Annotated in this window: 45 protein-coding genes, 1 tRNA gene and 1 pseudogene; 20 read left to right on the top strand and 27 right to left on the bottom strand. The window is 47.7% G+C overall.

The features are described from left to right. Window positions 1-79 precede the first annotated feature (79 nt). The 3 genes from QMA35_RS09015 (at window position 80) to QMA35_RS09005 (ending at window position 3722) form a co-directional block, all read left to right on the top strand. Window positions 80-154 (top strand) — tRNA-Gln (locus QMA35_RS09015). A 300-nt stretch (window positions 155-454) separates the two neighbouring features. After that, window positions 455-1792: an FAD-dependent oxidoreductase gene (locus QMA35_RS09010; protein WP_281646815.1), complete on the top strand. Its 1338-nt coding sequence runs from the start codon at window positions 455-457 to the stop codon at window positions 1790-1792. A gap of 124 nt (window positions 1793-1916) precedes the next feature. Beyond that, the gene (locus QMA35_RS09005; RefSeq protein WP_281646814.1) at window positions 1917-3722 is read left to right on the top strand and encodes a hypothetical protein; all 1806 of its coding nucleotides are present in this window, start codon (window positions 1917-1919) and stop codon (window positions 3720-3722) included. 50 nt (window positions 3723-3772) lie between these two features. On the opposite strand, the gene QMA35_RS09000 is transcribed toward QMA35_RS09005, so the two are convergent. Beyond that, complete coding sequence (locus tag QMA35_RS09000) at window positions 3773-4048, bottom strand: PA4642 family protein (RefSeq protein WP_281646813.1); 276 nt, start codon at window positions 4046-4048, stop codon at window positions 3773-3775. Window positions 4049-4228: 180 nt separating this feature from the next. Here QMA35_RS09000 and QMA35_RS08995 point away from each other — a divergent pair, with 180 nt between their 5' ends. After that, window positions 4229-5953, top strand: coding sequence for a hypothetical protein (locus QMA35_RS08995; protein ID WP_281646812.1), 1725 nt, complete (start codon window positions 4229-4231; stop codon window positions 5951-5953). A 48-nt stretch (window positions 5954-6001) separates the two neighbouring features. Here the strand turns inward: QMA35_RS08995 and QMA35_RS08990 are convergent, their stop codons facing one another. After that, window positions 6002-6559 (bottom strand): hypoxanthine-guanine phosphoribosyltransferase, encoded by a 558-nt coding sequence (locus tag QMA35_RS08990; RefSeq protein ID WP_281646811.1) that lies wholly within the window; start codon window positions 6557-6559, stop codon window positions 6002-6004. Between the two features lie 244 nt (window positions 6560-6803). On the opposite strand from QMA35_RS08990, the gene upp reads away from it, so the two are divergent. Beyond that, on the top strand, window positions 6804-7430 hold the full coding sequence (gene upp, locus QMA35_RS08985) for a uracil phosphoribosyltransferase (protein WP_281646810.1): 627 nt from the start codon (window positions 6804-6806) through the stop codon (window positions 7428-7430). Between the two features lie 99 nt (window positions 7431-7529). Next, complete coding sequence (locus QMA35_RS08980) at window positions 7530-8810, top strand: uracil-xanthine permease family protein (RefSeq protein ID WP_281646809.1); 1281 nt, start codon at window positions 7530-7532, stop codon at window positions 8808-8810. A gap of 69 nt (window positions 8811-8879) precedes the next feature. Here the strand turns inward: QMA35_RS08980 and QMA35_RS08975 are convergent, their stop codons facing one another. From QMA35_RS08975 to QMA35_RS08965, 3 genes are all read right to left on the bottom strand, one after another. Next, a complete protein-coding gene (locus QMA35_RS08975; RefSeq protein WP_281646808.1) occupies window positions 8880-9695 on the bottom strand; it encodes a hypothetical protein in 816 nt (271 codons plus the stop codon). A gap of 25 nt (window positions 9696-9720) precedes the next feature. Continuing rightward, complete coding sequence (locus QMA35_RS08970) at window positions 9721-10062, bottom strand: STAS domain-containing protein (RefSeq protein WP_281646807.1); 342 nt, start codon at window positions 10060-10062, stop codon at window positions 9721-9723. A 197-nt stretch (window positions 10063-10259) separates the two neighbouring features. Continuing rightward, window positions 10260-12014: a formate--tetrahydrofolate ligase gene (locus tag QMA35_RS08965; protein WP_281646806.1), complete on the bottom strand. Its 1755-nt coding sequence runs from the start codon at window positions 12012-12014 to the stop codon at window positions 10260-10262. Window positions 12015-12615: 601 nt separating this feature from the next. On the opposite strand from QMA35_RS08965, the gene QMA35_RS08960 reads away from it, so the two are divergent. The 4 genes from QMA35_RS08960 (at window position 12616) to QMA35_RS08945 (ending at window position 17299) form a co-directional block, all read left to right on the top strand. Next, the gene (locus tag QMA35_RS08960) at window positions 12616-14076 is read left to right on the top strand and encodes a hypothetical protein (protein ID WP_281646805.1); all 1461 of its coding nucleotides are present in this window, start codon (window positions 12616-12618) and stop codon (window positions 14074-14076) included. Between the two features lie 542 nt (window positions 14077-14618). Next, on the top strand, window positions 14619-15182 hold the full coding sequence (locus tag QMA35_RS08955) for a TetR/AcrR family transcriptional regulator (protein WP_281646804.1): 564 nt from the start codon (window positions 14619-14621) through the stop codon (window positions 15180-15182). A gap of 96 nt (window positions 15183-15278) precedes the next feature. Further along, complete coding sequence (locus QMA35_RS08950) at window positions 15279-16343, top strand: MBL fold metallo-hydrolase (RefSeq protein ID WP_281646803.1); 1065 nt, start codon at window positions 15279-15281, stop codon at window positions 16341-16343. Between the two features lie 41 nt (window positions 16344-16384). Next, window positions 16385-17299 (top strand): oxidoreductase, encoded by a 915-nt coding sequence (locus QMA35_RS08945; protein ID WP_281646802.1) that lies wholly within the window; start codon window positions 16385-16387, stop codon window positions 17297-17299. 74 nt (window positions 17300-17373) lie between these two features. Here QMA35_RS08945 and gatB read toward each other — a convergent pair whose 3' ends face one another. The 3 genes from gatB to gatC form a co-directional block, all read right to left on the bottom strand. Beyond that, on the bottom strand, window positions 17374-18819 hold the full coding sequence (gene gatB, locus QMA35_RS08940; RefSeq protein ID WP_281646801.1) for an Asp-tRNA(Asn)/Glu-tRNA(Gln) amidotransferase subunit GatB: 1446 nt from the start codon (window positions 18817-18819) through the stop codon (window positions 17374-17376). A 13-nt stretch (window positions 18820-18832) separates the two neighbouring features. Next, window positions 18833-20284, bottom strand: a complete 1452-nt coding sequence (gene gatA, locus QMA35_RS08935) for an Asp-tRNA(Asn)/Glu-tRNA(Gln) amidotransferase subunit GatA (RefSeq protein WP_281646817.1) — start codon at window positions 20282-20284, stop codon at window positions 18833-18835. Between the two features lie 77 nt (window positions 20285-20361). Further along, window positions 20362-20649, bottom strand: coding sequence for an Asp-tRNA(Asn)/Glu-tRNA(Gln) amidotransferase subunit GatC (gene gatC / locus QMA35_RS08930; protein WP_281646800.1), 288 nt, complete (start codon window positions 20647-20649; stop codon window positions 20362-20364). A gap of 506 nt (window positions 20650-21155) precedes the next feature. Between gatC and QMA35_RS08925 the strand changes: the two genes are divergently transcribed. Beyond that, window positions 21156-22193, top strand: a complete 1038-nt coding sequence (locus QMA35_RS08925; protein ID WP_281646799.1) for a rod shape-determining protein — start codon at window positions 21156-21158, stop codon at window positions 22191-22193. A gap of 58 nt (window positions 22194-22251) precedes the next feature. Here the strand turns inward: QMA35_RS08925 and QMA35_RS08920 are convergent, their stop codons facing one another. Next, window positions 22252-22464, bottom strand: a complete 213-nt coding sequence (locus QMA35_RS08920) for a hypothetical protein (RefSeq protein WP_281646798.1) — start codon at window positions 22462-22464, stop codon at window positions 22252-22254. A 264-nt stretch (window positions 22465-22728) separates the two neighbouring features. Here QMA35_RS08920 and QMA35_RS08915 point away from each other — a divergent pair, with 264 nt between their 5' ends. Then, window positions 22729-22893, top strand: a complete 165-nt coding sequence (locus QMA35_RS08915) for a hypothetical protein (protein WP_281646797.1) — start codon at window positions 22729-22731, stop codon at window positions 22891-22893. A gap of 59 nt (window positions 22894-22952) precedes the next feature. Here the strand turns inward: QMA35_RS08915 and QMA35_RS08910 are convergent, their stop codons facing one another. From QMA35_RS08910 to QMA35_RS08885, 6 genes are all read right to left on the bottom strand, one after another. After that, window positions 22953-23096 (bottom strand): TIGR02808 family protein, encoded by a 144-nt coding sequence (locus QMA35_RS08910; protein WP_281646796.1) that lies wholly within the window; start codon window positions 23094-23096, stop codon window positions 22953-22955. Then, window positions 23093-23722: a NapC/NirT family cytochrome c gene (locus QMA35_RS08905; protein ID WP_281646795.1), complete on the bottom strand. Its 630-nt coding sequence runs from the start codon at window positions 23720-23722 to the stop codon at window positions 23093-23095. Before QMA35_RS08905 ends, QMA35_RS08910 begins: the two co-directional genes overlap by 4 nt. Beyond that, on the bottom strand, window positions 23719-24189 hold the full coding sequence (locus QMA35_RS08900) for a nitrate reductase cytochrome c-type subunit (RefSeq protein ID WP_281646794.1): 471 nt from the start codon (window positions 24187-24189) through the stop codon (window positions 23719-23721). The genes QMA35_RS08905 and QMA35_RS08900 overlap by 4 nt, the downstream gene beginning before the upstream one ends. Before the next feature lie 2 nt (window positions 24190-24191). Continuing rightward, a complete protein-coding gene (gene napA, locus QMA35_RS08895; RefSeq protein WP_281646793.1) occupies window positions 24192-26687 on the bottom strand; it encodes a nitrate reductase catalytic subunit NapA in 2496 nt (831 codons plus the stop codon). 50 nt (window positions 26688-26737) lie between these two features. Beyond that, window positions 26738-26995 (bottom strand): chaperone NapD, encoded by a 258-nt coding sequence (locus QMA35_RS08890; RefSeq protein ID WP_281646792.1) that lies wholly within the window; start codon window positions 26993-26995, stop codon window positions 26738-26740. A gap of 542 nt (window positions 26996-27537) precedes the next feature. Next, window positions 27538-29298, bottom strand: coding sequence for an SGNH/GDSL hydrolase family protein (locus QMA35_RS08885; RefSeq protein ID WP_281646791.1), 1761 nt, complete (start codon window positions 29296-29298; stop codon window positions 27538-27540). Window positions 29299-29474: 176 nt separating this feature from the next. Here QMA35_RS08885 and QMA35_RS08880 point away from each other — a divergent pair, with 176 nt between their 5' ends. Then, window positions 29475-30314 carry a hypothetical protein gene (locus QMA35_RS08880; RefSeq protein WP_281646790.1) on the top strand — a complete coding sequence of 280 codons (840 nt, stop codon included), beginning with the start codon at window positions 29475-29477 and terminating at the stop codon, window positions 30312-30314. A gap of 185 nt (window positions 30315-30499) precedes the next feature. Here QMA35_RS08880 and QMA35_RS08875 read toward each other — a convergent pair whose 3' ends face one another. Beyond that, window positions 30500-30775: a hypothetical protein gene (locus QMA35_RS08875; protein ID WP_281646789.1), complete on the bottom strand. Its 276-nt coding sequence runs from the start codon at window positions 30773-30775 to the stop codon at window positions 30500-30502. Between the two features lie 53 nt (window positions 30776-30828). Here QMA35_RS08875 and QMA35_RS08870 point away from each other — a divergent pair, with 53 nt between their 5' ends. Then, entirely contained in the window at window positions 30829-31290 is a 462-nt protein-coding gene (locus tag QMA35_RS08870) for a CesT family type III secretion system chaperone (protein WP_281646788.1), read from the top strand. A gap of 182 nt (window positions 31291-31472) precedes the next feature. Further along, window positions 31473-32408 (top strand): lipase family protein, encoded by a 936-nt coding sequence (locus QMA35_RS08865; RefSeq protein ID WP_281646787.1) that lies wholly within the window; start codon window positions 31473-31475, stop codon window positions 32406-32408. Window positions 32409-32697: 289 nt separating this feature from the next. Here QMA35_RS08865 and QMA35_RS08860 read toward each other — a convergent pair whose 3' ends face one another. Next, entirely contained in the window at window positions 32698-35136 is a 2439-nt protein-coding gene (locus tag QMA35_RS08860) for a hypothetical protein (RefSeq protein ID WP_281646786.1), read from the bottom strand. 129 nt (window positions 35137-35265) lie between these two features. Between QMA35_RS08860 and QMA35_RS08855 the strand changes: the two genes are divergently transcribed. Beyond that, window positions 35266-35442 (top strand): hypothetical protein, encoded by a 177-nt coding sequence (locus QMA35_RS08855; protein WP_281646785.1) that lies wholly within the window; start codon window positions 35266-35268, stop codon window positions 35440-35442. Beyond that, on the top strand, window positions 35432-35815 hold the full coding sequence (locus tag QMA35_RS08850; RefSeq protein WP_281646784.1) for a hypothetical protein: 384 nt from the start codon (window positions 35432-35434) through the stop codon (window positions 35813-35815). The genes QMA35_RS08855 and QMA35_RS08850 overlap by 11 nt, the downstream gene beginning before the upstream one ends. Before the next feature lie 50 nt (window positions 35816-35865). On the opposite strand, the gene QMA35_RS08845 is transcribed toward QMA35_RS08850, so the two are convergent. Then, window positions 35866-37941 (bottom strand): tyrosine-protein phosphatase, encoded by a 2076-nt coding sequence (locus tag QMA35_RS08845; RefSeq protein ID WP_281646783.1) that lies wholly within the window; start codon window positions 37939-37941, stop codon window positions 35866-35868. 136 nt (window positions 37942-38077) lie between these two features. Between QMA35_RS08845 and QMA35_RS08840 the strand changes: the two are divergent. Next, window positions 38078-38988, top strand: a pseudogene (locus tag QMA35_RS08840) (dihydroorotase). A gap of 296 nt (window positions 38989-39284) precedes the next feature. On the opposite strand, the gene QMA35_RS08835 reads toward QMA35_RS08840, so the two are convergent. The 9 genes from QMA35_RS08835 to napF form a co-directional block, all read right to left on the bottom strand. After that, window positions 39285-40112 carry a type IV pili methyl-accepting chemotaxis transducer N-terminal domain-containing protein gene (locus QMA35_RS08835; RefSeq protein ID WP_281646782.1) on the bottom strand — a complete coding sequence of 276 codons (828 nt, stop codon included), beginning with the start codon at window positions 40110-40112 and terminating at the stop codon, window positions 39285-39287. Between the two features lie 142 nt (window positions 40113-40254). Continuing rightward, a complete protein-coding gene (locus QMA35_RS08830) occupies window positions 40255-40332 on the bottom strand; it encodes a TIGR02808 family protein (RefSeq protein WP_281646816.1) in 78 nt (25 codons plus the stop codon). 50 nt (window positions 40333-40382) lie between these two features. Further along, a complete protein-coding gene (locus QMA35_RS08825) occupies window positions 40383-41012 on the bottom strand; it encodes a cytochrome c3 family protein (protein WP_281646781.1) in 630 nt (209 codons plus the stop codon). Between the two features lie 13 nt (window positions 41013-41025). Beyond that, window positions 41026-41487 carry a nitrate reductase cytochrome c-type subunit gene (locus QMA35_RS08820; protein WP_281646780.1) on the bottom strand — a complete coding sequence of 154 codons (462 nt, stop codon included), beginning with the start codon at window positions 41485-41487 and terminating at the stop codon, window positions 41026-41028. Window positions 41488-41498: 11 nt separating this feature from the next. Continuing rightward, complete coding sequence (gene napH, locus QMA35_RS08815) at window positions 41499-42404, bottom strand: quinol dehydrogenase ferredoxin subunit NapH (RefSeq protein ID WP_281646779.1); 906 nt, start codon at window positions 42402-42404, stop codon at window positions 41499-41501. Next, window positions 42401-43162 carry a ferredoxin-type protein NapG gene (napG, locus tag QMA35_RS08810; protein ID WP_281646778.1) on the bottom strand — a complete coding sequence of 254 codons (762 nt, stop codon included), beginning with the start codon at window positions 43160-43162 and terminating at the stop codon, window positions 42401-42403. Before napG ends, napH begins: the two co-directional genes overlap by 4 nt. 63 nt (window positions 43163-43225) lie before the next feature. Then, window positions 43226-45727: a nitrate reductase catalytic subunit NapA gene (gene napA, locus QMA35_RS08805; protein WP_281646777.1), complete on the bottom strand. Its 2502-nt coding sequence runs from the start codon at window positions 45725-45727 to the stop codon at window positions 43226-43228. Continuing rightward, window positions 45724-46005: a chaperone NapD gene (locus tag QMA35_RS08800; RefSeq protein ID WP_281646776.1), complete on the bottom strand. Its 282-nt coding sequence runs from the start codon at window positions 46003-46005 to the stop codon at window positions 45724-45726. The genes napA (QMA35_RS08805) and QMA35_RS08800 overlap by 4 nt, the downstream gene beginning before the upstream one ends. Further along, entirely contained in the window at window positions 46002-46508 is a 507-nt protein-coding gene (gene napF / locus QMA35_RS08795) for a ferredoxin-type protein NapF (RefSeq protein ID WP_281646775.1), read from the bottom strand. Before napF ends, QMA35_RS08800 begins: the two co-directional genes overlap by 4 nt. A 373-nt stretch (window positions 46509-46881) precedes the next feature. On the opposite strand from napF, the gene QMA35_RS08790 reads away from it, so the two are divergent. Then, window positions 46882-48627, top strand: coding sequence for a HAMP domain-containing protein (locus QMA35_RS08790; protein WP_281646774.1), 1746 nt, complete (start codon window positions 46882-46884; stop codon window positions 48625-48627). Further along, complete coding sequence (narL, locus tag QMA35_RS08785; RefSeq protein WP_281646773.1) at window positions 48624-49259, top strand: two-component system response regulator NarL; 636 nt, start codon at window positions 48624-48626, stop codon at window positions 49257-49259. Before QMA35_RS08790 ends, narL begins: the two co-directional genes overlap by 4 nt. Window positions 49260-49508 lie beyond the last annotated feature (249 nt).

Genomic DNA, 49508 nt, shown 5'->3' with positions numbered 1-49508 from the left:
AGCACAGCACTCATAATGCTGGGGTCGGCAGTTCGAATCTGCCCCTAGCTACCATATTGTTATTAAGCTTCTCAATGTTTGGGGTGTCGCCAAGCGGTAAGGCAACGGGTTTTGATCCCGTCATGCGCAGGTTCGAATCCTGCCACCCCAGCCATTTTTCTTATTCAAATGTTTTATCCTTTCTCCGCAACTACCCTGGTTGGCGGATTTTGTCGTTTATGGCTTTTTTTTTCCTGTTTTTTTCCGATACAAGATTTCGTAAAGATATTTTTACGTATCTTGGTAGGTGAAAGTCGCGCAACTTCCTATATAATGCGCCGCGTGTGGTAAAGGGACGGCCAATAACAAACCAGCAGGGATTGCGTTTGGGCAGGAAAATAGCCGTGATTTGCCACCGTGCCAAAAGCACATGCAGGTCAGCCGGGCTGAGGTCAGCAAGCAGAGAGCAGAAATAATGACGGCAAAGACCTATGACGTACTGATTGTGGGAGGGGGCGTATCCGGAACGGCGCTGCTGTATGAGCTGGCTCGGTATACGGATCTGGATCGTATAGGCCTGATCGAAAAGTACAATGACTTTGCCACAGTCAATTCTAAAAGCAGTAACAACAGTCAGACTATTCATTGTGGCGATATAGAAACCAACTATACCCTTGAGAAGGCACTGAAAGTAAAGCGTACCGCCGGTATGTTGGTCAATTATGCCAAGTCACTTCCTGATGACGAGCGGGATCAAATCATTTTCAAATACCCCAAAATGGTTTTGGGTGTGGGACATGATGAGTGTGATTTCCTCAGAAAGCGTTTCGATGTATTCAAAGGACACTATCCAGGCATGACCCTGCTGGAAAAAGAGCAGGTAGCTGAGGTTGAGCCACAGGTTATTCATACCGAGTCAGGCCCACGAAAAGAAGAAATTATTGCTCTTGCTATTACCGATGATTACACCGCTGTTGATTACAAAGCGATCTCCGAGTCTTTTGTCAAACAGGCTCAGAAAACTGATAAAGATATTGATTTGATGCTGGAGACCGGTGTCCACAGCATTGAGAAAGAAGGTGAAATTTTTAAGGTTCAGACCAATAAAGGCGAGTATCAGGCGCGCTTTGTTGTGGTTTGCGCTGGTGGTCACAGTTTGCTGCTCGCCCAGCAGATGGGTTATGGACTGAACTTCTCCTGTCTGCCTGTAGCAGGCAGCTTCTACTTCACTCCGCAGGTTCTGAACGGCAAGGTATATACCGTCCAGAATGACAAGCTTCCTTTTGCTGCCATCCATGGTGACCCGGATGTGCGGGTACCTGGAAAAACCCGCTTTGGGCCAACCGCTCTTCTGCTGCCTATGCTTGAGCGCTATAACAGCAAAACTATTCCTGAGTTCTTTAAGGTTCTCAAACTGGATGGCTCTGTTTTTAAAGTGTTCTGGGATCTGTTCAAGGTTTCTGATATCCGGAACTATATCTTTAAGAATTTCCTGTTTGAAATTCCGTGGGTACGCCGTCGTTTGTTCCTGAAAGACGCTCGTAAGATTGTTCCAGGCCTGAAGCTGAGCGATGTGACCTTTGCCAAGAAGTTTGGTGGTATTCGCCCTCAGTTGATTGATAAAGACAATAAAGAGCTGATGCTGGGTGAGGCTCGCATTAACCCTGGTACAGGAATTATCTTTAACATGACTCCTTCTCCCGGTGGTACCAGTTGTTTGGGTAACGGTGAGAATGATCTTCGTGAAATCGCGAAATTCCTTGGCTGTGGCTTTGATGAAGAAGCCTTTAACCGGGAGCTTCTCGATAGCTGATATCTTGTTTTCCATCTCGGGAATCCAGATTTTGTAAAACAAAAAAAACGACTATGCGACCATAGTCGTTTTTTTTGGGGCTATACCTTTCTGCATGTAATTTTCCTCACAGGTAGGAGGAAGCATGCGAAAGATTAACCTGATTGGCACAACATCCGCCTTATTGCTGCTGTTCATGTGCAGAGCTCAGGCCAGTGAAGAGGCTGCTGGCCTTCCGGTCAAACCTTCTAATCTTGCAAACAGCATGTCGTTTGTGGCAGAAGCCTCTGGATCTTCGGATAACGATGACTCGGGTAGCTCTCATTTGCCGACTGTCAGTGAGGATGCGCCCCCAAAAGAAAAGAAGCGTGTAAAAAAAACAATAAGAAAGAAAACTGAGAGCGTTTTTGAGTCGGCTGTGCCGACTGTGTCTGGCTCAACTGTTAGACTAATATCGCAAGAACTATCTGCTCAGGCGGGACCACGAGCCACTCCTTCTGTTGAAATGCCTGTAGAGCCACCGTCTTTAGATCTAGCCCCCCACGACTCTTTGCAGCTGAACCCTGATGAGGAAAAAGCGATTCTTGCCGCGGTGGAGAAGGGCAAAAAAACAAAGAATTCCTGGTCAGATGTAGAGCTTATCGACTTAAGGAAAAGAGCTGCACGGGACGTTCTGGCTGGCAGGATTCGGGGTATGTACGGGAACGATGACACAGAACAGGCTGAGGGTGCTAACGGTGTGTTTCTTATTAAACTGACGGATGCTAAAACTGAGGCGTTCAATCTTGTTATTGATGTTGCCGATCTGCTCTCTAAGGAGTCTGCTGCAGCCAGTGTAGAAGCTGAAGAAACAGGTGAATCAAGTGTTCAGCTTGAGTCACAGTCAGTCAGTCAGTCAGAGGCTCTATCAAACCCAACAGAATCACTGCAGGTCAGTGAACAGGAATCTCGATCAGAAGCCCCGGCTAAACCATTAGTTGCTCCCTCTGACCCGACAGGGGAGGAATCAGCAAAACTCGGGGAAAAAATTCTAGAGCAGATAGCGCCTGCAAAAACTGTGGCTATTGACCTGAAACTTTTTAGAGTCAAAACGCCAATCTTTATGTATGGGGGGCTCAGGTATCTGCTAAGTTGGGTGGGTTTACACTACTTTCTTGACCCGCTGCTCACCTCTTCGACGAGTTTTAAACGGGTGTTGGTCGATGATAAAGATCAGTCTTTATGGGAGGCGGAATACTTAGCCTCGCCTGATGGAAGTTATTTTGTCACTTTTCTCGGGGTTATTGAGGAATCAGAAGAGAAGACGACTTTTGCTTATGCCAAAGTGACTCCAGAAGGATCAGGGGAGCAGCTGTCCACTATGCGTATGGAGCTGTTTACCAGTCTTGAATCGGTAGAGGCTGTTCCTGTTCTGTATGAAGAGGATAGGCTCTCAAATTCGACTCTGGACTTCTCACTCTTGGGGCCTCAATCCGTTCAAGGACGGGAGATTAGATATTTGCCTGGAAATAATACAAAGGTCCGTCGTGGCGTGGGTAGTGAGGATGTTGAATCAGATTTTACAGGGGCCGTTGCCATGAATTTTGTTGTCCCCGACTCTCTGGGAGATGATTTGTATTTAAAACACAATGGCCAAGGTCGTTTATCTAAAACTTTTCAGGAAAATTTCACGATTCAAAATATGTTTCTACCGGGAAATCGGGAAGGATTATTTCCTTTGCTGAATCCTGACGCACTGCACTTTATGGCTTTAAGAAAATTGGAGACTGGAAAACTGGCAGCCCTAAGAGAATATGGGGCTGTAGATGACTATTATTATTCTAGCAAAGATGGTAGCGTCGAATATGTACCACTGGTGCTTTGGCTGGCCAGAACGGATACAGGAGATTTTTTCTATAGGCCGAATATCCTGACAGGGTTCGCTGATATTTACCGTGTCCAATGGCGCTGAGTTGTTCAATAAGGAGCGCCGATTATGGCGCTCCTTATTGAACAAGGGAGTTATGTCATCACCTGCAAATAACGTTCAGCCTGAGTATGCCCCTTCATTTCTTCCTGAAGGCTTAAACCATCTGGTCCTTTGGCATTTGTATCGAACCCTGCTTCTTTAAAGAAAGTGATAAAGCGGGCAAAGTCATGACTGCGAAGAGCTCTGTATGCGCGCATAAGGATGAAATAATCTCTGTTAATCCCTTCTTCGCCTTCAAGGTTGAGCAGCTTCCTGATGCGGTCATCAGACAACTCTTCACCGATAACTTTTTGCTTATCTTTTTTCATACGTCTGCACTCCAGATAGAACTTTTCAGCAATTATTATTCGAGATGCGGCATTTTTCTGGCGCTCATTGTATCCAGAGGCTGCGGTAAGGCAAAGGCATTCAAGAAAGTGTAAGCCCCACACTCATCATCAGAAGCTGCCGATACAAGATGGATAGAACTTTAATGGCTGCTTGTATTCATGGATTCACTTGGGCGCTCGAGTGGTGTTGAGTCTCGTCAGGATCTTGGGACTCCAGAAAAAACCGGACAGGGAGAGTCGGTCAGGACCTCTTTTTCCAGTGGGAGTCGTTCGGTATCTCATTCCGGTGTGACTGTTTCTCTTAATGAACAACAGGATGTTGATACAGAAAGCACTGCCAGCGATACCGAGTTATCCCAGCGTTCCATAGAAGATGTAACAGATAAAAAGCCTGGCCGAATGAAGCAGGCTACATCGTGGTTAGGTGGTAAAGCCAAATCAGCAGGCATTTCCTTGAAGGATGGAGCGGTAAACAAACTTCGCTCTGGGCGTGATGCTGGTAAGGCCCTGGCTAAAGGTACGGCTCACTTTGCTCAGCATCCTATGCAGTCCACAAAAAGTGCTGTGAAAAGTACCGGGCAATATGCCAGTAGCAAATATCAAGCGGCAAAAGGGGCAGGTTCTGCAGCTAAGAAAGTCACAGGGGCGGGCCTTCAGGCTTTAAAGGAGAACCCAAGGGGAGCTCTGAAAGCTGGAGCTGTTTATGTGGGAACAGGCATTAAAAGCCGGGCTGTTTCTTTTCCCGGGAAAGCCAGGAAGCTTATTCCCTCTCGCCCCAAAGGTCTTACTCTTGCCAATGCAAAAAAACTGCTTAGCCGTTCAGCAAAACAGACTCCACCATCGCCGTCCGCATCGGTTAAACAGGCTGTCGGTACGGCAGGTCAGAAACTGGAAGCCATAAAAACGCAAAGCACTGAAAGAAGCGATACTCTCCAGCAGGCAAAAGGTGCGAGAGATAATACCCAGCTATTGAACAAGTTATTGGATGATCCTGCAGTCCTTAATCGCAGCAGAAAGGATTTTACCGTGCGTTTCCCTGGTGGAGAGGTTGTTCAGATTTCAGGTTCTGGTGTGGAGCGAGCTCAGAGCGTAAAAGACGCCGTTGGTTTTGCAAATAAGCACCGGGCAGAGATTCGCAGAAATAAAGAGGGTTTTAAACAGCTTGTCAACGATTTGAAAAAAGAAAACAAGAAAGTGGATGCGGAAGATAAGCAAGCGATTTCCAAAGAAAAGAAAACAGCTTTAGACGCTGAGAAAACCTCTTACCAGAAAGCGGCAGGGAAGTTAAAAAGAGAACGTGAGGACATTCGTAATCTTGTAGGCCAGCTAAAAGGCGATATTAATAAGGAGATGCAGAGGGAGAAAGAAAGTATTAAAACTCAGAAAGATACTTTGACAACAAACCTCACAGCCGATACACAGCTTCTAAAAGCACAGGAAAAGAGTGTAAAAAAGAATGAGAAAGCCCTTGAAGGTGAACTTAAAGAGTTGAAAAGTCAGCTTACGAAAGTAAAGAAAGAACTTGCCAAGTTTGATAGTCGTCTTGATCGTAATCTTACCACTTATCAGCAAGCTTCTACCGAAAGCCGCAGAGGTGTAGCGAAGAGTGAGGTTGGTAGATTGAGCGCAGCAATAACAGAAAAGCAACTGGCCTTTGAGGAAGCTCATCAAGAAATATTAGGGCAAATCAGTGAGCTGACTGAAACGGTGGATCAGGAGAAAGTGGATTTAAAGGGTACGTTTTCTGCACCGGATAGCCAAATCCAAAATTTGGAACAGCAGTTAAAAGATGCTGAAGAGCAATTGAAAGAAAATACGCGCCAGATTAAGCGGTTACAGCGTGATTATCAGGCTTCACAGAAAGAAATCAAAAAGCTCAAATAATCAGATACGGTGCAGACCTTTTGTTCTGCACCGTACATCAAACTGTTATCAGTGGCCTTTCAGGGCGTAGATACCAGGAGCATTACGCCAGTAACCCTGGTAATCCATTCCGTAACCAAAGATATAGCGATCCTTACATTCCAGACCCGTGAAATCACTCTTTTGCCCGGGGCGGGCTTTGCGGTCGTGGATTTTGTCTACCAGTACACCGGAGAGAACTTCTTTAGCACCAGCCTGTTCGCAATGCTCAATAATGGCCGCCAATGTATGGCCCTCATCAAGAATGTCGTCTATCACCAGAACGGTACGGCCAGCCAGCTCCTGCAGAGGGGGAACTTTCCAGTCCAGTTCACCACCGCTGGTGGTATTGCGATAGCGGGTGGCGTGCATGTAAGAAGATTCCAGAGGGAACTTCAGGTGAGTCAGCAGCTTGCCGCAGAACACCAGGCCACCATTCATAACGGCAAAAATGAGAGGGTTTTTATCAGCCAGCTTCTCTGTGATCTTTTCAGCCATACGACGGATGGCATCTTCTACTTGTTCTTGAGTATAAAGACAGTCAGCTTCATCAAAAACTTTCTGGATATGGTCCAGATCAGTGGACATGTGGAGAGCCTCTCCTCAACAGGATTATGTTTGTGTCAGCAAGAAGTCTGATACATCAGGTGCGAAAACATACAGGGGATACCCTTATGAATCAATGTCATAGATTTTGTGGTTTTTCCGAAGTTTTGGTGTGATGAACAGGCAATTGTGTCGGATGATGTTGGAGTAACAGAGTGATGAGGATTAGAATACCGGGCTGGTCATTGCCTACATAATTTACGGCATATTAATACTGAGGCATTCGATGAGCGTTCGCGAAATTACTCACCCTCTCATTCAGCACAAACTGGGTTTGATGCGTGAAAAAGATATCAGCACTAAAGGGTTTCGTACTCTGGCCAGTGAAGTCGGAACCCTGCTGACTTATGAAGCCACCAAAGATCTGGGGCTTGAAGATACTGTGATTGAGGGCTGGAATGGTGACATTACTGTTCAGCGCCTGAAAGGTAAAAAAATTACAGTTGTTCCCATCCTGCGTGCCGGTCTGGGTATGCTTGATGGTGTGGTAGAGCTAATCCCAAGTGCTCGTATCAGTGTCGTTGGCCTGTACCGGGATGAAGAAACCCTGGAGCCTGTGCCTTATTTTGAAAAACTGTGTAAGCAAATCGACGAGCGTATGGCTCTGGTGGTAGATCCAATGCTGGCTACTGGCGGTACTATGGTTGCTTCTATCGATATGTTGAAAAAAGCAGGCTGCCAGAATATCCGCGTACTGGTTCTTGTTGCTGCACCAGAAGGTATCAAGAAGGTTCAGGAAGCCCACCCTGATGTAGAAATCTTCACCGCTTCAGTTGATGATTGTTTGAACGAGGACGGTTACATACTGCCTGGTCTTGGCGATGCCGGTGACAAGATTTTTGGCACCAAGTAAACCTTTTTTGCCGGTTACAGCTCTGTAACCGGCATCTCCTGATTCTGTTGCTAGACTGTGTGCCCCCGGGCTATGAGCCCTGAATACGGATTTCTTCCGATGGCATCAGAAACGGACAGTCCCTACCAACATAATCCCTACAAAAAAAGTCGCCTGAAAATTGCAATTGCCGGTGGGCAGATGCTTTTTGTTGCCTTTGGTGCCCTGGTACTGGTTCCTATTCTTACCGGCATAGATCCTAATGTGGCTATGTTCACGGCAGGTGTTGGTACGCTGATTTTTCAGGTTGTCACCCGTTGGCAGATTCCTATCTTCCTTGGTTCATCCTTTGCTTTTATCGCTCCTATTCTTTACAGCGTAGAGATCTGGGGTATGCCTGCGACTCTTGGGGCTGTTGCTGTTGCCGGTATGTTTTATCTGTTTCTTAGTCTCATGGTCAAGTTGAGAGGAAGCGGTTTTCTGTATCGCTTTTTTCCGCCGGTTGTTGTTGGCCCTGTCATTATGGTGATTGGCTTAAGTCTTGCTCATGTTGCCGTAAATATGGCTATGGGCAAGACCGGGGATGGTGCTGTACAGATTTATGAGCCAACAAAGGCGATAATAGTTGCTGCGGTTTCCTTGGGAACAACCATGCTATTTGCTGTTTTTGGCAATGGCTGGTTTCGGCTGGTAACAGTACTTGGCGGCGTTATATGCGGTTTGTGCATGGCAGCCTTTCTGGATATCACCGACTTTTCCGGTGTTACCACGGCGGCGTGGTTTTCTGCTCCCTCATTTGTGGCACCAGAATGGAACTTCAATGCCATTCTGTTTATGGTGCCGGTGGCTGTGGCCCCGGCTATTGAACATCTCGGAGATATTCTGGCGATAAGCTCGGTTGTGGGTAAGGATTATGTAGAAAAACCTGGTTTGCACAGAACTCTTATGGGGGACGGGCTGGCAACGTCTTTTGCCGCACTTGTTGGTGGGCCTCCCAATACCACTTATTCGGAAGTTACGGGCGCTATTATGTTAACCAAGATAGTGAACCCGCAGGCAATGACATGGGCCGCCGGCTTTGCCATTGCACTGGCTTTTCTGGGTAAGCTGGGAGCTGTACTTGGTTCTATTCCCGGGCCGGTGATGGGAGGGATTATGGTTCTTCTCTTTGGCTCTATTGCCGCTGTTGGCCTCAATACCATTGTTAAAGCACGGGTGAATATTGCGGCTCCCCGTAATCTTGTGATTGTTGCGCTGGCACTGGTTTTTGGGCTGGGAGAGCTAAAGCTGGGAACGGATATGTTTGCCCTGCAAGGAGTCAGCCTTGCCGCTATCACAGCGGCACTGTTGAATTTTGTCTTGCCGGAAGACTGTCATCAGGACAAAAATCATTACCCTTGACGCGCCATGCCTGAAGGGAGCCGTTGCCAATTAGAACTATCGTCTGGAAGTTCCGCCTGAGGTAGAAGGTTAGACACCCATAGCCACCGATGTTGGTAATTGCAGGCGTCTCCAATAATTGGTCATGCTCAGTATGTCTGACCAGTGCCACCTGGCTGGCAACAGGGATTCGCCGTTCTTGGCTGCCCCCAAACCTATAAAACCTCCAGCCAGCATGCCGCCGCCAATGATCGTCGCGATGGCCAGAGATGGTATGGCAAACGGAAGAATCGAGCCAAAGGTTGCCAGTGCACAACTGGCTAGTACAGCTGTTGCGCCCGCATAAATGCTGACACTGGCGACATAGTAACCAAGGATTTTGGCTTCGCCCCAAGTTTTCATAACATTACTCCAGCGCCCTTTGGATTCAGGTGCTGGTGTTAAGCTGGTATCTCTGCCATTTTCGATATGCGCTTCAGGGTAATCGACTTTAGATACCGCCGTTTTATGGTTTTCAAATCGAGCGTTGGAAAACCACTTGTTGGCTGCGTGCATACCCTTTTTTGTACTGCGACCCGATTCCAGCTGTGGTTTTACCAACTCATAGGGGCGACCATTTTGGTGATAAACAGGCTTGGAGTGTCCTCTTCTGCGGGATGTTTTACGCTCATGAATGTGAGCCTCATCGCTGCTGTACCCGATGGAGTCATAACCGCTCGAGTTGCTATAGGACTGATAGCCAGAAGCATTTGATCTTTTCATCCTGCTTTCAGGCGAGTGAAATCGTCTGGTTTTACTTTTGCGTTTACGGTTTCTGGAACGTGAACGAGGCACCCTCCGATGATCTTCACCAAGTGCAGAGCCGGTGGGCTTTTGACGCGAGTAAGTTTCAGTTTTGGTCATCATTGTCTGCCTCCTTATTCTCTGTTAGTTAGTGAAGTATCCGGCGGATTGCTTCATTCTTGCCGGATGTAGTTTCGATGAATGAGTCCAGGCCGCTGATATGCAACAGGTCCAGAATTGGCTGGCTTACATGACAGAGAACCAGTCTTCCTCTGCCTCTCATATATCTGACCAAATCAGATAGTATGGCCAAGCCATCGCTGTTCATTGAGATAAGTCCCCTGCAGTCGAGAATAATGCGGGAGTGCCCATCTTCTACCAGAGTGTCGATGGTATTCTGCAGGCGGTCAGCATTAGTGGCTCGAATGTTTCCATCCAGAGCAATGATTGCCAGCTCCTGATATTCTTCGAGTGTTAATTCTAATGCCATGGGAACCTCCTGTTCCGATACATCTGTTTCCAGTCACGAGCTCAAGGTATCGATTTAGTTCCCGGCGGTCTGTTAGACAAAAGGCTGTAAAACGGAGGGAGTAAGACTTTGGTATTAAGGGGGACGTGTTTGCTGCAGGAGATAAAAATGAAGGAGCCATGAGGCTCCTTCATTGGGTGGTTGGCGGTATTACCTGATTAGCTCAGGTTCACAATATCGCCATTCCTATCAATATCAATCTTCATATACCCTGGCAGAGAACCCAGACCAGGCATTGTCATGATTGTGCCACACAGGGCATAAACAAAGCCGGCACCCGCCGAAAGTCGTACTTCACGGATAGGCACTTCAAAGCCAGTAGGTTCGCCTTTCAGGCTGGGGTCGTGAGAAACAGACAGTTGGGTCTTTGCCATGCACACAGGCAGGTTTCCATAGCCTTTCTCTTCCAGCAGGGCGATTTGCGCTTTAGCTTCATCACTGATAACGGCTTTGCTGCCGCCGTAGCCTTTGGTTACCAAGTCATTCAGCTTGGTAGATATGTTGTCTTCAACATTGTACAGATAGTTGAAGTAAGGCCTTTTCTCGTTGCAAACACGATCAATCTCGTTAGCAACAGCCATGCAGCCCTCACCACCGTGAACAAAGCCTTCACTGATAGCCACACCTTCGGCACCCAGCTCTTTGGCTTTTATCATCATCCAGTCAAGTTCTTCCTGAGTGTCATCAGGGAAACGGTTGATGGTGACAACGCAAGGCAGGCCGTACTTCTTCACATTATTGATATGAAAGCGCAGGTTGCTGATGCCTTTTTCCAGTGCTGGCAGATTTGGATCAATCATGCCGCGATCCAGATCTCGCCCTGCGACGACCTTGAAGTCACCGGAGTGAGATTTCAGACCACGCAGTGAGCAAACCAGAGCCACAACATCAGGAGCCTTGCCACCGGCACGGGCTTTAATGTTGCAGTATTTTTCAAAGCCCATATCGGAACCAAATCCGGCTTCGGTCACAACATAATCTGCCAGTTTCAGAGCGATCTGATCAGAAACAATGGAAGAGTTACCGTGGGCGATGTTGGCGAATGGACCCGCGTGTACAAAGCTTGCGCCGCCTTCCAGATTCTGCATCAAGGTTGGTTTGATAGCTTCTTTCATGATTGCAGTCATAGAGCCGGCTACCTGCAGGTCTTCTGCGGTAACAGGTTCGCCATCATGGCTGTAAGCCATAATCACTTTACCAAAGCGCTCGCGCATATCCTGCAAACTGGTAGCCAGGGCGAGAATTGCCATCAGTTCAGAACCAACGGTGATATCAAAGCCTTCGGAGCGAGGAACACCGTTCATGTTCTTTGGTGTGCCTGGAGTCTGCTCACCTATAGTAATTTGACGGAGTGCACGGTCGTTGTGATCAACAACACGACGCCAGGTGATGCGTGCAGGGTCGATACGCAGAGCTTTCATGCCAGTACGCTTTTCAAAAGCTTCGTAGCCTTCGCGCTCTTCGTGGAATACACGGGTATCCAGTGCGGCAGAACCCAGGTTGTGGGCGCTGGAGATGGCGTGGATATCACCGGTCAGATGCAGGTTAAAGTCTTCCATGGGAACAACCTGAGCGTAACCGCCACCGGCTGCACCACCTTTAATACCAAATACTGGCCCCATGCTGGGCTGGCGAATACAGCTGATGGCATTCTTGCCAATAGTATTCAGGCCCATGGTAATACCAATGGTATTAACGGTTTTACCTTCACCAAAAGGAGTTGGAGTGGTTGCAGTTACCAGAACCATGCGACCATCTGGCTTATCTTTCAGTTCTTCGAAAGAATCAAGACTGACTTTTGCTTTGAAATGGCCGTAAGGTTCAACATGTTCTTGTTTTAAACCGAGCTTGTCTGCCAGCTCGGTAATACGCATTAGGTTCGCGTCCCTGGAAATTTCAATATCCGACTTCACTTAGCGGTCCCCCAGTTGAATCTCACAAGAGTGCCATAAGCTGTCTCTCATGAGAGCAGTTGTATGTTTTAGCCCTGGATGTGTGGAGAATGCCTGAGTCGGAGGTTATAAAAACTGATTTGAATCAATGATTAGGAAAAACCGCCTTCCATGCCTATTCGCAATTTTGCAGTGGTAAATCTCTGTTCGTTGTGGATTTTGCGGAATCTGGCAGGTCTTGAGACTCATTATTCCATGTCTGATTTTTCCAGTGATACCTGACTAGATATATCAGTATGCTGGTTATTGCCGGTTGAATCGAAAAGGAATGTGAAAACGATGTACGCAGTGATTTTCAAAGCAGAAATCAAGAATGGTTGCACATAAGAATATCTTCGTCTGGGTGCAAAGTTGAGAGAACAAGCAGGCTATTACTCATTGGAAAAGGGTATGGAACATATGCCTGGTCAGGCTAAGAGTTTGAAAATAGCTGGCAAGCTTGTGTACAAGTAGGTCTGACAGGGTGGTTATCAGAACTGAGAATAGGGGCGTAATTTGAAAACTGTGGTGTCTGTAATGTTTTAGAGGGTTTTAAAGATAAAAGATAAGGGTGGGAATGATTATGGAAAGGCTTCAAGTACCAACAACACATTTATTGTGCAGAGATGATCTTTCTCAGGAAAAGCAGGCAGTGCTTCAGGAGTTACAGAAGGCTGTTGCATCTAAGAATCGAACCGTTTCGGGGCTTGATCTAGCTTTAAGTACCGAGATTAGGAAAAGACTTTCTATTAAGGGGGCGGATGTTTCATCCGCGCTTTCAGGGTTACCTAGGTCTCGACTTCGCAGCGGGGCAGTGAGTACCGGTCATTCCTTAACCCGATCAGCTGTTTATTTGCCTGCGTTAGGAAAAAGCGCCCAAGGGAAGGATAAAACGTCTGAAACCGATATTAAAGTGCCGTTCTTGATGCATCGCCCCTTATACGTATTTGAAAAAGACTGCACCGGAATTATGCAGTCGGTGAGCGATGGGCCGGTCTGTGGAACAGGCTTTTTAACAGAGTTTTTGCCGCAGGTTTTCCGGATATTGGTGTGCGAGTGTCAGTCGTGTGCAAGAGGTGAACAAACGACTCAAGAACTTCAGAATATGCTTAATCAATTTCAGTTGGCTATTGCTAAATGCATTCCCCATAAAAAATCCAAGAGCAGGCATATGCCGGATGAAGCTGATGCCAAAACCGACGGTCATAGACTTATGGTGGAGATGAAAGGTGGACTGGCCACTCGGCTGTATATTTTGAATTCTATTCTTGGATCGGACTATAAAGGAGATCCTGCGAATGTGGTTTCAGAAATCCCGGGGACTGTGTTTGCCCTTTGGATACCAGCGATATCAGCGGCAGTTGTGAAGAAGGTGAAACCGCTAGTAAGAGAAGAAGAAAAGGAAACATTGATAGCTCTTGCTGATTGTGCAGAACGACTTGGCAAGGTAGCCGCGATCGTGAAAGGGCGTCCTGATGGTTTACCTGTCTGTGTTGAACTTTATAAAAAATACTTAGCCATGGTTGATAAACTAGAGATGTTTTGTCCTAAAGGGCAACGTGATCTTGCAGGGTATGTTGTGGAAATAGGAAAGGGGAATGTTATTCACACTCCGGCTGTTGTTGATGCTAAAGCATTTCAGGATCTTACAGAAATGAGTAGGAGGTTCGAGCGGGTTTTGATAATCCTTGACTCATGTCCGCACAGGGAATCAGGTAATCCCTGCGGTCAGAAAATAGTTGATGTGGCCAATTTACTACTTGAATCTGGAGCCTGGAGTGAAGAGTGTGTGTCAAGGTTTGAAGAACTTGTTACTGCAACGAAAGGTTTGCCCCCTACCACCGGAGCAGCCTTGCCAGTAGCCAGCGCTGGGGAATTTGATTCAACCGGGTATGTTGCTTTGGCATCAAAATTTGCCCTGATCGAACCATGCCAGAAAAACTTTGCCACTCTTGAGACTGAGATCAAAAAGAATATAGAAGCCAGTAGGAGACCTCCAACTCTGGTAATAACAGATAGTGACGACTTGTTTTCAGAAAGCTGATTAAAGCTTTACAAGTAAGCGTCTTGACTTCGAGTTAGTGAATACTCAATAGCCCATAAACCTTCTCAGGGCCGCCTATACAGATAACACTGCTCCAACCCCAGTGCAGCATAAACCTGATCAATTTCACCCATAAAGCGATTCATCGTTCACAAGCTGGGATTGTCAGGGTGATCAGAATGCAGGAAGCCAAACTGGCTGGAGAGATAAACTTCGATTTCGTGGGGCGTCAGCTTTTCTGCAAGACACTCATGGGTACAGCCTGAGCCACTGTACAGGGTGAGAACTTTGATAGAACTTGCACCAACGTTCTGTATTCAGGCTTTTTATCCGTTATCGAGAGTGGTGTAGCGAACACCTGGTAAATCCGCTTTGGGTTTGTTGGTAACCATTATTATTGATCCCCACTGATTCGCTGGTAATCAGCTTGGATGGTGAAGGAAAGGCTGCGGGAAAACTCTTTCAGGGGAAGATACAGCTTGCAGAGATCTTGTTTTCCTATAAAGATAGACTGATTAGTCGGTTTGTTTGGGCGAGCAGTTATGTCAAAGCGAGATCAGATACTAGAAGCATCCCTGAAGTTATTCATGGAGAATGGTTTTGAGAAGACTCCTACATCAGCTATTTCCAAAGCTGCCGGGGTTGCTACAGGAACACTTTTCCATCATTTCAAAACCAAGGAGGACTTGATCAGCGCCCTCTATTTTGAGATTAAGATGGAAATGCGCAACCTTCTCATGGGCAACCTGAAAGAAGGGAGTTCATTGAAGGAACAAATTTTGTCTATGTTCGCAGTGATGATTGACTGGGCCCTGGAGAGTCAGGATAAATTCCTCTTTCTTGCCCAGTTCGGGGAATCTGCGTTTATTACTTCCAGTACCCGGGAACGTATTGATGAAGCCTTTGGTGGCGGACTCAATATCCTTGGAGAAGGCGTTTCCTCAGGTGTTTTCCATCAACTGCCTGTAGAGCTACTCAGTCGGCAGCTGGCTGCTCAGTTGTTCACCAGTGCCGGGTATGTTCTGGATAATCCTGATTGCTGGCAAGACCAGAACTTCAGAACTGCACTTCTACAGTATTTCTGGAACAGCATCGCAAAAAAATAAAAAAATTTTAGCAAGTTATAGACTGATTAGTCGGTCATCGGGTTGGTAACTATGAATAAAAAGAAAATATCGATTTGGCTGTTTGCAGGAGTTTTTATGGTTGGATGTGCAAAGTTTACGGGCTTCTCTGGCAGAGAAAACGACCGCTTTGAACAGTCACCTCAGTTTTCACAAGAGGCGGGCAAGTTTCGTAACCAGGTATCTACCAACCAATTCAGTTTCGGAAAACTATGGGGAGCCACAAGGGAGGTTCTCTTTAACAAACACCCGGAAACTACTCCTGCAGATGGTGTTGCTATCCAACCGTTAAACATTTCTGCGTTTGAGGTGAGTGAAAATCAAAGCCCCCGTTTTGCCAGGTTAGGGCACTCAACTCTTCTTATTCAGTTGGGAGGTAAGAACTGGCTGACAGATCCGGTGTTCAGCAAGCGTGCGTCTCCAGTCCAGTGGGCTGGCCCAAAACGTTTTCATGAAGTGCCTGTTGATATCGAACAGTTGCCGGATATTGAAGGGGTGCTTATTTCCCATAATCACTATGACCACCTGGATTACGGAAGTATTCAAATTCTTAAGGATTCTGTGAATCACTTTATCGTTCCACTGGGTATTAGGAGCCAGTTGCGAGAGTGGGGTGTTGATGAGAGTAAAATCATTGAACTGGACTGGTGGCAGACAAAACAGTTTGGCGATATCGAGTTGGTATCCACTCCCGCACAGCATTTCTCGGGTCGAGGATTACTGGATTCAGATAAAACTCTCTGGAGCTCCTGGGTTATTAGAACGAAAGATCACTCGCTCTACTTTAGTGGTGACACTGGCTACTTTGCTGGTTTCAAAGAGATTGGTGAACGCTATGGACCTTTTGATTACGCATTTATGGAATGTGGTGCGTACAATCGCCTGTGGCGTGATATTCACATGATGCCAGAAGACACTTTGCAAGCGTTCAAAGATGTGCAGGGTAAAGTGTTAGTTCCTATTCATAACGGTACATTCGATCTATCAAATCATGCCTGGTTTGACCCTATGGAAAGAATTACGGCTCTGGCGCAGCAGGAAAATATTCAGACCCTGCTGCCTGTTATTGGGGAAACCATTTCTTATTCCCAAACATTAAATAGGCCAATGGAAAGTTGGTGGAAGAGAAATTCAGCCCAGTAGTAAAAATCATTATTTCTAATAATTATTCAGGAGATATTTCCATGACTCATTCCGTTTGCCAGAACAGCTGGACCAGCGACAGTATTCAGGATTTATCAGGAAAGGTTGTTATTGTTACCGGTTCCAGTAGTGGTATCGGGTTAGAAACAGCGCGTGTTATTGCTGAGAAAAATGCTGAGGTTATTGTCGCTGTTCGTAATCCAGAGAAAGGGGCGGCAGCAGTAAAGCGTATTAAAGACGAAAACCCTGGGGCAAAGGTCAAGCTGTTGCTTCTTGATCTGGCGGATCTGTCTTCGGTGCGTATGTTCGCAGAAGAGTTTAAATCACTGTATCAGCGGTTGGACATTCTCATTAATAATGCAGGGGTAATGACACCTCCTTACAGCAAAACCGCTGATGGTTTTGAGTTACAGATGGGCACCAATCATTTAGGGCATTTTGCTCTGTCTGGGCTGCTAATGGACTTACTGATTAAAACCGAAAACAGCCGCTTAATTGTGGTGAGCAGTATTGCCCATAATTTTGGCAACATTGATTTTGATGATCTGGCTTGGGAAATACGTTCCTATAATCCGATGAACTCTTATGGGGATAGCAAACTGGCCAATCTTTATTTCATGAGTGAGCTTGTTCGTCGCCTGAAAGATCGGCCTGGTGCCCCTTTGGTTGCAGGTGCGCATCCTGGTTGGACAGAGACTGAGTTGCAGCGAACCAATGCTTCAAGGCACTTCAATAAAATGTTTGCGATGAAGCCTTGGAAAGGAGCGTTGCCAACATTACGAGCCGCCTGCGATGCAGATGTGCACAATGATGACTTCTATGGGCCAAAAGGTCTTACCCAGCTGAACGGTTTTCCGGTAAAAGTGAAACGCAACAAGAGAGCACAAGATCATAGTATTGCTGCAAACATGTGGGATGTTTCGGAAAAACTGACGGAAGTGAAGTTTTTCGGTTGAACCTGTCAGGGTTGCAAGGAAGGAATGTTTGGAGAGTCAGCAGGATCTGACTTTCCAAACATTTCGCGCATAAGTTATCCCAGTTTCTTCTTCAGCAACTGGTTAACCATGCCAGGGTTGGCTTTACCCTTAGACGCTTTCATGGTTTGGCCAACAAAGAATCCAACCATCTTGCCACGCTTGGCTTCATCAGCAGCTTTGTACTGTTCAACCTGCGCAGGATTATTGGCCAGAACTTCATCGATAATGGCTTCAATTGCGCCGGTGTCAGTTACCTGTTTCAGACCTTTCTTTTCTATGATTTCATCAGCGGTTGACCCTTCACCTTTCCACAAGGCTTCGAACACCTGCTTGGCGATCTTGCCGGAAATAGTGTTGTCCTTAATGCGGGCAATCAAGCCACCAAGAACCTCTGCAGACACTGGGGAATCTTTGATTTCCAGATCATTCTGGTTCAGGGTTTTTGCCAATTCACCCATGACCCAGTTAGCAGCCAGCTTGGCGTCACCACCAGCTTTCGCTGACGCTTCAAAGTAATTGGCTGTTGTGACTTCACCAGAGAGAACTTCCGCATCGTAATCCCCAAGGCCCAGATCGCTGATAAAGCGTGCCTTACGGGCTTCCGGCATTTCCGGCATGTCTGCACGCAGCTTCTCTAGACGACTGTCTTCTATCACAACGGGCAGAAGATCAGGGCAAGGGAAGTAACGATAGTCGTTCGCCTCTTCTTTGCTACGCATGGAACGAGCCACATCAGTATCACCGTTATAGAGGCGGGTTTCCTGAATAACTGTGCCACCGTCTTCTATGAGTTCGATCTGGCGCTCAATCTCTTTATTGATAGCCCGTTCCATAAACTTGAAAGAGTTCAGGTTTTTGGTTTCGGTACGGGTGCCAAGCTCCTCCTGCCCCATGGGGCGAACGGAGACGTTTACGTCGAAACGCATGGAACCCTGAGCCATTTCCCCATCACAGATACCGAGAGTGGTCACAATGGCGTGTAGCTTGCGGGCAAAGGCAACGGCCTGTTTGGCGTTGCGCATATCGGGTTCCGTTACGATTTCTATCAGCGGCGTGCCAGCACGGTTCAGGTCGATACCACTCATGCCGTGAAAGTCTTCGTGCAGGCTTTTACCAGCATCTTCTTCCAGATGGGCGTGGTGGATGCGTACCCGGTGTAGAGTGCCATCTTCTTGAGGGATATCTACATGGCCTGCGCCAACAATTGGCTTTTCCAGTTGTGTGGTCTGGTAGCCTTTTGGCAGGTCTGGGTAGAAGTAGTTTTTACGCTCAAACACGTTAATCTTATTGATTTCAGCATCAATGCCCAGACCAAATTTAAGCGCCATATTAATAGCTTCGTCGTTGACCACTGGCAGAGTGCCGGGTAAGCCAAGATCAACGGCACAAGCCTGGGTGTTGGCTTCAGCGCCAAAGGCTGTTGAAGCTCCGGAGAAAATTTTGGTTTTGGTTGCGAGCTGTACATGAATTTCCAGCCCGATCACGGCTTCCCATTGCATCGTTATACTCCCCTTAAATCGCTTCAGGCTTTTGTTGATGCCAGTCGGTCACCAGTTGGAACTGGTGACCGACATTCAGCAGACGTGCTTCTTCAAAGTGAGGAGCAATTATCTGTAGACCCACGGGGAGGCCATCTACCATACCCGCAGGAACGCTCATGCCAGGCAGGCCTGCAAGGTTGGTGGAGATGGTGAAGATATCACCCAGGTACATGGCAACAGGATCATCAGCCTTTGAACCAATGGGGAAAGCTGGAGTAGGAGCCGTTGGCCCCATAATAACATCCACGTCTTCAAAGGCTTTCAGGAAGTCATCCCGGATCATGCGACGCAGTTTCTGTGCCTTGGCATAGTAAGCATCATAGTAACCGGCTGACAGAGCGTAAGCGCCTACCATGATTCGGTTTTTTACCTCGCTGCCAAACCCTTCGCCACGGCTGCGCTTGTAGAGATCTTCCAGGTCGGTTGGATCTTCACAGCGGTGGCCAAAGCGAACACCGTCAAAGCGAGACAGGTTGGCGGAAGCTTCAGCGGGGGCAATCACGTAGTAAGCTGCTACACAGTGGTGAGTTTGTGGCAGGCTGATTTCCTTAACTGTTGCCCCCAGCTTTTTGTACTCTGCTATAGCGTCACGAACAACCTGTTCAACCCGGCTGTCCAAACCTTCGGCAAAGTACTCTTTTGGCAGGCCAATGCGCAGACCTTTCAGTGGCTCGTTCAGTGTTGCGGTGTAATCCGGTACTGCACGATCCATGCAGGTGGAATCTTTGGGATCAAAGCCAGCCATAATATTCAGCATCATGGCGGCATCTTCAGCGCTGCGCGCCATTGGGCCGGCCTGGTCCAGACTGGAGGCAAAGGCGATCATGCCCCAGCGGGATACGCGACCATAAGTTGGCTTCAGGCCGGTAATGCCACACATACTGGCAGGCTGGCGGATAGAGCCACCAGTATCAGTACCGGTAGCGGCAGCGGCTAAGCGAGCGGCAACAGCTGTGGCAGAACCACCGGAAGAACCGCCTGGAATCATGTCACGATTCCAAGGGTTTTTAACCGGGCCATAAAAGCTGTTTTCATTAGAGCCGCCCATGGCAAACTCGTCCATGTTCAGCTTGCCCAGATTGACCGTACCAGCCGCTTTAAAGTTGGCTGTTACTGTGGACTCGTAAGGGGCAATAAAGTTATCCAGCATTTTAGAACCGCAGCTGGTTTTAATGCCTTCTGTGCAGAAGATATCTTTATGGGCCAGAGGAATACCGGTTAGCGGAGTAGCCTGACCTGCGACTATTCTCTCGTCTGCGGCTTTGGCCTGTTCCAGTGCCAGATCAGGGCACACGGTAATAAAGGCATTCAGGTCATTATCAAAGGTATTGATACGATCGAGATAACTTTGTGTCAGTTCAACACTGGACACTTCACCGGCTTTCAGCGACCGGGAAAGCTCTGCAAGGCTTTTTTCGTACACGCTTGTGTTTGGCATAGTGTGTAATCTGTGAGTCAGTATGGCGGCAGGACGGATGTGGGTAGAGCCGGTAAAAGCTGTTACTCAATCACTTTGGGAACGAGGAACAGGCCATCTTCAGTGGCTGGTGCATTGTTCTGCAGCTTTTCGCGCTGATTAGATTCAGTAACTTCGTCTGCTCTTAGCCGCTGTACCGCATCAAGGGGATGGGCAAGTGGATCAATGCCATTAGTGTCGACAGCCTGCATTTCATCAATCAGGCCCATAATGGCCGTGATTTGTTCGGTTGTCTGTCTGACCTCATCCTCGCTGATAGACAGCCGGGCAAGGTGAGCGACGCTCTCTACGGTGGAGCGGTCGATCGCCATGAAATGTTCTCCGCTGGAATGAACGCAATTAACACTCTTTCTGTGATGAGTGTCGGGTTATGCACAGCTTGCGCTGCAATTTTTTAGTGAATCGGCCTAATTTAGGGGGTTGTCTCCATAATCTCAAGGTTCTTTTGCTAGGGTATGCAAGAGAGGTTCAGCAAACAGAATGTCAAGATGACGGAGATGTGCGTCTTGCCGGGGGTGCAGACGATTGTTAGAGTTGGCAGATTATGCCGAAAATCTACGATATGTTTCCTTTTTGCTTATTTGCTGGGCAAGTTTTACAGGAACACGGCAAAACAATTTGCGTGACTGTGTGAAAGGCTTTACGCAGTTACAGTACAGAAGCAGGCAGCCTTATTTGCATGTGGTTGTTTACTGTACAAAGTTAAAATGGGCGCAAACCTTTTGTTTGCACAAGCCATCCTGGGCGCAGGTGTCGTAAAATACCCGCAGCAGGACCCACTTATTGAGAATGCCCTCCGCAGGGGCCACAGGACACTATGTTAAAGAGATTGCGCGGACTGTTCTCAACAGACTTATCCATTGACCTGGGAACAGCTAACACCCTCGTCTATGTGCGTGATAAAGGGATCGTACTGGATGAACCTTCAGTGGTTGCTATCCGGAATCTGGGAACCCAGAAGAGCGTGGTAGCTGTCGGTATGGACGCAAAGCGTATGCTGGGGCGTACCCCTGGCAGCATTACTGCCATTCGCCCCATGAAAGATGGCGTGATCGCGGACTTCGACGTGTGTGAAAAAATGCTGCAGCACTTCATTAACAAGGTGCACGAAAACAGCTTTATCCAGCCAAGCCCACGGGTTCTGGTTTGTGTACCCTGCAAGTCTACGAAAGTTGAGCGGCGCGCAATCCGGGAATCTGTGCTGGGCGCTGGTGCTCGTGAGGTTTACCTGATTGAAGAGCCTATGGCTGCGGCTATTGGTGCTGGCCTGCCAGTTGAAGAAGCCAGTGGCTCCATGGTTGTTGACGTGGGTGGTGGTACGACAGAGATCGCCATTATCTCCCTGAGCGGTGTTGTTTACTCTGAATCTGTTCGTATCGGTGGTGATCGTTTCGACGAAGCCATTGTAACTTATGTTCGTCGTAACTATGGCAGCTTGATCGGTGAATCGACCGCTGAGCGTATTAAACAGGAAATCGCCATTGCTTACCCAATGGGCGAAGTTCGCGAGATTGATGTTCGTGGCCGTAACCTGGCAGAAGGTGTGCCCCGCAGCTTTACCCTGAACAGCAATGAAGTTCTGGAAGCTTTGCAAGACAGCCTGAACTCCATCGTTCAGTCAGTGAAGAGCGCTCTGGAACAGTCTCCGCCGGAGCTGGCTTCCGATATCGCCGAGCGTGGCGTGGTTCTGACTGGCGGTGGCGCGCTGATGCGTGGTCTGGATACTCTGATCAGCGAAGAAACCGGTTTGCCGGTTATTGTTGCTGAAGAGCCTCTCACCTGTGTAGCTCGTGGTGGTGGCCGTGCGCTGGAGATGATGGATCGTCATCGTATGGATCTGCTGTCTACAGAATAACCTTGCCCCTCAGGCCAGTGACTTTTTGCTGGCCTGAGCGTTTTATCTTCCACCGCTTTCAATTACCACTTTGAGGAATATTCAGAAATTCCTTGAGGGTATCTAATACCAGTTTCCTGTCTCCCATGATTGGCTGCAACATTTCCAGATAAATATCATGGTTGCTGACTGTCGCAACAAGATGACCCTTACAGGAGTTAGAAGAACTCTTTTCAGGAGGCAATGGGCTAGGCGTCGGTGTACTGGAGTTTGAAGGTGGTCTGACTGGCATAACACACTCCCTGTGATCTATAGCTGAGTATAGATCTCTGTCCATAAGATGTAATGGATGTCTTTTTACAGAAACTTATAGAAATTATAAGGGTCTAGCTGTGAGTAAATACTGACTTTTGGCTGGCGACTTGCTTAACCACAAAAGCCAGCATTCTGTTACAAAACACTGCTACAACCGTGGAGTAATAGTTATTACAGTGAACTGACAGACCAGAAACTGCGATTTAACAAAGCTGGCTGTAAATAGAGAAAGGGGATTACGATGGAATCACTGAAAACGTTACAGGAAATTGCCGGCACCGCCGATCCAATGTTTGGTGCAGCTCTCATTACCGAAGATGGTTCAGAGTTGCCTATCACCACTGAAATGATTGACGAATGTATCAACCAGATTGTTTGCAGCGATGATTCTCCCTTGTATCACTGATACAGCTAAAAGTTTCCAACTGGCAGGAGTGCGAAACGTCCCCGCCTCCTGCCAGTACTTTATTCCTCGCTTATGGATTTTATTTTGAACAGATCCATAAGAATGCAGGCGACAAGCGCCGTACCTGCAAATCCTGCCAGAAATATCATCGGCATAGTGGCATAGCCGAGAATATTCCAGATCAACCATTCTAAAGAGCTCATTGTGTCACCGTGTTTTCCTGAGGTGTCCAGGGTTCAACATCACTCATATCAGGCAGTCTGTGGGCTATGCCTTTGTGGCAATCGATACACGTTGCCTGACCATTGGCGAGAGCCGTACTGTGCATATAGGCAGCACGTTTAGACTGTACGGAGTAATCCATATACTCAAAATTATGGCAGTTCCGACACTCTCTTGAATCATTGCTTTTCATCCTTGCCCACTCTCGTTCAGCCATAGAGTGACGGTGCTCGAGAAACTTCTCCCGGGTATCAATTTTGCCTGTGATCTTGCCCCAGACTTCTTTACTGGCCTGTACCTTACGGATAATTTTATAAGTCCACTCATGGGGAACATGGCAATCCGGGCAGGTCGCACGGACACCAGAACGGTTACTGTAATGGATGGTGGGCTTGATTTCCTGAAACACGTTATCACGCATTTCATGACAACTTGTGCAGAAGGCTTCGGTGTTACTGGCCTCCATTAAAGTGTTAAAACCACCCCAGAAAATAACCCCCGCCATAAAGCCAAAAGCCAGAACAACCCACAGAGCCAGTGCTACTGGATAGGTTAATTTATTCCAGTAGCGGAGACACCATGCTGGAATAAGATGCTTGATCTTCATGGTTTCAGGCTCTCAACAGGATCAAACAGATTTTTGATCAGAGGAGGTGCGTTCTTTTGGGGGACATGACACTGGGTGCAGTTGTAGCGACTGGGTGAAACATCAGACAAAAGGTTTCCGTCCCTGTCCCGGAAGTGAGAAAAACCAATTGGAGTGGCCTTGAACTTGTGGGCATTATCAAGGCTGTGGCAGGCAAGACAGGCATTATTGTTGGCTGATATCTCATAGCCCCGTATTGCATGGGGAATCAATGGTGGTTGCCCAATATAGTTGGGTAAAAATTTCCCGGCTTCTTTGGGGAAATCCTTCAGCCGAGGGGGCGTTTTGTCATCCAAAAGCGGAGTTTCTCCACGCAGTGATTCGGGGCCACTTGATAAAGATTGGTCGGTAGCGATAACTGCCGTTATGGCTACCGATGAGCAAAGCACAGCGGCTGCAACTGTTCTGGCTATGGGTTTGCTGAACATAACTACGCCCTCTCAACTTTAACGGGGCACTTTTTAAAATCCGTCTGTTTGGATAATGGATCAGTGGCATCCAGAATCAGTTTGTTAGCCAGCTCTGAGGCATCAAAGAAAGGTATAAAGGTTATCCCCCGGGGCATACGGTTGCGTCCGCGTGTTTCTACCCGGGTGAGAATGTCACCTCGTGGAGAGCTGACTTTGACCTCACTTCCCCTTCGTAAACCCCGCTCTCGGGCATCATCCGGATTCATAAACAAAATGGCATCAGGAAAGGCTTTGAACAGTTCTGGAACTCGTTGGGTTATGCTGCCTGAATGCCAGTGTTCAAGAACCCTGCCAGTACAGAGCCACAGGTCATATTCTTTTCCCGGTACTTCAGGTGGTGGCTCATAAGGCAAAGCAAACATCCAGGCTTTTCCATCTTTCTTTCCGTAGAAGCTGACTTCCTCGCCGGCTTTTACATAGGGGTCGTACCCTTCTCTGTAGCGCCACAGGGTTTCCTTGCCGTTGACAACAGGCCAACGCAATCCACGAACTTTGTGATACATATCGAAAGGCGCCAGATCGTGACCATGACCTCTACCAAACATTGCATATTCTTCAAACAACCCTTTCTGCACATAGAAACCAAAGTGTTTGGATTCCATGTTCTCTTTATCTGGGTTTGTTTCACTTAAAGGGAACTTGTTCACCTGCCCGTTGGCGTATAGAACATCGAACAAGGTTTTTCCTTTATATTCCGGGTTACGAAGTAGTAACTCTGAAGGCCAGACTTCATCGGTTTTAAAGCGTTTAGAAAACTCCATTAACTGCCAGAGGTCACTGCGAGAGTCACCGGGTGGATTCACCTGTTGGTACCAGAATTGGGTACGCCGCTCAGCATTACCGTAGGCGCCTTCTTTCTCAACCCACATGGCTGTGGGCAAAATAAGGTCGGCTGCCGTGGTGGTTACAGTGGGGTAGGGGTCAGACACCACAATAAAGTTTTTTGGGTTTCGGTAACCGGGCAGAGTTTCCTGCTCCAGATTGGGAGCCGTCTGCATATTGTTGTTACACATAACCCAATAAGAATTTATTTTGCTGTCTTTGAGCATACGGTCCTGCAGTACAGCGTGATAACCGGGTTTACCGGGAATCGTTCCTGAGGGCAGCTTCCAGATTTTCTCTGCTGTTCTTCGATGCTCAGGATTCATCACCACCAGATCGGCAGGCAGGCGATGTGAAAAAGTGCCGACTTCTCTGGCGGTGCCACAGGCTGAAGGCTGGCCGGTTAATGAGAATGGGCCACAGCCTGGCTTGGATATCTTTCCGGTTAGCAGGTGGATGTTGTAGATAATATTGTTCATCCATACACCGCGGGTGTGCTGGTTGACACCCATGGTCCAGAGAGACATAACTTTAGAATCCGGATTCGAGTAATACTCTGCCAGTTCCAGTAACCCCCGGGTGCTGACCCCAGACATTTTGGATACTTTATCCAGAGTGTATTCACTGACAAACTTGGCGAACTGGTCGAAAGTGATTGGTTTTGAAGCGCCGCTGTCCGGATTTTTAGCTTTCTTTTGCAGAGGATTTTCTGGCCGCAGCCCATAGCCGATATCTGGGGTGCCCATTCGGAAATGAGTGTGTTTATCTATAAAGACTTTGTTCACACGGCCCGTAGTAATAATGTGATTACAGATAAAGTTACCGATAGCCAGATCGGTTTGAGGTTCAAAAATCAGGGTGTGGTGAGCAAGGTCGCAGGAACGGTGCTCATAGGTGGAAAGCACCGCTATACGGACATGGTCGTGAGCAAGAGTGCGTGCTGCAACGCGGCTCCAGAGAACCGGGTGCATTTCCGCCATATTTGAGCCCCAGAGCACGAATACATCAGCATTCTCAAAGTCGTCATAGCAACCCATAGGTTCGTCCATGCCAAAGGTGCGCATGAAACCACCCACAGCAGAAGCCATACAGTGTCGTGCATTTGGGTCGATATTGTTGGAGCGAAATCCAGCCTTCATCAGTTTGGAAGCTGCGTAACCTTCCCACACAGTCCACTGTCCTGAACCAAACATTCCAATCCCCGTAGGGCCGATATCCCTGAGAGCTTTTCGAAATTGCTTCTCCATTTCATCAAAGGCCTGTTCCCAGGATACCGGAGTAAACTCGCCCTCTTTGTGATACTTGCCATCCTTCATCCGCAATAAGGGTGTTTGTAAACGATCTTCTCCGTACATGACTTTGGGGAGAAAGTATCCCTTAATACAATTCAGGCCACGATTAACTGGCGATTCGGGATCTGCCTGTGATGCGACCATTCGACCATTCTGAGTGCCTACAAGAACACTGCATCCGGTACCGCAGAAACGGCACGGAGCCTTATCCCAGCGGAGTTTTCCATCACCTTTGTCTGAGGCAATTAGTTCTTCTGAGGCAGCAGCAGGAAGTGACAGCCCTGCAGCACTTGCCGCTGCAACAGCAGCGGAGTTTCGAATAAATTCACGGCGACTTTGCATGGTGAACGCTCTGGTTGAACTGTTGATAACCTTTACAAGCAATGACGAAATTATTCGCAGTGGGAGTACGCCAGTGACACATCGACAACACCGCCAATAGCGCGAATAGAGTCCATATGATGATGTACCGGAATCGTTGACTCGGTCTGGTTTTCGATAGTGACAGCCATACGACCACGGGCATCGCTAGCGTGGATTAGCAGTCCGGGAATAGTATTAAGCTGCTGGCGTACATCGGTGGTTTGTTCCGGTTTTGAAAGAACCACAAGTCCGCAGATATCTATTGGCTGTTCTGCAGTCGCATTCATAGTTGTACTCAGGCCATTCGGTTTTTCTTTGCTTCATTCCGTATGGTGATTGCCTTGACAGGGCAATTACTCACACAGGCTCCACATCCGGTGCAGCTATCACTGTTAACTGTCGGTGTGGAAATACCATGAGCAGAGTAGTTCAAATTTATGGAGCGTGACTCACATTCGTCAGCACATCGGCTGCAGGTAATGTTTTGCAGTGAAAGACAGTTGTCTTGTATGTGTGCTGTAAGTAGCCAGGGAGGTTGATCTGGTGTGTTTTTGTGAAGTGCACCGGTTTCGCATTCATTAATGCACTTTTCGCAGAATGTGCACTCTCCGTTTTCAAAGTTGATTTCAGGAAAGCCGCCATCCCCAGAACCGATAATGTTTTCCGGGCAAATGTTTATGCATTTGTTGCAACGGGTGCAGGACTCCAGAAACCTTTTTTCGGGCTGTGCCCAGGGCGGGTAGAAAGGGGTTTGTCTATCCCGATCTGTATCGGAGGAGTGCAACCTGCCAAAAAGCAGGTTGCGTTTGTTTCTATCAATCATCAGAGCTTAGCCAGCAGGCTTTACTCCCTTGTCTGCTTTCGCCTGCTCTGGTGGGTAGTTATTGATGCTACAGGGAATATTAAAATCTGTGCTCATCATCTGACAGGCTTTCTCAGCAATGGCGTAGTGAGCTTCAGCGCTGGGGTGAACGCTGTCTGCAAAGAAAGGCATCGTTTCATCGGAATCGTAAATTCTTGCGCCTAGAATATTCCAGGTATCATCAAAGGCTCGGTTCTGTTTCAGCTCCTGAATGACAAAGTTCTCAGGTTCTTTCTTTGCAGTTTGGGTTGTGGCCAGATCGGTGCCCGGAACGGCTATATCAAGGATTGGGTTGGTGATATCCCATTTTTTTTCGGCTTGCAGCTCCTTGAACATTTTGTTGCCATCAATGGTCATCACCTGATAGCTGTTGCTGCCATGAAACTCTTCACGCAACAGGTTGAGACGCATAAGAAGGCTGGTGTTGTAACGTTGTACCAGGTCGGAGATAAACAGGGCTTCTTTGTTTTTGGGTTCTGAACGGTTGGGGTGATAGCGAGGTGTGTCAGAAATATCTGGCAGCAGAACAACGGCAACTCGCTGTGCTCCGGCAGAAAGAATATGCCACACATTCCGGGCATGCTCTTGTGCTACATCATCAGGATCCGACCATTTGTTGAGGAAGTCATTGGCACTATTGAAGAAAACCACGAGGGTGTCTGGTTCGATAATGGAGTCACCCGGGTTCGGCGTGTGGCCATTGTCTTTCTCAAAGATATTTCTGCGCTCGTTCAGGTAGGACTGTATGACCAGAGATTCACAAGGAGGAATCAGGCTGCCCTGAAACAACATGGTGGTATTTGAAACCAAGCCGTCTGTCAGATCGTCCAGAACACCCATGGCTTCAACCTTGTCGGCTGCACATAGCGTCCAGCTGCCTGCCATGGCCCGATTATCCAGTTTTACCTGATGATCTTTGTTAGACATCATTTTGTAGAGGTATTCCACCCACACCTGATCCATCTCTTCACCGGTGGTCCATTTTCCGGTTACGTAATATTCAGGGGCAGGAACCAGAGGAATGGCATCAGCAAACCTGCTGGTGATATTGATCAGCTGATCGTTGCCAAAATCCAGCACAACTCCAGTCATATCTTTTTCTATCAGGTTGGTCAGGTAGTGGAACTGCCGATTCAGGGAGTCAAAGGCCTTGTAGGAGAGAGAGGAGGGATCAAGACCTTTCTGACGTTTCTGAACCCATTCGGTAATGCGCTCCACGCGTTTCAGCACGTTTTCATCAAAATGATCTTCAGCTTTGTCCAGATATTTCAGGGTCAGGTTGAGAGCTGTGCCCAGAGACTTCACCACGCTGGCCCGAACATTGTTCATAACCCGGCCAGTAAAGCCTTTCTCCTGACCCTCTTTGCGAATCTCTTTCGCCACCAGGTCAAAGTTGGCTTTGATATTATCAATGGTCGCACGGCGTCCAATAATCTGGTCAAGATTCGTGGGACGTGTGATTGTTCCGTCCGGAAGTGCTGCCGTCTCTCCCCGCAGTGTACGGAGCAGGTTGTAGGTAGAGTGGGCGGTTTCCGGAGGGCGGAAAGAGTCTCCGTTGCTGTCACTCAAACTATCTCCAAAAACAACCAGTTTTGCTGGCTGCCAGAGATCCGGTTTCGTGGTAACCGGTGACCCGATATCCTGACTGAAGGCAAAGGACGAAAATGATAATACCACTGTCGTCAAAACAGGTTTCGTGAAAGTCTGGGCTAATATGTTTCGGTGCATTGCTGCAGAACCTCCCGGAATGATCAGGAAGGTTTAGCACAAGGTTTGGTTTTATGTTTTCCAAGGCTTAAATGTGGGAAGTAACGGTTCTTATAGACCAATGTCAGGGAACCTTCTGGCCAGAAGTTTGTCCAACCTGTTATCAGATCTAACTGATAAGCTTTGGGGGAGCCAAAATGCGAATAGCTTATAAATCCAGAGAAGGTTTTGGTACAGATGGTTTTTCGCAATCAGGCATCAAAAAAGGCCCTGATATTCCCCTTATAGAACCTGCCACTTTTCAAGGCCATGCGTGCGCTCCTGAGAAAGAAGTTTACAAGTACACTGGAGACACTCACTCTTTTGAGGAATTCCGTGGTCATGTTCTGTCTCAGGGTAGGCACAATCATAAAGTATTTATTGGGAAAAAGGGCTGCTATAGAAACCATAAGGATTATTTTGTCCTATCCCGGCATGTCAATGGCCATCAGTATGTATGCGCTGTTTCAAAAGAAACGTTCCGAGCTCGAGGAAATGCTTATCTACGCCGTCAGGGTAAGCTGCTGGTGGAGAAAATGGATGGCCAGCGCAGTGCTCTACCCCGCAGGAAAAAGAAACCGATACTGTCAAAGCGAATGATTCGAAAGGAAGCAACCCGCAAACAGGATGATGTGCTTTTGACAAAACCCGCACTGGGAGAAGAGAGTTCACCCACCCGTGCAGAGTTTAAGGGTTTCTGTGAACGTAAACAGGAAGTTTATACCAGAGATATTTGGCTAAATGGCACGTATTGCAGGGTTTTGGTAAACCGTAGGATGAAACCATTTGTTCCGATGAAAAGTGGTGAAGTTATTAGTGTTGAACCTGTAATGCTTTATCAAACTGCATACCTTGACGCTGCAATTAAACTTTATGAAGAAATGTGCAGAGATAATCTTGCACCTCTGGCGCCAGCTGAGAGGGCAAAAGTAAGTGCCGGAAAGAATTTATTCCGAAGCAAAATCGGCTACTTTGAGAAACTACTGAGGAAGCAGTAGCCAGTTCTTGTGTTATACCTAACCGGTTGCAGAGTGCGTTCCAGGGCTGGCTCATATGCAGCAGTCTGGATCTCATCTGTATAGGGTGCTTTATCCAAGAACTCAGATAACCGTTACAACTCAGATAGCCGTTACGCCGTTACATTGGTGCCCCATCCTGTATTTTCTTTGGCAGCTCTGCTGGGTCACTCCCTGCCGGTCGCAACAGCCACACAGAAGTACTGAACTTTACCAGTCATATCTCCTCTCTCAGATTTTTCCTGACGAACGGGTATGTCACTGTTCCACTGGATCTGGTGATGATTGTTGGACTTATTGCTTACATTCGGCAACCGCTCAAGCTTCACATAGGTGTGGGTCAGCTTGCTGGAGGTTTTCCCATGGTGGTTTAAGAGGGGCGAAGCCACGTTGATTATATCTGCCAAGTTGCTCTGGGAGAGTTCTGCCTGATCCGGAGTCACGCTTAGATAATTCTTGCCGATAATTCCTCGAAAGGGTCGAAGAGAGTCACACTATGCCATCCCATCAGGAGCTGTTTGAGGATCTGATCGCTGCATTATCAAGCAGTATCGGGCAGGAACTGCCCATAGAAGATGGAATATGCGCCATTGAGAATCAGATAGGTGAAGTGGTTATTAATATCGAGTTGCCAGAATCCAGCGAGCAGCTTCTGCTTCATCGAATGCTGGCCCCCGTGCCTGCCCAGCCCGATGTACGCGAAGCCCGCGCTCTGCAATTACTGTCATTGAACAGCCATCAGATGCAGATGTCCGGACACTGGTTTTGCATTGACCCTGACGGCCAGGCTATCCACCTGATGACAAGCCGTCCCATCAAAGATCTTGAGGTGGGTGAGTTTGAGAAGATGGCTGAAAACTTTATTGCAATGGGATCAGATTTGTCAGAAATTCTTCAGGGTGAAGAGATCGAACTGATCAATTCTGATGCCATCCCCAATGAGGGGATCGCACCATGAACATCGGGGGGAGCGGGTTATCTCCTATTGATCCCTCAAAAGGGCAGTCCTCCCTTCCTGAAGCAGGCAGGTCGAGTACGGGAGAATCAACCAGACCAGGGGGAGCTGGTGGGCGGCTACGTGATCGTAACCTTCATCCATCCAAGCAAAGAAATCATAGGATTCGCCAGCAAGTCAGCCGAATGCTGGGCAGAAGAGGTGCCATTTCAAGCGGTGGTGCCGCAAGCCTGCGTCCATCCTCTCCTGTTCCTGCCAGCTATAAAAAAGAAGTCCCGCCACCTACAGAAACAACTGATAAGGTTCAGTTACATGTCTCTTCTCAACTGGCAGCTCTTCCATACCATCAGGATATCAGTCGTGTGAAAGATGCTGCCAGCAGTAAGCTGGAGCCTGGAGCTGATTTCTCACGTTTGGGTAACTGGGATATTGACAAGGACTTAAGCTCGAAACTGGCAGAGTCTGGAGATTATAAGCTGCGTGAAGATACCGGTCTGATCAGTGATAAAAAAACAGGCCTTGTTGCAATGGTTGTAAAAAACCCTGAAACAAAGGAAATTCGCCTGATCTTTGGAGGCACCACTTCTGGAACCAAACAAGGTGGCCTGAATAAGAGAATGGTACTGAATGGTGGTTCAACTCTTAAGCAGTGGGGAGCCAATATTAAGAATGCTATTTTTGGAAAAACTCCTCACAGCTACCGTCAGGCAAAAGCACTGACCGATGAACTTTTGCGCTTAACAGACACTAAAAGCTCTGGTTATGAAGATTATTCAGTTGTTCTTTCTGGACATTCAAAAGGGGCTGGCGAAGCAACTTATGCGGCTTTAAACAGAGCACAGCCACTCAAGGCTGAATGTTTTTGCAGTGCTCAATTGGGAAGTGGCATGCAAAATGAACTTCCAGAAAGCTCAAAAACAGATGCCGACAAGTACGTTTCTCATTACAACATCAAAGGTGATGTTGTGCCAAAGCTGGGCAATATGCGCAATGGCCTTGGGCATATTGGGAATGTGACAACCTTCTCTGCCGAGCATGCCTGGAACAGCCCGGTTCAACGTCATGACCGTTTTGATCTTCATATAGGTCATTATGCTAACAAGCCGATTGAAGCTCACTAAAAATCATAATCAGAATTTTGAGCAGTCGTACTCTTGCCGGATGAGCCAGCGCTTTTGCCAGCGCAGCCGACTCCCGCTCTTCCGCCTCGTTAAACTATTCTGGAAAAATCTTTTATCCGCGTAGCGGAAATCTCGGAGGCTTGCCCCCGAGTTGGACACCCTACAATGGCTTCAGCCATTGTAGGGTGTCCTATTTGTGGAGTTACAGAGAAACTCACACCATGTGTTTAGGCTAATGTACCATTTTGTATGGATTCCCAAGTTTAGAAAAGTATCTCCCTCAAAGTTCTTACAGCTGATCTTTCTGCTTCAAAATTTCATTGGCAGCTTCAAGCCCTTCCTGCACTTTTTGCCTCTCTCTGGCATGGGCACCAGCTGTTCCTGTTATAAGATTGAATATCAATCCGGCAAGCTTTAGTCGGTTAAACTGTCCCGTAAAGGCATTCAATACTCCATGAACAGTATCTGTTGTTTGCTGGAGAATCTGACTCAGCCTGGTAACCTCAGTTTCAAGCTTTCGATTGTTAGCTCTTGCAGTTGTCAGTTCTATCTCTGTAGTAAGAGCATTCTGCTGCTGTTCTTGCAATTGCTGTTTCAGCGCAGCATTTTGCCTTTCGAAATCCATTCTAAGTTGAGCCATTTTATCTTCAAGATCAGATGCTCTGGTCTGACTTGCCTTCAGTTCCTGATCTCGCTTTATTACCAATCTCTTTTGGGCGTCAAGTTCAGATTGGTGCTTATTCCGACTTTCCTTCATAACACTGGTTAAGCGCGTGTTCTCTTCTTGCAAATGACTTATTTCAGCTTTACTTGCACCGGTCTTCTGTTGGCTTGACTCTTGTAGCTCCCTTAATTGCGCCCTTAAACTCCCGGCCACAGCTTCACTGTTTCTTTGTAACTGTTCTTCAAGCTCTGAAATTCTTGTCTGACTATCAGAAGTAATACGACCAACTTCCCCCTGCATTTTCTTCTGCTCAACTTTCATCTTTTGCTCCAGTTGCAGCCGGCTTGTTCGAGCTCTTTCATAAGACACTTGCATGTCCTTCAGTGCCGCTCTCAACTCGCCATTTTCCTTCTGAACACCTTCAACTTTTACTTTTGAGTCTTCTTCACTTTTCTCATATAAAGTCTTGTAATGTTCTTTTTGCGCTAAAACAAGTGTTACATTTCTTTTAGCCTTCTCACATTCTGCCTTCTCTTTAGCAAACTTATCTTGTTCAATATCAAGTTGATGCCGCAGCTCTTCAAGCAGTCCTGCCAGCTCGGCTTTTTCAGCTATCAGCTTGTCTGTTTGTGACGATAAATTCACCTTATGGGCGCGAAGGCTTTCCAGTTGATCTTCTGTTCCAGACCATTCTGAAAGCTGACGCTCTAGCTGCTCTTTTTCTTTCAAAGCGCTCCTGCATCTGCGTTCACTATCTTGCTTCGCTTTCTCAGCCTTCTCTAGTGATGCCTTGATATTCTTTAACTCAGCCTGACACTGACTCAGCTCCCACTTGTTTTGTTTAAACTCTTGATTTAATATACTTGAGTTTGAACCAACTTGCCGCATAGTTTTCTGCAACCCATCTCGCTCATGAATAAGATCATGCCGCTCCTTCTCCAAACGTTTTGTATCTGTCAGAAACCGTGAAACCTGATCATTATTATGCTGAGTCAGTTCGTCATTACGCTCTTTTTCGCTTGCCAGACAATTGCTCAAATACTCACATTCACTTTGTAACCTTGTTATTTCTTCTAAAGATTCTTTATGACTATGCCCTTGAGATGCCTGTTGCTGCCTCATCTCACGAGTTATTTCTGTTATTTCCTGCTCTTTCTGCCTTAAACGGTGCTCAAGGTTACGACAAGCCCTTTGCTTAACCGCCAACTCTGACTGAAATTCTTGAGCTTTATCATTCAGCTGACTTTGTGCTACAAATCGCTGCTCTTGTTCTGTGTTAATTGTATTTTCCAGCTCAAAAATCTTAGATTGATATTGATTAAATGCAGATTTTTCTTCTCTTTCTGTAACCTCCAACTGTCCTTGAAGTTCTTCCAGCTGGTGCCTCATTTGTGTAAGAGAATCACGAGCCTCCAACTTGCTCTGCTCACCTTCCTCTATAGTGCTGTCCAATAATATTTTGGCATTTTTAAGCTGTCTTTTAACATCTTCACACTCTTCAGTAATTTTCTCGTTAATACACTCAAACTCTTTTAGATTACGTGAGATATCAGCCAACTCATTTTCAAGTTTCTCAACTTTGTCTTTAACTTCTACTTCAATACCAAGCCGTTCCATTAAACGACATAAACGTTTGTTAGATCCTGCTCGGGCTAAATCTCCTACCTTTTCCTTTATTTCTTTTTTCTTATCAAAGTACTGCTGGACACGATGACCTTTCGCTGTCTCATCAGCATTTTTTTGCCTGAGTTCTTCCTCATCAAAAGTATATTTTGCTTCAAGCTGATCGAGCTCATACTCAACTTGTATAACTGGATCAAAACACCGGCCAATGTGGTAACAGAGTGCACAAATCGGTTGAACAGCTAATGTATTGATAGCCTTTGCTGAGTATTGGCAGAAAGGAATAACAGGAACCACCCAGGTACCCGTAAATCTAGCTGTGGAAACAGCATAGGCTCCAAACTTTGCACAACAGTCTGGCTGGTTATCCGGGCCATCCTCTCCCAAATAGCCATCATCTCGACATGCCAGCTCACGAATACCTAAATCTTGATAATCCATGTTAGAACCTCCCTGCTCTGAAAAAAGTAAACCTGAACAATCAGACCTGTCAGAGAAGTATTCGTTCGTACAGCTAACCCAAATAGACAGAGACAATAACCATGACGGTTAGAATGACTAACAATTGAGGTGCTCAGTAAAGAAAAAACCTCATCAAGAGGGCTAAAGGCGCTTTACCAGTACGACATTGCTACTGTGGTGCTTCTACTCTGGATGGCCTGCCAGGATTTTAGGGAAAGCCTGAAAACCAATCATCTGACATTCTCTGTTACTCGTGTTGCTACAACAGCCACTGGTGTTCGATGACTATCTGGCAGGCCATCGCTCTGTTAATGATCCCACTGCTGCGCTGTTCTGGGTGGCTTTCTCATTGATGACCAAGGCTCAGTGCAAAACGGAAAGTCCTACAACTCTGGTGTTCTATCCGTTTGATCTGTTTGCTTTGACCGTGCCGTTTAACCTGTTTATCTCAATTCCCGTACTGGCGCTGTCTGAAGCAAGCATGTGGTTTCTGCTCCTGATTGCATGTGGGTTAACAGGCTTTACCAAAGCCTACCAGAGTCCAGAGGTAGCCTATATCCAGCCATTTGATCTGGCCAAGTTACCGTTAAATGTACTGATTGGTTTCCTGGTGATGGGATCGGTACCTTCCGGTGAACTGTGGCCACCCATTAAGTAGGGAGAACAGCTGCTTTTCTAATCTATCGAAAAGCCGCTGTTTCTGAATTCTCAAGACTTTGCACCTAGCTCCAGCAAAGGTCTGAAAGATTGCAACAGAGTGTCTATACTCTTGCGAATCCGCTCCAGTGTACTGTACTGGACTTGAGTCTGAACAGTATTCCCTCCCCTTTGCTTTCGCATAGTCTTGATAAGATCATCAAGCTCATCCCGGGTTTTCAATGGGTTTCCTGCAAGGGCTCTTCGTAACATCTCAATCACAGCGATAAAGGTACCCGTCCTTCCAACTCCAGCCATACAATTTACGGCTATAGACTCTTGGTCTTGGGTCAGGTTTTCTACAAGCATGGCAAGTGCAACAAGATCAGCGGGAGAAGCACTACCATGATCAGGCCAGTTACGCATACAAACCCTTTTATGGAGATACTTGTCATCAATCAGCAAGTGGTGAACTTCAAGCGTACCGCCCTGGAGTTTTTGGGTATGTAAATTCCTTACTTCGTATCCCCCATATTTGAGAATCGCCCCTACTTCTCTGGGGAAAGGATCACCTATTTCACCTTCTCTCGTTAAAGAAACTGACACGTTCACGTTATTGTCGAGAATAGCCCCCCAATAATTTCCCACATTTTTATGTGGAGCCTGCAAGGCCATATAGCTACCGGCTGGCATCATCACTGCACTACCGGGATAGCATTTTTCACCACGAACTCTTACAGCACAGCGAGACAGTGTTGGAATATCGTCAAACAATGGATGTGCTTTTTCAACAAATGACCCCTGAGCATTGAGGTCAGAGTCCCTCTCAAGTTTCTCTTCACTTATATCACCAAAATGCAGATAGGCGTCTGAGTCCAACGCTTGGTCATTACAGAGATCAAGGCCAACCTCCTGTTTTCCTTTGGCTATCCGTTCATCGACCTGATCACTGATTGCCACCTGTTTTCCCTTTAGTACTTGAATCAGCAATTCTTTTTTCGCTGGAGCGAATATTGGTTTCGCCCCATCTTCTTGAATTAACCTTTCCAAAACTGGCACAGGTAACTTTTCAAGTTTACCTGGCTTGAAGCTTTCAGTCTTCGCAATAATGGGAATGAGCAAATCAATCATGGGGTAGGCGCACTGGGTTAACCGTTCATCGACTTTTTCAAAAGTAGACTGTGCAGGAAAACAATGAAGTCCACATAGCGCTACCCAATCATCTACTGTTTCGGGAGTCTTTACTTGTATAGTTATATTGTCTTCATGGGACACGAAACCTGCCAGAGCGGCTCGTCCAAGACAAGAGTCTTTCTGCAAAGCCAAACAGACTTCTTCCGCCTCCTCGCATGGCAAATTTTTAATACAATATTGGAGATATATGACTCCTGCTCTTCCAGCCTCTTGAAAAACGTGTTTGTGCTTTAAAATATCATCCGCTGTCTTCAATTTTAATTGCACAATACCTTTGGCCACAGCACAGCGAACCATATATTGTTTGTCGGGGTTTTTATCCAAAAACGCCTTAGAGTGCGCAAAGAAATCCAGAAGTATATTCAGGCAGGATTCATCAATTCCTTTCACAGAGGTATCCAAAGTGCCAGCTGCTTGAAGTTTTGAACTGTCTAAAGAACGTAAAGCATCGAGTGTCTTACAGAATTTTTCCTCTACTTTCCTTTTTTCAATCCACTTTTGAAGAACTGCCCCAAAATGACCACAACTAACAACTCTATGCTCTTTAATGTCTCCTGATGCATATTGCACCTGGATTTTACAGCCTGCCTGGAGATCATTATCAGTAAGAGGGGCATCCACAATAACTTGATATTGGGGTATATTCAGCACTAAATCCGTATCGCCAACGGCTGATGTGAGACGATCGGCCAACACACTGGCATCTACCTGCTCTTTAGCCGTTTTTTCCCTGTTTGCAGCCGCCGATGCCTTAGCATTTGTTGACCTGCCTAAATGCGCCTCAACCGTACGCCCAGCTATCGTTGCCTTCTTGATCCGAACAGGTAACCTTGAAGCCTGTGCATCTGTTAGTGTGTCTTTACGCTGAGCATTGCTTCTTTGGTTTTCAATATCACTCTGAAGCCCTTGGGCTTCCTGCACAGTGAATGTGATATTTCCTGTTAATTTAGGCATAACCGTCTCCTCAATTTTTTTTGGTACAAGATGGAGTTAAAGACAACTTGTATGGACATTTGTTAGCTTCCTATGGCTAACATCAGAGTTAGTATTTGCCGCAGGCTCGCTCACAAATAGAATTTATAACGTGAAAATAACCCTGACTCGCCCTGATGGTTTCCACCTCCATCTCCACCTCCACCTCCGTGACGGAGCCGCTCTGGCTGCAACCGTGCCAGTTACAGCCAGAACCTTTGGCCGGGCAATCGTAATGCCTAACCTGAAACCTCCGGTCACCACAGCAGCTCAGGCTGCAGTCTATAAAGAGCGTACTCTGGCGCATATCCCTGAAGGTTCTGACTTCAATCCACTGATGACCTACCTGACAGACAGCACCTCACCGGGGATTGTTCGTGAAGCCTGGGCTGCCGGAGATGTGCATATGCTCTCAAGCTGTATCCAGCAGGCGCTACCACGAACTTCGATGATGGTGTCACCTCCCTGGAAAATATTTATTCAGCCTTGGAAGCCATGATCGAATGCAACCTTCCTCTTCTGGTCCACGGCGAAGTGACTGGTCAGAATATTGATATTTTTGATCGGGAAAAGGTATTTATTGAACGCTATCTCCGGCTTCTGGCGGAGCGCTACCCCGAACTGAAAATTGTGATGGAACATATCACCACCGCAGCCGCATTTGTAACCTCTGCAGGTGCCAATATCGCTGCCACCAGCGGCAGCTCAAAGTTTTTTCTGGGTACTGACTCAGCACCACATACCAGGGAAGCTAAAGAAAACCCCTGCGGCTGCGCCGGCTGTTATTCTGCCTTTGGGGCACTGGAGATCTATGCTGAAGTCTTTGATCAGGCAGGGGCTCTTGACCGCCTTGAAGGCTTCGCCAGTTACTTTGGAGCAGACTTTTATGACCTGCCCCGCAACAGTGAAAAGATCACTCTGGAGAGAAAAACACAACCGGTTCCGGATTCTTTGCCAATGGGAGACAGCAAGGTCGTTCCCCTAAGGGCCGGTGAGCATTTACAATGGACGCTTTGTACACCGAATTAAGGCTATGAAGAACCTCCCCTTTCATTAATCATTCAATAAGGTGTTAACACTTCTACAACTCAATTCAATTCAATTCAATAGCTCCAGTTTATGGAGACTGGGCGAGTTTCAGCTCTCAGATAGTCTCTAAAACTTCAAATTTACGAATTGCAAAGGTAGGTATTGCAAAGGTAGGTATTGCTTGAGAAATGATTAGGGGGCATACCTGAATATTCAGGTAGGTAAAGAGCCCATACAGTTCGATGGGCTCAGTTCGATGGCCTCATTGTTGCGTGAAAAGCCACACTTCGGGCTTATTAACGAGTCGCGACTTGCTGAACCATGGCATCGGCATATTCGCCGGTCAGCTTATCCATTTTTTTGAGAATAGACTCAGTCGTCACTGAAATAACAGTGGGAACATGGGTTCCGCTCTTTTCCATTTTGAAGCCTGCTTTGGAGAAACGCCACTGGCCATCAACCTTCTTGAGCTGCTTGTTGATGGCAGCTGTATTCATGGAAGACTTTTGAAGAGCGTTCAGAGCCTGTTCAAATTCATTGACGGCCATTCCCATTTCCTTATCCAGTGTTGCGCGCTGAATTCCCCAGGTTTGGGCCATGTAAAGCTTGGCAATGCGCTGGCTAAGCATTCGTTGGCGTCCAGACAGGTTCACCAGCTTGGCAGCTTGAATGTTGGTATGAACTTCGATTGCTTTTACCAATTCCTCACTGGCTTCCAGCAGGCGATTACTTTCTTCAATAACCTGAACAGCCTGATCTTTGCTGGGTTTACTCATGACATTCAGGCGGTACTGTTGCCAGACTTTGGAAACATCCATCAGGGCTTTTTCGACCTGTGGCGTGGAAGCAAAGTCCTGTAAGTCCAAAAAGTTCTTTTCGAACCGAGCGACGCTAGCGTCCAGTTCTTTGGCTGCTGCTACGGTATTGACATCCATTCCCAGCATCAGCCAGGCTTTGGCCATGCGCTGACTCAGCATACGTTGGCGACCGGCTTCGTTCATGGCTTCTGCATTGTTAAGCTCGGCCACTACATTGTTAAGCTCGGCCACGACGGAAAATGACAGTGTCGCAGTAAGTATCGCTATGCACCCTGCAATAGCTTTCCATAGACGTCTGCTGTTCATAGACTTGCGTATCCCATTCCAATTGTTGGTTATTTTTATGGATGTTCGAATATGGCCAGCTTGTGGCTGACCATATTGAGCGCTATCTGTGTGCGCGGGTATTGTATGTATTCTTTACAATATCTCCAGAAAAACTGTCTAATTAGTCAGTTTTTCCTGTTACCTCCAACAGAAAGCAAGCTACTACAGCAGTAGCAAGAAACCCGCCAATGAAAATCATCGGCATGGCAGAATAACCAAGTACATTCCAGATTAGTGATTCCATTGCGCTCATTGGGAATCCCCTCCTTTTCCGTGAGCTGGTGAAATGGAGCCCCAGCCTTCAACGTTGCGCATATCAGGCAGTTCGTGGGCAATACCTTTATGGCAATCGATACAGGTGTTGCCATCTTTGATCGCTTGGTTATGGATATTCATTGCCCGGCCGCCCTGTTCGGAGAAATCCATAAACTCAAAGTTGTGGCAGTTTCTGCACTCTTGTGAGTCGTTGGCTTTCATTCTTGCCCATTCTCGGGTCGCCATTGCTAAACGGTGATCCAGGAACTTTTCACGGGTATCGATAGTGCCAGCAATTTTTCCGTACAGTTCTTTACTAGCCTGAATTTTACGGACGATTTTTGGCCCCCACTCTTTAGGTACGTGGCAATCAGAACAGATAGCCCGCACACCGGAACGGTTGCTATAATGGATAGTTGTCTTGTATTCCTCATACACGTTGTCACGCATTTCGTGGCAGCCAATACAGAACTCTTCCTGGTTGGTCATCTCCATGCTGGTATTAAAACCACCCCAGAAGATAATGCCGGCAGCAAAACCAAAAACTAAAATTAAGCCAAGGCCAACAGAGGTTGGGCGACTGAGTATTTTCCAATAACGTTTGATAATAAATTCTTTAGCCATTGTCCCTCTCCGTTTAGTTATCCAGGGATTCAACAGGCTTGAACTGGTTGTCGATCAGCGGCTTGGCATCAGCCTGAGGCACGTGGCACTGCAGGCAGAAGTAACGGCCAGGGGCTACGTCGGCCAGCTGGTTGCCATCGCGGTCGTAGAAGTGAGTCACACTGATGCGAGTGGCTCCCCACTTTTTCGCATTCTTCCAGCTATGGCAGGCCAGGCACTTGTTTACGTTCTTGTCCACTTGATAGCCACGGATGTCATGGGGAATCAGAGGGGGTTGCTGAACAAATTCACGGTCCATCACGCCATCTTCATCAATGTTCTTTTTCAGCGGCACAGCGGGCGCTTCAATATTAAGGTCATTGTTGCGAATGGCAGTGTTGCCAGCTGGAGCTGCACTGGTCAGAGAGACGACACAGCTCAGGCAGAGGGCAAAAGTGGAGGCTAGGTATTTCACGGTTCTTTTTTGTGTGCTCATGGCTGTTTCACTCACTTGGCCAATGATCGTTGTGTGTCTGGCTGATCCTTTACGGTGCCAGGCATGTTGATTTGGTATTCAAAAACCTGCTGGGCGCAGACATCAATGCAGCGACCACAGCGGGTACAATCCAGTGGTTTTAACACCGGACTTTTGTTTTTTGAGGGCTTCAGAGCTGGTGGAAGAATGTGTGGTTCGGGACAAACGGCGTAACAGTCCATGCAGTCATTACACTTATCACGTCGTGCGGCGCTCATTTGTACCGGGCTAATTTTTCCGGTAATGCCATAAAAGGCTCCAAGTGGGCAAAGGTGACCACACCAGCCTCTCTGGCTGACAATCAGGTCAAACAGGAAAATGGCAAGAATCAAAATCCAGCCTGTGCCCATACCGAAGAGAATGCCCCGGTAAGCAAGAGCTATCGGATTGATAAACTCCCACACCAGAACACCGGTTACGGTGGGCAGAACCAGCACGAGGGCAAGTAGCCAATATCTGGCTGACCGTGATAAGCGGTAACTGCTGCGAATCTTAAAGAGACGGCGGAAACTTCCCGCTAGATCAGTTACCGGGTTGATAGGGCAAACCCAGCTGCAGAACACCCGACCACCTAGAAGCAGGTAGAAGCCACCTACCAGCAAAGCACCCAGTACAGCTGTCAGTTCCAGAGGATGAAACGCAGCCAGAGTTTGCAGAGCCAGCAGTGGATCGGTCATAGGAACAGTATTCAGCAGGCGACTGGACGACAGGTTGCCATCAATAACCCGGATACCCACCACAGGTGTCAGCAGAAATAACCCAAGAACGCTGATCTGAGACAAACGACGCAGAATCAGGAACTTGTGAGCTGTCCACCAGCCCAGAGTTTCCGTTGTTTCCTGACCGGGAGTGCGCTCTGCTTTCTGGGATGCTTTCATAGCTTGGTTCCCTCTGGCAGCCTATCTGGCAGATTAAGAAGATCGGGCACCAGTGCTTTGCCAGCCTTTTCCTCTTCTTCCCAGCCCAGTCGGTAGTGTTTACCCAATTGCCCTACAGCCAGCTCTTGGGGCAGAACCCTGATGGCTGTTTCTTCCAGTACGCAGGCCTCTTCACACTTACCGCAACCGGTGCAGATGTCCGGATTTACGTAAGGTTCAAAGGCTGTATGCACCTGAGTACGCTTATTGCGGGTACGCTTGAGAGTGATGGCTTCATCAATCAGTGGGCAAACCCGATAGCAAACTTCACAACGCAACCCCTGCAGGCTCAGGCAGTTCTCCCGATCTGTCAGCACTGCAACACCCATGCGAGCGTTGTTTATATCTTCCAGCGCAGGATTAAGGGCCCCGCTTGGGCAGGCTTTTACGCAGGGAATGTCTTCGCACATTTCGCAGGGCACGCTGCGGGCTTCAAAATAAGGTGTACCGGAAGCCACTGGGTCTTCTGGTTTTGCTAACTTGAGAGTGTCCCAGGGACAATCCCTGACGCACAAACCGCAACGCAGACAGGCTGCAAGGAAGCCTTGTTCAGGCAATGCGCCGGGTGGGCGCATTGCCTCAGCTGCATGAACTTTCGACTTTTCAGCAATAAACGTCAGCCCCAGGCCGAGAAGACCTGTAGCACAGGCCGCCTGTGCGGTATCTGTGAGAAACCGCCGACGGGTTATTGCTTTACCTTTGTCGTTTGTTTTGTTCATGTCCCTTGTCCTGTGCAGAGCCGGGATGTAAATCCCGGCCTAACCGGCACGGAGTTATCTGCTTTAAGCTGGCATTATCTTCACTGCGCACTTCTTGTAATCCGTCTCTTTGGAAAGCGGATCGGTAGCGTCCAAGGTGAGTTTGTTCACCAGTTGGCCAGCATCGAAGAAAGGCATAAACACCAGACCTTTTGGTGGGCGGTTACGGCCACGGGTTTCGATACGGCTGCGGACTTCACCACGGCGGGAGACAATCTTCGCTTCCATTCCACGACGCAGGCCGCGAGCCTTGGCATCGTCTGGGTGCATAAAGATCACCGCATCAGGGAAGGCGCGATACAGTTCGGGAACACGACGAGTCATGGTGCCAGTGTGCCAATGTTCCAGAACACGGCCGGTGGACAGCCACAGGTCGTATTCTGCATCTGGCTCTTCAGCCGCGGGTTCATAAGGCACGGCAAACAACCAGGCTTTGCCATCAGGCTTGCCGTAGAAATTCATTTCTTCGCCCTTCTTCACGTAAGGGTCATACCCTTCGCGGAAGCGCCACAAGGTTTCTTTGCCGTCAACAACGGGCCAGCGCAAACCGCGAGCCTGATGGTACATATCAAACGGTGCGAGATCGTGAGCCTTGCCACGACCAAACTTGGCATACTCTTCGAAGAGACCCTTCTGGACATAGAAACCGAAGTCATCGTTCTCCAGATTCATGCGGCCTTTGAAGTCACTGGTTGGGTATTTATCGACCTGACCATTTTTGTAGAGCACTTCATACAGGGTTTTACCCTTGTACTCAGGTGACTTCGCCAGCAGCTCGTCGGACCAAACTTCTTCAACCTTGAAGCGTTTGGAGAATTCCATCAGCTGCCACAGATCGGAACGGGCTTCACCCTGGGGTTCAACCTGCTGATACCAGAACTGGGTACGACGCTCGGCGTTGCCGTAAGCACCTTCCTTCTCAACCCACATGGCTGTAGGAAGGATCAGGTCAGCGGCCTGGCCGGTTACAGTTGGGTAAGGGTCGGAAACAACGATGAAGTTGTCTGGATTACGGTAACCAGGCAAGCCTTCCTCGTTCATATTGGGAGCGGCCTGCATGTTGTTGTTACACATGACCCAGTAGGCATTGAGCTTACCGTCCTTGAGCATGCGATTTTGCAGAACAGCGTGGTAACCAGGTTTGGCGGGAATTGTCCCTTCTGGCAGTTTCCAGATTTTTTCAGCGTAATCCCGGTGTGGCTTCTTCTTCACCACCATATCTGCTGGCAGACGGTGGGAGAAAGTGCCGACTTCACGGGCCGTACCACAGGCAGATGGCTGGCCAGTCAGAGAGAATGGGCCGTTACCAGGTTCTGAGATCTTGCCGGTGAGCAGGTGGATGTTATAAACAATATTGTTCATCCACACGCCACGGGTGTGCTGGTTCATGCCCATGGTCCACAGAGACATCACTTTACGCTTGGGATCGGCGTACAGCTTGGCCAGCTCTTCCAGTTTTTTTGCAGGAACGCCGGAGATTTCAGACGCCTTCTCAACAGTGTATTCGCTAACAAACTTTGCGAACTCGTTAAAATCAATTTCTTTGGATGCGCCACTACCGGGGTTGGCTGCTGCTTTTTCCAGCTTGTGCTCAGGGCGCAGGCCATAGCCGATATCAGTAACACCCAGACGGAAGTGAGTGTGTTTCTTGATGAAGTCTTTATTTACGGCATCATTCTGGATCAGGTAATTACACACGTAGTTACCAATGGCCAGATCAGACTGTGGTGTGAACACCATGCCGTTGTCGGCCAGTTCGAAAGAACGGTGTTTATAAGTGGACAGTACAGCAACTTTTACATGGTCGTTGGACAGTACACGATCAGTGATGCGGGACCACAAAATGGGATGCATTTCCGCCATATTGGAACCCCAGAGTACAAAGGCATCTGAGTGTTCGAAGTCGTTGTAGCAACCCATTGGCTCATCGATACCGAAAGTACGCATAAAGCCACCTACGGCAGAAGCCATGCAGTGTCGTGCGTTTGGATCGATGTGGTTGGAACGGAAACCGGCTTTATAGAGTTTGGATGCAGCATAACCTTCCCAAACTGTCCACTGACCGGAGCCGAACATGCCCACAGGAGGCATCTCGTCAGAGTTGCGGGTCTTGGCGAGAGCGTCTTTCCACTTCTCCGCCATGATGTCGAAAGCTTGATCCCAGGTGATGGGAGCGAACTCGCCGTTCTTATCGAACTGGCCATTCTTCATCCGCAACAGAGGTTGGGTCAGGCGATCTTCGCCGTACATGATTTTGCCAAGGAAGTAACCCTTGATGCAGTTCAGGCCCTTGTTAACTGGTGCTTCCGGGTCGCCCTGGGTAGCAACAACACGACCATTCTTGGTACCTACCAGTACGGAGCAGCCAGTACCACAGAAACGACAGGGGGCTTTATCCCAGTGAATCTCGGTTTCTTTGCTGCTGGTAATCAGGTTGGTGGCAGACGACGGCATGCTCATACCGGCTGCTGCTGCGGTAGCGGCGACCGCGCTGGACTTTATAAAGTCCCGGCGATTCTGTTTCATGCTTCACTCCAGGCATCATTGTGCGTGTACACCAGCGCGGTGGAAATCACCCCCTCCACGTGGCTGATTTGGGTGATGGTGTCGACCATCGTTTTTTGTCCGGACTGTTCTTCGACAGTTACCACCAGCTTTCCTTCTGGAGCGGCTGCGTGAACTTCAACGCCGGTTATGGTATTCAGGTTGGTTTCTACATCTGCCAACTTTTTAGGGTTGATATGAACCACCAGGCCGGATACTGAAACGGCTTCTTGATCCATGATGTTTGCTGATGGAGTCATAACGTTTTCTCATTAGCAGGGAGCACGGCTATGGCTGACACTGGGCAGCTTGCTACGCAGGCGCCGCAGCCATTGCAAAGTTCGGTTTCAAGGTTTGGCAGAGCAATGCCGCCGGGAGCAAGGCGGAACTGGATGGCTTCCTGCTCGCACTGTTCGCTACAGGTGCGGCAGTGCACCTTGTTCTGGGCCAGGCAGTTGCTCTTTATTTGAGCGGTGATCTGCCAGGGCTGATGACTGGTATTCTTGCTGATCGCCCCATGGTTGCAGGCATTCACGCAGGCTTCGCAAAATGTACATTCAGCGTGGGAAAAGTCAGCTTCAGGAAATCCTCCGTCCCCACGTTTCAGCAGATTGGTTTCACACGCGGTAATACAATCGTTACAGCGTTCGCAGCTGTTGAGAAATTGCTCTTCTGGCAAGCTCCATGGTGGACGTACAGCATTACACGGGCTGATTTTTGCCCGGAATAATCGTCTGCGAGAGTGATTGATGGCCTGCTGCATATGTTGTTTTTAAAGTTGCTTGAGAGAGCTGAAATAAGCGATACAGCGACATGGTAATACTGTTGGAAATGATAAAAAGAGGCTTGAAAGGGGAGGAGTGGGAGGGAATACCCACTATCTACCTCTTTAGGGGTAGAGTAAAAAGACAAAGAATCCTGACAATAGCGTTACCATTTATAGAAAGAACAATAAGCTGCTGTGATTTGTGAATCATTGGTGGTAGAAAGCAAAAAATAATCAGTATTTGATCTGTATCAATTTTCCCGATGGCATTCTTAAGATGACGTTAAGGCGTAAGCTGCTCCTCATTCTATGTTCGATCACTTTACTTTCTGCAACAGCGATCAGTATTTCTTTGTGGTCCGCAAAGGTGATGGAGACCGATGCAGCGGCAATTAATGAAGCTGGGTCTTTGCGTATGCAATCCTGGCGACTGGCTGAACATGTGGTGGTGCCAGAGTTTATTACCGTAGAGATACTGGCACCGTTGGTTCAGGTATACGACAAGAGTCTTGAGCTGGATGCATTGGTAGTTCTCGGTTCATGGGACAATCATATCGGCTTCCAGTATCGACAGATCGTCAATGAGTGGCAACAGGTTATGCGCCCTATGCTGGAACGTCAGGATTTTGGAAACTATGTGCAGGCGGTTCCTGAATTTGTTGACCGTATTGATGCCCTTGTCGATGCTCTTCAGGAAAATACTGAGAATAAGCTGAGGTGGTTATACACAACCATGGTCATTTCTCTGGCTATGCTGATTGTTATTTCTGTTTTGGTTATCCGGGATGTCCAGCGCAGTCTTCTTGATCCGGTAGGAGAGCTTGTTAGAGCTGCGAACCGGGTGCGTACAGGAAACTTCTCCATTGCACTGCCTTATACCGGAACCAGTGAGCTGGGGCAGTTAACCCAGACTTTTAATGGTATGGCGGGGGAACTGCAGGGACTTTATCAAAACCTCGAACATCAGGTTGAGAGTCAGACGCTGGCTTTAAGTCGTTCTAATTCTGCGCTGGAGCTCTTATATGACTCCTCTCGCACTCTTGGAAATAACCCTTTTGATCGACCAAATATGACCACTCTACTGGCCCGTTGGCAGAAACTGCTGGGGCTGAAAGGGTGCTACCTGTGCCTGACAGGGGTTTCTGGTCATGAATGGTTGCAGCGCGTAGAGCACGCTTCCAGTCAGGCTTCAGGTTGTGAAGGAGATCGTTGTCTGAGTTGCCTGGACGGTTGTGGGAACAGTGGTGAATTGGAACCTACACAGGTTCCGGATACCAATACCTTCCCTGTAGCGCTTGTTAATGACGAGCACAGTTATGGCTTTCTTCGGGTGATACCGGTTCAGGGCAGTAGTCTCAACGAGGAAGAGCGCCAGTGGTTACAGGTTTTTGTTGATATTCTTGCCACTGCTCTGAGTCAGAGCCGACAGCATGAACACGAGCACAGAATCCTGTTGATGGAAGAGCGTGCGGTTATCGCTCGAGAACTTCATGACTCTCTTGCTCAGTCGTTGTCCTATCAGAAAATCCAGATTGCTCGAATCAGACGGCTGCTGCCAGAAATTGAAAGTGCTTCCAAGGCGCAGACGGTGGTGAGTGAACTGCAGGATGGCGTAAACAGTGCTTATCGACAGTTGCGAGAATTGCTGGTCACATTCCGCTTAACCATGGCGGAAGGCTCCCTGAAAGAAAATATAGAAAGTACGCTACAAGGTTTTATCAAACGTGCTGATGATATCCACTTTGAGCTGGATTACCGCATACGTTTTCAGCCGATGGGCGCCCATCAGGAAGTTCATGTGTTGCAGATTATTCGGGAAGCGTTAAGTAATGTTGTGCAACATGCCCGGGCCAGCCTGTGTCGGATTAGTTGTTATCAGAGTGACAATCAACAGATTGTGGTGATGGTGGATGATAATGGTCGTGGCATGGGGGGGAATCCTGAACGCCATGGCCATTATGGGCTAAGTATCATTCGTGAAAGAGCCAGTAGCTTAGGTGGTACGGTGCAACTTTTACCTTCTCCTCAGGGCGGCACACGGGTGCAGCTGAGTTTCAGCGCAAGCTCGGATGAGACCGATGCGGCTAAAGCGGAAAGTCTGGAGCTGGAACAATGAATTCAACGGTACTGCTGATAGATGACCACCCTTTGTTACGCAGAGGGTTAAAACAGCTGATGAATGACTATCCAGATCTGGCGGTGATTGGTGAGGCCAGTGATGGCCAGCAGGGGTTGCAGAAAGCGGTGGAGCTTGATCCGGATCTGATTCTTCTCGATTTAAATATGAAAGGTATGGACGGGCTGGAGACTTTGCGTGCCATTCGACGTCAGGGAATCACGACACGAGTTGTTATGCTAACAGTATCCGATCATCGTGATGATGTGGCCGCACTGTTCAAAGCTGGCGCTGATGGTTACCTGTTAAAAGATATGGAGCCCGATGAGTTGATAGAAAGAGTTCGGGACGCGGTTAATGGGCAGTTAGTTGTTGATGATCGTTTAGCGGGCGTGCTGGCTTCAGTGCTTCGGCCAGATCGTGAAGAGGATAACCCGCTGGAGAGTTTAACGGGCAGGGAGCTTGGTATTCTTCATCTTATTGCCGATGGTATGTCGAACAAACTGATTGCCAGAGAGTTGAGTATCAGCGAAGGCACAGTAAAGGTCCATGTAAAACATTTGCTGAAGAAACTGGGAATGCGCTCCCGGGTAGAGGCGGCTGTGTGGATGGTGAACCAACAAAAACGCTGACTTCTCATTCGGTTTAACTGAACAAATGACATGAAAAGGTTGTTAAGGGGCAGGGCTAACAAGGCCTAATTCCCTGCAGCCTGCTGCATTCCTACTGCTGAGAAGTGATAAAGCTTGAGCCTAAGAGACTGTAGATAAAACTGTGTTTATGCCTATTTCTATTTCTTTATGACAATACTTCGGACAGTTTTTCATAACCGCTTGACCATGAGAGAAATCAGCGAAAATAGAGGAATCTAACGCTCTGTT

Source organism: Parendozoicomonas sp. Alg238-R29, from assembly GCF_947331445.1.
In the GTDB taxonomy this organism is placed as follows: Bacteria; Pseudomonadota; Gammaproteobacteria; order Pseudomonadales; family Endozoicomonadaceae; genus Sansalvadorimonas.
This window is presented reverse-complemented; position numbering and strand designations above follow the sequence as displayed.

Bases quoted from the DNA above. Each gene is read 5' to 3' on its own strand.
- gatC (WP_281646800.1), bottom strand. From the start codon at position 20,649: ATGGCGATCGACCGCTCCACCGTAGAGAGCGTCGCTCACCTTGCCCGG.
- QMA35_RS08820 (WP_281646780.1), bottom strand. From the start codon at position 41,487: ATGAGCACACAAAAAAGAACCGTGAAATACCTAGCCTCCACTTTTGCC.
- QMA35_RS08945 (WP_281646802.1), top strand. From the start codon at position 16,385: ATGACTCATTCCGTTTGCCAGAACAGCTGGACCAGCGACAGTATTCAG.
- QMA35_RS08880 (WP_281646790.1), top strand. From the start codon at position 29,475: ATGCGAATAGCTTATAAATCCAGAGAAGGTTTTGGTACAGATGGTTTT.
- QMA35_RS08955 (WP_281646804.1), top strand. From the start codon at position 14,619: ATGTCAAAGCGAGATCAGATACTAGAAGCATCCCTGAAGTTATTCATG.
- gatB (WP_281646801.1), bottom strand. From the start codon at position 18,819: ATGCAATGGGAAGCCGTGATCGGGCTGGAAATTCATGTACAGCTCGCA.
- napA (WP_281646793.1), bottom strand. From the start codon at position 26,687: ATGCAAAGTCGCCGTGAATTTATTCGAAACTCCGCTGCTGTTGCAGCG.
- QMA35_RS08845 (WP_281646783.1), bottom strand. From the start codon at position 37,941: ATGCCTAAATTAACAGGAAATATCACATTCACTGTGCAGGAAGCCCAA.
- QMA35_RS08975 (WP_281646808.1), bottom strand. From the start codon at position 9,695: ATGATGACCAAAACTGAAACTTACTCGCGTCAAAAGCCCACCGGCTCT.
- QMA35_RS08800 (WP_281646776.1), bottom strand. From the start codon at position 46,005: ATGACTCCATCAGCAAACATCATGGATCAAGAAGCCGTTTCAGTATCC.
- QMA35_RS08830 (WP_281646816.1), bottom strand. From the start codon at position 40,332: ATGATTTTCATTGGCGGGTTTCTTGCTACTGCTGTAGTAGCTTGCTTT.
- QMA35_RS08915 (WP_281646797.1), top strand. From the start codon at position 22,729: ATGGAATCACTGAAAACGTTACAGGAAATTGCCGGCACCGCCGATCCA.
- QMA35_RS08910 (WP_281646796.1), bottom strand. From the start codon at position 23,096: ATGAGCTCTTTAGAATGGTTGATCTGGAATATTCTCGGCTATGCCACT.
- QMA35_RS08790 (WP_281646774.1), top strand. From the start codon at position 46,882: ATGGAGACCGATGCAGCGGCAATTAATGAAGCTGGGTCTTTGCGTATG.
- upp (WP_281646810.1), top strand. From the start codon at position 6,804: ATGAGCGTTCGCGAAATTACTCACCCTCTCATTCAGCACAAACTGGGT.
- napH (WP_281646779.1), bottom strand. From the start codon at position 42,404: ATGAAAGCATCCCAGAAAGCAGAGCGCACTCCCGGTCAGGAAACAACG.
- QMA35_RS09005 (WP_281646814.1), top strand. From the start codon at position 1,917: ATGCGAAAGATTAACCTGATTGGCACAACATCCGCCTTATTGCTGCTG.
- QMA35_RS08865 (WP_281646787.1), top strand. From the start codon at position 31,473: ATGCTGGGCAGAAGAGGTGCCATTTCAAGCGGTGGTGCCGCAAGCCTG.
- QMA35_RS08990 (WP_281646811.1), bottom strand. From the start codon at position 6,559: ATGTCCACTGATCTGGACCATATCCAGAAAGTTTTTGATGAAGCTGAC.
- QMA35_RS08860 (WP_281646786.1), bottom strand. From the start codon at position 35,136: ATGGATTATCAAGATTTAGGTATTCGTGAGCTGGCATGTCGAGATGAT.
- QMA35_RS08960 (WP_281646805.1), top strand. From the start codon at position 12,616: ATGGAAAGGCTTCAAGTACCAACAACACATTTATTGTGCAGAGATGAT.
- QMA35_RS09010 (WP_281646815.1), top strand. From the start codon at position 455: ATGACGGCAAAGACCTATGACGTACTGATTGTGGGAGGGGGCGTATCC.
- QMA35_RS08925 (WP_281646799.1), top strand. From the start codon at position 21,156: ATGTTAAAGAGATTGCGCGGACTGTTCTCAACAGACTTATCCATTGAC.
- QMA35_RS08825 (WP_281646781.1), bottom strand. From the start codon at position 41,012: ATGGCTAAAGAATTTATTATCAAACGTTATTGGAAAATACTCAGTCGC.
- QMA35_RS08995 (WP_281646812.1), top strand. From the start codon at position 4,229: ATGGATTCACTTGGGCGCTCGAGTGGTGTTGAGTCTCGTCAGGATCTT.
- napG (WP_281646778.1), bottom strand. From the start codon at position 43,162: ATGAACAAAACAAACGACAAAGGTAAAGCAATAACCCGTCGGCGGTTT.
- QMA35_RS08900 (WP_281646794.1), bottom strand. From the start codon at position 24,189: ATGTTCAGCAAACCCATAGCCAGAACAGTTGCAGCCGCTGTGCTTTGC.
- QMA35_RS08920 (WP_281646798.1), bottom strand. From the start codon at position 22,464: ATGCCAGTCAGACCACCTTCAAACTCCAGTACACCGACGCCTAGCCCA.
- QMA35_RS08980 (WP_281646809.1), top strand. From the start codon at position 7,530: ATGGCATCAGAAACGGACAGTCCCTACCAACATAATCCCTACAAAAAA.
- narL (WP_281646773.1), top strand. From the start codon at position 48,624: ATGAATTCAACGGTACTGCTGATAGATGACCACCCTTTGTTACGCAGA.
- napA (WP_281646777.1), bottom strand. From the start codon at position 45,727: ATGAAACAGAATCGCCGGGACTTTATAAAGTCCAGCGCGGTCGCCGCT.
- QMA35_RS08970 (WP_281646807.1), bottom strand. From the start codon at position 10,062: ATGGCATTAGAATTAACACTCGAAGAATATCAGGAGCTGGCAATCATT.
- QMA35_RS08905 (WP_281646795.1), bottom strand. From the start codon at position 23,722: ATGAAGATCAAGCATCTTATTCCAGCATGGTGTCTCCGCTACTGGAAT.
- napF (WP_281646775.1), bottom strand. From the start codon at position 46,508: ATGCAGCAGGCCATCAATCACTCTCGCAGACGATTATTCCGGGCAAAA.
- QMA35_RS08950 (WP_281646803.1), top strand. From the start codon at position 15,279: ATGGTTGGATGTGCAAAGTTTACGGGCTTCTCTGGCAGAGAAAACGAC.
- QMA35_RS08870 (WP_281646788.1), top strand. From the start codon at position 30,829: ATGCCATCCCATCAGGAGCTGTTTGAGGATCTGATCGCTGCATTATCA.
- QMA35_RS08890 (WP_281646792.1), bottom strand. From the start codon at position 26,995: ATGAATGCGACTGCAGAACAGCCAATAGATATCTGCGGACTTGTGGTT.
- QMA35_RS08835 (WP_281646782.1), bottom strand. From the start codon at position 40,112: ATGAACAGCAGACGTCTATGGAAAGCTATTGCAGGGTGCATAGCGATA.
- QMA35_RS09000 (WP_281646813.1), bottom strand. From the start codon at position 4,048: ATGAAAAAAGATAAGCAAAAAGTTATCGGTGAAGAGTTGTCTGATGAC.
- QMA35_RS08885 (WP_281646791.1), bottom strand. From the start codon at position 29,298: ATGCACCGAAACATATTAGCCCAGACTTTCACGAAACCTGTTTTGACG.